This window comes from Facklamia sp. P13064 (genome assembly GCF_050409425.1).
Taxonomy (GTDB): domain Bacteria; phylum Bacillota; class Bacilli; order Lactobacillales; family Aerococcaceae; genus Facklamia.
In genome coordinates this window covers 57,672-99,620 of the sequence record NZ_JBNUPM010000006.1, presented here as the reverse complement: position 1 = coordinate 99,620, position 41,949 = coordinate 57,672, and the positions used below count along the sequence as shown (strand labels likewise).

Here is a 41,949-nt window from a genome sequence, read left to right as displayed (position 1 = left end):
CATAAGCATGCCCATTTAGAAGCACCTTGTGTAACATATGTTTGACAACTCTAGAGTTTATAATAAATTAATGTATATTATACATTGATTATTTTGAAAGGGGTTATGATATGGTGTTAGAAAATAAAAACAGATTTGCCTTAAGAAAAAAATCTTTTGGCTTATGTTCAGTAGCAATTGGTTCATTTATAGTAATGAGTTCATTTGGCATTACACAAGCTTCGGCTAACGAATTGACTGATGAGAATTTTTCTCATGCAGTAATTTTAGAGGAAGTAGTAACTAAAGATCAAGCAGTAACTGAAGAAGAAGTAGTAACTGAAGAGCAAGCAGTAACTGAAGAAGTAGCAGTAACTGAAGAAGAAGTAGTAACTGAAGAGCAAGCAGTAACTGAAGAAGTAGCAGTAACTGAACAAGAAGTAGTAACTGAAGAAGAAACAGTAACGGAAGAGGAAATTCATTTAAATCAAATAGAAGAAGCTTCATCACTTAATTCAAACAGTAATGAACTTGAATTACAAGAGAAACCTCAAATTGTTACAGACAATGGCGTTCAATTTCAGCCAATGCAAAATTATAATCAATTTCAAAATTTTCCCTCACAAAATGTTATTTCCTATACAGGAGGTGGAGTTGATGTAACTCCACTTGAAGCGAAAAAACTGGAGACGGGAGATATTCAGTATTCTTTCCAGGTCTCTTTTGCAGGAATTACAAGTTCGGATCATGTCCAAACCGCAACATCTTATAGTTTAGTGGTTCCTTCTCTATTAAAAGATATTAAAATCACACAAATTGGGACATATGATGGGGATAAATTAAAAGATGCAGCAGGTGATTGGCACTATACGGATATTAAAAAAACACATGATGCAGCAGTTGATATTTTATTACCATTAGAAATGATTAAAGAGTATGAAGGAGTCGAGTACCCAGCTTTATCAGATGCCTTTGATCTACGTGATCAACTACTAAGAGAATATACTGGGGATGAGTATAGTTATGCCGGAAAATTCGGTAATCTAGCAACATTGGATGAAGTGCGCGCCTTAAAAGCTAAAGGATTTGATTATTTACCTGGAGGCATTGTAGATCGAGGCTACACGGCAACACACTCATCATATCAACCTAAAGGAGAAATGTTTACTTCTACGAAAGGATACGCTTCTCCGGAAGAAGCAATCAAGCAATTCAAGTTAAGTCAAAATCAAGAATTGGATGATGAAGGCTTTAGCACAGTTCGAAGATTTGCCATTAATTCAGGAACTCTTTCCTCTCGTTTTCCTATTGCTATTCGGTTGGATTATGTTGTGACAAAAGAACAGGCTCAAAAGACGCCTATTTTACCACTATGGGCTGGATTAGAATGGCGAGCTTATTTTGAAAGTCGTGAGCCGGATAGTCATGAAGATGGATCTCAAAATTTAACTTCTTATGGTGATTTCACCTCTGCCTATCAATTCTTAGCGCATCCTGAAGTCATTCAAGAAACCCAACTATCAAAAGATGGATTGGCAGGGACACAAGTTGGCCTTAACCAATATACAGGTGACTGGAAAATGATCGGCAATGATGTGACAAGTTCTACTTTTAATTATGTAGAAACATTCAATTTGCATAGTAATCCATCAATAACCTATTATGCTTCAGAAAACGGATGATTATCGGGACATTGCAGCTGTGCAATATATTCCTGAAGATAATCTACCGTTGACACCACTCAATGAAGTGCCAACTCTCACTGTTAAAGACATGCGTATTGCTCAAGGTGATAATACTTTTACCTTAGGTTCATTAATTTCAGACGCACAAGATGCTGAAGACGGTGATTTAAAAGAGTCCGTTGTGATTACCAGTGATGGAGGCTTCAACCCAAATGTTCCTGGGGAATACACGATTACTTTTAAAGTAAGGGATAAAGATGGCGCAACTATTACTAAGTCATCTCTTGTTACAGTTTCACCAAAATGGACCTCAATTAATGAAGCACCAACCCTCACCGTTGAAGACATGCGTATTGCTCAAGGTGATAATACTTTTACCTTAGGTTCATTAATTTCAGACGCACAAGATGCTGAAGATGGTAATTTAAAAGAGTCCGTTGTGATCACCAATGATGGAGGGTTCAACCCAAATGTTCCTGGAGAATATACAATTACCTTTAAAGTAACGGATAAAGATGGGGCAACTATTTCTAAATCAGCAGTCGTAACTGTAGAGGAAGAAATGACACCATTGACGCCACTTAATGAAGCGCCAACACTTAGTGTTAAAAATAGCACCATTGCTCAAGGTGACGAAAGCTTTACTTTAGAATCGCTTATTGAAAAGGCTCATGACAAAGAAGATGGTGATCTGATTAACGAAGTTAAAATCTTTGACAATGGTGGTTTTGATGTCAATGCACCAGGTCAATATACGATTATATTCATGGTCACTGACGAAATGGGTGCAAGCATTACTAAATCAGCAGTAGTGACTGTTTCACCAAAATGGACCTCAATTAATGAAGCACCAACGCTCACCGTTGAAGATATGCGTATTGCACAAGGTGATAATACCTTTACTTTAGCTTCATTAATAACAGACGCACAAGATGCTGAAGATGGTGATTTAAAAGAGTCCGTTGTGATTACCAATGATGGAGGGTTCAACCCAAATGTTCCTGGGGAATACACGATTACTTTTAAAGTAACGGATAAGAATGGTGCAAGTGTTACAAAGTCATCTGTTGTTACTGTTTCACCAAAATGGACTCCATTTAATGAGGCACCAACACTCAAAGTAACAGATCAAACAATCACCCAAGGAGATGATGTCTTTACCTTAGAATCACTCATTCAAAAGGCTCATGATACTGAAGATGGCAACTTAATTGACGAAGTTGAAATCGTTGATAATGGTGGGTTTGATGTCAATACAGCGGGTCAATATATTGTTACTTTTAAAGTAACGGATAAAGATGGGGCAACTATTTCTAAATCAGCAGTCGTAACTGTAGAGGAAGAAATGACACCATTGACGCCACTTAATGAAGCGCCAACACTTAGTGTTAAAAATAGCACCATTGCTCAAGGTGACGAAAGCTTTACTTTAGAATCGCTTATTGAAAAGGCTCATGACAAAGAAGATGGTGATCTGATTAACGAAGTTAAAATCTTTGACAATGGTGGTTTTGATGTCAATGCACCAGGTCAATATACGATTATATTCATGGTCACTGACGAAATGGGTGCAAGCATTACTAAATCAGCAGTAGTGACTGTTTCACCAAAATGGACCTCAATTAATGAAGCACCAACGCTCACCGTTGAAGATATGCGTATTGCACAAGGTGATAATACCTTTACTTTAGCTTCATTAATAACAGACGCACAAGATGCTGAAGATGGTGATTTAAAAGAGTCCGTTGTGATTACCAATGATGGAGGGTTCAACCCAAATGTTCCTGGGGAATACACGATTACTTTTAAAGTAACGGATAAGAACGGTGCAAGTGTTACAAAGTCATCTTTAGTGATAGTAGAAGTTAAAGAAGTTGACCCAAACGTTCCATCTAACCCTAATGATCCTACAGACCCAGAGACACCTGAAAGTCCAGAGACACCTGAAAGTCCAGAAACACCTGAAAGTTCAGAAACACCTGAAAGTTCAGAGACACCTGAAAGTTCAGAGACACCTGAAAGTTCAGAAACACCTGAAAGTCCAGAGACACCTGAAAAGCCTAACCCTCAAGCACCTAATGGTGAGATGGATGAAGCTTCCGTTTTACCAGCAACAGGGGATGCAGGAGCATATGCCATCTTCTCTGGAGCTGCCCTTTCTATTTTAGCTGGATTGTTCCTTACAATGCCTAAAAAGAAAGAAAACGAAGAATAATACTAAATAATTTGAATAGAAACCTAAGTTTAAAGGCGAATTCAATTTCGGCTTACTGAAACTTAAGATTGATGCATTCAATTTATCTTGAAGGGGGCTGAGACAAAAGGTCTTCTCAGCCGCTTCAAAATATACAGCGAGCCTAGATTGGAAAGTTACTTTCCAATCTAGGCTCGCTGCTTTGCGTATTTACTTAGATTATTGGTCATAAATATCATCCCTATATCGGTCTTCACCTTATTTTTACCGCGAAGATGAAGCCGAGTGAAACCTAGTCAGTAAAGAGCGTCTCATCTATTTTTGGCGCTGATATCTATTAATCAAGGCCCCCGTACTATTGATAGGATTCCATTACCATTTACTTTTGGAGTTATGCTAAGTTTGCTTTTCATCTTTTTACTGGTTAGAGGCTATGTGAATTGTCACCGTTTTAAAAATAAGATAATGTATATTATGTAAACCTATATAAATAAATTGTATTTCAAACTAAAAAGCCTAATAGAATGATTCTATTAGGCTTCTAACGAGACGGACCAAGCTATGATTAAAGATCTGATTCAACGGCTGACTCTTCTATTGAGAGGTCACTTATAGTTTCGTCTTGAAGAACTGTTTGCTCAGCATCAAGTTGAGTTTCTTCAGTTTCAGCGTCATCTGCCGATTTCTCAACCGTTGTTTCTTCAATTTGTTCAACTGATGTTATTTCTTCTTCAATCGCTTCATCTGTAGAAAGCTCTTCAAAAGTATCGCCGACAATCACTTCTTCTACGGAAGCTTCTTCACTCTGATCTTCACTAACACTTTCTTCATCAGCTTCAATCGCTTCATCCACAGCAACTTCATCATTAAGAGCTTGGATGGTAGCTTCTTCTTCAGTGACTTCTGTTGCAATCACTTCTTCGGTTTCTGTTATCTTATCATCAAACAATAATTCTAATTCATGAATCATTGAATAGACATCTCTTAAAGTAGAATTTGGATTTAATTGAACCCCAACTGCTTTTGTAAGTGTCCGATTGATTTTAGAATATACTTCATAAGGTTGTTTACCGAGAACTTCTTTATCCCGTCTAAATCTTGTATTCCAAATCACTTCATCTAGGATTGATTGAACATAAATATTAGCACGAGAATCTAAATGAAGATCGGGTGTATGGGCTGCTTTTGTTTCTAAAGCTTGCAATTCAGCCATTCTTTTTTCAATTTTTTCTTTTGAAGCAAATGGGTCTGATAAAGTAACTAGTGTTCTTGTAATTGCAAAACCATAATCTTTATGTATAGATAAATCTTTATTTTTGAGTTCACTTGTTGCATAATCAATGGACTCAATAATGTTTTTTAAAGCATTCATCCGGCTACCAATTGAGTTTAGGTTAAATATAGTATCTGATTGTTTTATCCCATTTAACTCGCCACCGAGTTTATCGATTAACTTAAAGGCTTGTTCTAATGATTTTTCATATTTTTTAGAAAGAACTCTTTCAGAAATTTTTACCAGTTTATCTTCTTCAATTTTTAATTCTTCTAGATCTGAAGCAACCTCATGATCTTTTACAATGTCTGGAAGTGTCAAGTCTTTTGATACGATTGATCCCACTTCGTAACCTAAAATTGATTGAAGTTTTTCTTGTAATTGTTGAACGGATAAATTAATATCCTTGACAGTCGATTTTGGATCCAACTGCACACCTACGGCTTTAGTAATTGTTTTATTAAGATCATTATACTGTTCAAAAGGAAGTTTACCTAATATGTTTTTATCTCTGATAAAACGTGTATTCCAAATGGCGTTATCTAATTTAGCTTTTACATAGATTGTTGCAATGTCCTCTTCAGTTAAATCTGGATAATCATTGATGGCCTCTTTTAGATCTAAGATTTGTTGTACTTGATGATCGATTGAAGCTTGTGAAGAGAATGGGTCTGCTAAAGTGATTAAAGCTTTAGTGATTGTATATCCCATGTCTTTATGGGCATGGCTGACTTTATTAGTAGCTTCAGTCGTTGCGTATACAATTCCATCAATGATCGTTACTAATGCTTCAATCCGACTTCCAATTGTATCAACCTTTAATGGAACTTTGCCCGCTATGCTTGCTTCGAGAGTGGCTTCTTTCTTGATGTTTTCAACCAATTTTGAAGCTCTTTCAAGGATATTTTCATAATTTGTACCCGCTAAAACTTCTTTCAGATGCTTAATTTGCTCTTCTTTATCTTTAATTACGAGCAGATCTTCCTTGTGATCAGCTACACGATCACGTTTAGTGACTTCTACAACTTTACCTTGTAAGGCTTGATTAAGTTGACTTTCAATTTCAGCCACCGCTTGGTCGATTTCTCCAACGGTTGATTTTGGATCAAGTTGAATTCCTACTGCTTTTGTGATTGCGCGATTTAAAGAATGATAGACATTGGCACCCATCTTACCTAATATTTTTTCATCCCGAATAAAACGCGTATTCCAAATGGCTTTATCTAATTTAGCTTTTGAGTAAATAGTTGCTGTATCTTTTTCACTGAGATCTGGTAGAGCAGCTGCCTCACTCTTGGTTTCTCTCAATTCAGCAATTAATTTCTCAATGCTATTGTTCGAAGAAAGCGGATTCAACAGAGTGTATGTAAGATGTGTAATTTTTAATCCCATCATATGGTGGGCATCGATTATTTTATTATTCAAATGATTAACGGAATAATCAATTGCCTCAATTACTTCTGTAATAGCAGTTAGACGTGGCCCTATTGAATTTAAAGCATAAATTGTTTCAGGATTTATACCCTCGCCTTTTGCTATTGCAGTAGCGTCTGAGATGACTGTTTCTAAAATATCAAAACTTTTATTTAGGAGATCTTCATAGGGAGTCCCTAAGACCGTTTGTTCTAATGCTTCTAATTTGTCTTTTTGATTTACTATTTCTATTGCTAAATCTTGTACATTTGCACTATAAGCTTGCGAAGTATTTGACGCTTCTTCTTGTGCGTATATTGATTGTTGTATCAGAGGAGTTCCAACACTAGCTAGCAATAATGCACTTGAAAAAATGATTGACATTTTTCTCATAAATACCACCTCGATCTATTATGATAAAATAATTATAACACGATTAGAAAAAAAATCAATATTTTATCTCGAAACAGTTTGATACAAATTGTTTATATTAAAATGCGTAATATGTTCGTTCTCAAACCCTCCCATTTAAAATAAAAAAGAAACAATCTAAAATGTAGATTGTTTCAGGATTTGATACTTTATTCAATGGATCAATTATTGCTCATTAATCAGCTTCTCAACCGTCATAAAGTCTTTTGAGGTTCCCAGTATTACCAACATATCCCCTTTATGGATGACCGAATGAGGTTCAGGATTTCCAAGAAAATCACCCGAATCTCGAATAATTCCAACTATATTAAAGCCATGTTTAGCTCTCACGTCTAAATCGATTAGACTTTTATCCACCCATAATGAAGGGGTGGTTACTTCGAAGATGGAATAGTCATCAATAATATTAAAATAATCAACAAGATTCTTAGAGGATAAACTATAAGCTAATTTACGGCCACTTTCTTTTTCTGGAATAATCACTTTATCAATGCCAACCTTTTTAAGAACTTTGGCATAATAATCGGTAGAAGCTTTGCCGATGATTGTTTTTACACCGATTTCTTTTAAAGTGATGGTAGATAATATAGACGCTTCTAAATCCGATCCAATTGCAATAATGGCTGTTTGGATATTCGCTAGCCCTAACTCATGAAAAACCTCAATGTTTTTGATATCTGCGCAAATTGCATGGGTTACATAAGGAGCGATTCGGTTGATGCTTTCTTCATTATGATCAATAATAATCACTTCATGTCCTAATTTCATTAAATTCTCCGCTAAACTACGCCCAAATCTTCCGGCGCCAATCACTAGATATTCCTTCACATAATCACCCCACTAAGATACTTTCTTGTGCTTCGCGATAATTGTTCGAGGCTTTGGATTTGAAGAAGACAAACACCATCGCCATGGGTCCAATTTTACCAAAAATCATGGTAAAGATTATCACTATTTTACTCATCACACTTAAACTGGCTGTAATTCCTTGGCTTAATCCCACTGTACCATAAGCAGAGATAATCTCATAATAAAGATTAACCAGTGACTTATTAGGTTCAAAGAGGGTAAGCAAGATTAAAGCGATACCCACCCAAGAAAAAGAAAGAAAGAAAATGGCCAGTGATTTCAATATATTCTTCCTAGGAATCCGACGTCTAAAGACAACGGTATCTTGACTTTCGCGCAAATACGACAGAGTATAAAGAATTAATAAGGCAAAGGTTGTAACTTTTAAGCCACCGGCTGTTCCTCCGGGTGCCCCCCCAATAAACATCAGTAGATTCGTCACCAAGTAGCTCGGGGTGCGTAAGCCTCCTTGTTCGATCGTCGCAAAACCAGCCGTTCTTGTCGTTACCGATTGAAAAAAAGCCGCAGTAAATTTATCCACAAGATTTAAGGGTCCTAACGTACTAGGATTTTGCCATTCAACAACTAAAAAGAATAAGGCAGGTAAGATAATTAAAAGACTTGTTGTCACTATAACAAGTTTTGTATGCAAGCGAAGAGGCTTTCCATTTAAGTAATGGTGGATTAAATTTCTGCTAACTGAAAAACCGAGTCCCCCTACTATAATTAAGAACATTAGTACGATATTTATCCAATTATTATCGACATAGCCCATAAAACTTTGGTCACCGATAATATCAAAGCCGGCATTACAAAAAGCAGAAACAGAGTGAAAGATACTATTGATGACGCCTTTAATGACCCCATATTCAGGTATAAATTGAAAGCTTAATAAAACAGCACCAATGGCTTCAATAATTAAAGTAGAATAAGCGACATACCGCACAAGGTCTGCTACCTCACTAAAAGTAGTGGTGTTTTTTTCTTCTGCTAAGAACTTACGATTAGAAAAAGACAGCCGTCTCCCCATTAACATACCAATGGTTCCCACACCGGTCATGATTCCAATACCGCCTATTTGTATGAGAATTAAAATGACCGTTTTACCAAATGGCGACCAATGACTTGCGGTGGTTAAAGTCGCTAGACCCGTGACGCAAACTGCAGAAGCGGCTGTAAAGATACTATCAATCAATGAGGTCTGCACACCCTCATTAGTTGCAAAAGGTAATTTTAAACAGAGGCTCCCAATTAAGATGAGGCCCAAGTAGCTATAGAAGAATAATTCAGCAGGATTGATTGAAATGAGATCTTTTTTCCACTGGTTATAGACAAGCATGACTTTCCACCCTTCTGTGCACAAAAGTTAGTTATATCGTGGTTTAGCTTTTTTAATTTTGCTATTCCTATAGTAGTGAAAAAAAACAGGAATTTCAAACACAAATTACTCATTGTTTATTTTGACCAGCAACTTATCAATAGACTCATTTTACCCTAGAAAAGCTACGATTAGCTTTTTTTCTTTTGATGAATAAAACTATAATAGACAAGAAAATAAATAAGCTTAACGCAATCGTAAGCCATAACTTCCATGGAGATGGCTGTCTTCTTGTTATTGTCTCTTGAACGCTTTCTTTCGGATATGGAATACGTTTACCAATAACCAATAAGCGATGACTATTAATCATATAGGGTGTGCAGGTTAATAAAGTTACTCGATCTTCTGCTTCTTCAATTTTGAGGGATTCAAAATCATTAGGTTCAATCACTTTGATTTCAATCACTTGATAAGCTAAATCATCGCGCAAGTTATGGAGGAAAAATAAGTCGCCAACTTCCATTTTGTTTAAATCAGAAAATAATTTGGCGCTAGGTAAGCCTCTATGAGCTGTAATGACGCTATTTGTTCCTTTACCACCAACAGGTAAGCTGGTTCCTTGGAGGTGAGCGGCTGCTTTTTGTAAGACTTCTTCAGTCGCTCCTGCATGGATAGGTAATGAGAGATCAATCTTAGGAATATCGATAAAGCCTATCTGTTCATTGATTTCGAGCATGCGAGCATATTCTTTAATTCCTTCCTTTTGTTTTTTGGTAAAAGGATCCACCACGCCATTCATACTAGGAAGGATGGTCGAATTATAAGCATGGGCTAATTCAATCCGACGGTCTAATTCAGTTTGTGATATTTTGATAGATTGGTCCCTAAATTCTTCTACTTGCGTTCTTGCCGCTTGGTTATGAATATAACGCGCTACAAAAGGATAGGCGACCAAGGTCAAACCCAAAAGGAAAATAAAAATGTTTAAAACAGCTTTGATATTTCTTCTATTGATTGTAGCCACCTACTTTCCATTGTCAGTCTTTTTTCGATTATACAGCCAAAAAAGAATAGTAAGTAGTAGTAAAAGTAACAGGAGTAATAAAAGCCAGCGGTACTTGATAAAGAAGTTCATAGAGGTCTTGCGGTCTTTTTCAAATTCATCCTCTACATAAGGAATACGGTGTCCTCTAACCAGTAGGCGGTGACTATTGATCATATAGGGGGTACAAGTAATTAATGTCATATAATCATGCTCTGGAACAATATCAAGATATCCTATTTCATGAGGTAAGATGACATCGATTCGATCGACTTGATAGGCTAAAGTTTCATTTAAGTTGTTAAAATAAAAGACATCATCTATTTTTAACTTGTCTAAATGCGAAAATAAACGTGCATTCGGCAACCCTCGATGCCCTGTAATAACTGCATGGGTGTGAAGTCCACCTACCGGCAGACTTGTCCCTTCTAAATGTCCGATTCCTTTTTGCAGCACTTCTTCACTGGTTCCAGCAAAAACTGGTAAGTATTCATTTATTTTAGGAATATCAATGACACCAATTTGTTCATTAATCTCCAACATATGCGCATAGGCTGCACGTCCTTCTTGATGATCTTTTTCTGAAAAAGGATCCGAAAGCTTTGAAACGCCCTCTTTTTTCTGACTTAATTGGTCGTTGTAGGCTTGGGCAAGAAAAACACGTCGGTCCACTTCTTGTATAGACAGTTGTTGCACAGCCTCCTTATAGCTATTCACTTCCACGCGTGAGGCTTGGTCATAGAGGTAACGTGAAATAAAAGGATAGCATAAAGCTATCCCTCCCATTATAAAAAGTAGATTATAAAAAAAGAGTTTAATTTTTTTCTTCTTCATAAAGTTTACATGAAATCCTTTCTGTACCAGTTGTCGACTTATAAAAAAGAATGGATAAACCGATGGTTATAAAAAGAAAAGCAAGGTAGAAATAATTAGTTTTACATTCTCCTGTCGTTGGTAAAAAGCCAATATCACTTGGTTTAGAAGGTCGGTTAATAGGAATATCTTGCTCTTGCTTTGATGCTTCAACTGGATGGTTGACGATCTCCATTACAGTATAGTTCCAATAACTCTGACTGGTTATTTCAAAGGGAATGGCTTGTTCAAAGGGTTGGTATTTTAGACCTTGTACAATGGGGGCTTCGATTTCGATAAGATAGTATTTTCCTAAGGGCAGATTGTTGACTTCAAAATATCCTCGTGAATCAGATTCTACAATGTAGAAAGACCCTTCTTTCGAAGAGACTGGTTCGAAGAGGCGTTTTTTACTATTCCAAGTGACTACTTCAAAGCGTGCACCCATCAAGCCTTGCGCCGGCTTTTTATGGTTGACCTTTCGGAAATGTTGTCCGCCCTTTTCAAGCCCTTCTTCAAATGAGCTTTCATCTGTAGGCTCTGTGGTTGAGTCTTGAGAAGTCTCTTTAGCAATCAGATAATTTTTAACTAAAACTTCAGTAACTTCACCAGCCTTAATAGTGAAATGTATTTTTTTTGAAAGCTGATACCCATCGACCGTTTTTAGTTCAACTAATACATAGTCTCCTTCTGGTAATGAAGCGAGAGTGATTTCACCAAGAGAATTCGACTTCAATTCAGCCTTGCCCGAAGGATCCGTTGTAAAATGCCCTTCTTTAAACAACATTGGCTGGTCTGAATTCGCTGCATAAATATAAAAAGTAACATTCGCTAAATTCTTCCAATCATCCATTTGGTTAGTGGTCACTTCACCGATCACTTTGATTTTTAGGTAGCCCGTTTGAACGCGCTTAGGGAAAACATCAACTTCAAAAGCGTTTTGATAAGGCAAATCGATGATAAATGGTACCGTACGTTCTTCTTTTTTACCGGCTTGATTGATTTCTAATCCGTAATAGCTACCATCCGGAAGCCCGTCAATAATGGCTAGAGAATTTTCATTCGTTTTTGAAGAGTAAGATTGTTTAAATAGATGATCTAATTCACTAACTTTCTTTTCTTTTAAAGAAGCGATATCTGCTTGAGAATAGGTGGGATCGACCTTCCATACTCTATATTCTCTTATTGTTTCACTATCAACAGAATGAATGATCAAGCGATTGGATGTGGCTGAAATATGATTAAACGGTATGATCATTAAGGTAAAAAGCATCAATAGAAATGTAGTAAGTTGTTTAAATAACTTCATATCATACCTCCTAGTTTGAATATCCTTTGTTAAGGGAAATAGGCCTATTTCCCTTAACAAAGGATGGAGAAAATCTCCATACCTTAAATTCTTAATCGTTTAGGCTTCTTCTTTGGCCTTACGACGACCATAAATTGCAAGGAACATTAGTAATGCGCCTGCTACGATGAAGATGACAGTCCCCATACCACCAGTTGCTGGGATAGATGGACGTAAATTATTAGTAATCTCAAGTTTTTGATTATCTTTTTCTACTGAAAAATTAACAGCATCGGCTAACAACTGATAACCCTCCGGTGCTTTAGTTTCTTTAACTGAATACTGCGATGGTTTAGTTCCCTCATTTCCTTGCGCTGAGTATGCCAGTCCGTCAATTGAAAAATTACCCTCGGCATCAGATTTTAATTGGATAACCTTACCAACCATTGCATCTGGGAATTTTGGATTACTCTCGGCATTGTTAAGGGTGATAAGATGTTCGTTCCACTTCATCGGAGCATTATCTTCTAAGACAGTAAAAACAGCTTCTGAAAGAGCTTTCTTATTGGAGTCAACTTTTTGAAATTCTTGACTTCCGTATTTGATCGAAACATCATTTGAAGCGCTAGTAGTCTCTTCTACCACACTATTATTGTAAGTAATTGTTGCATTGTTTGTAATTGGTGTATCAGTAGATGAGTGAGTGCCGTTAAGGTAGGCAGTAAAACTAACTTCAATAAATGGTGCTTCATTTGTATTGGACGAAATACCATCGATTTCATTATCAGCGATTTTATTTCGATTTGCTAAAGGAACTTGAGAAGCGATTTGTTCGATACCCTTTGGTGTTAAAGCAATACTTATAGTTTGACCACTGACTGAATAATTGAAATGATCTTCTATAATTAACGTTTCATTTCCCACCTTAATCGTCGGTTTAAGGTCATCATGCTTAATCGTTAAGGCCGGATCTAACTGGTCTGTAAAGGTATATTTTGAATATTTTTCAATATTTGTTGGGATGGTTCCTTTTAAAATATATTGAAAAGCTTCGCCAACATTGAATGAGGCTTCATTAAAACCTAACTTAGCAATATCCTTACCGATAACCGGAAAAGCACCTGTGACGTTTTTAGGATAAATATGAATATCTTTAAGATATTCACTACCGTCAAATTTAGTCATTGGAAAAGCAATTACAAATGGAACCGCTAATGACTCCGTTACGGAATTTGGTTTTTTTGTTTCAAAAACAGCAAAGTATTTAGGGTTAGCAGGATCAACATTTACTGTCCATTCAACCGTTCCATTTGAATCGGTTTCACCGAGAAGCTGGCCTCCAGATGCTGGCTGGGTAGGCTTTGTACCAGCAATTGCTTTATCATAGCTATCTTTATCAATTTCATAAGCTGTAAAGCTTACTCCAGATAAGGGTTTTACATTGGTACCGAGAGTAGAAAGGTCTGTAATTATTGTCCCGTCCTGGTTTGCTTTTGGCAAATCAGAATTATATGAATCTGCTTGCAGTTTATGAATGGTTACCTTTGCATCGAAAGGTTCTGTTGCAAATACTGAAGGGGCCTGAGTTAAAATGTTCGAGAGTCCCAAAATAAAAACAAGGACTGCTGTTAATAAGTTGCTTTTTTTCATGTGTTTACTCCTTTTCATGTGTTTTTTTTGATTGAAGATAATAAAAACTTGTTAAAGCCATTAATATGAAGCCGGAAACTAGATAAATCAGCACCCCCGTTCCTCCAGTAAGTATAAGGTCATGCGATTGGTAATTCATTACAACAATTTCATTGTCATTACCGTCAGAGCTTGTATCTCGTTTGCTAATAAAATCGACTTGCTTTTCATCCAATATGAATTCCGCTTGGCCTGTTTTATTCCCTTGGGAATCGGTACTTTCAATAATTTCAATAGTTAATGGTTGTCCCAGGAGCTTATAGCCTGCAGGTGCCTTTTCTTCATATAATAGGTACTTTCCAAGAGGTAAATCTTTAAAGACGATGGAATTATAATTATTCTGGCTAACGACTTGATCAATAAGACGGTGATCTTTATTATCCTCAGCTTTAGATTTTAAGCGAAAGATGCTGCCAGTTATTCTTGTAGTAGGGTCCTCACCGTCAATTTTATTGAAACTAAAATCCGTCCTGATAAGTTCATTAATCACAACATAGCCCTTATTAGCATCTAAGACGATTGCATTTTCGTTCTTAATTAAATCATCCGGCATTATAGAGACGTTGTTACTTCTATCTACTTGAATGATAACTGGCTTAACAATTTTTCGATAGCCATCTGGTACAAAGCTTTCATCCAGATGGAAATAAACATAATTCTCCTCTGTTCTGATGGGACGATAATTAGATAATTCTTGGTTAAAACTAACTCTTCCATTGGTATCACTGGTAACTGTCCAGCTTTCATGACTCGAACTTAATCCACTTGCTGGGTCCCCTTCCATACGGGTCAATGTAAAGCCGGCACCAGCTATAGCATTGCCATAGTCTCCATTTTGATTATTAATATCATCCCGTTTCCAAAATTCAATTTCGATCGGATGGAAACGGTTGATCACTCTCGGAATGCCATCACTGCTTTCGAAATTCCAATGGGCATCAGATTGGGAAAGCCAAGTTAATTCTCCCTTGTCAGAAACTTCTACTTTTGCACTGATACCTCCTCCATTTATTGTCTCATAATTAACAGGTGATTGGGTTTCTACAACTTCATAAGTTTTGCCAACTGGCAAATTCTTGAATGCAAGCAAGCCATCTGCTCCGGTTACTTTAGTAGCCAAAGCTTGTCCGACTCGTTCTTGTTTTTGTCTATCGTACTCATAAATTTGAAAGCTTGCACCTTCTAAAGGGGGCATTGACTCGATAGACAGACCTTCATTATCATCTGCTACTTTCTTTAGTTGGATATTGGTGGGGTTTTGACGATTAATGGCAAAATCTAAGCGATAGTTGCCAGAGTCGTCTTTTGTTAAGAAGTCCTCCTCATCAGTACCTTCTATACGGGTGATGTGAGGGCGTATTCCTCCTGCATCCGAAACAATCTCTATTTGATAGACATTATTTGACCTTAAATGAGTGTTGGGACTACTCAATTCCCTTAATTCATATTTACCTGTTTCTACATCGGTAAAACCTGCTGTTCCCGTCGCATTGGTCGTGGCTGTTTGTAGATAATCTTTTCCTTCTATTCCCTTTAGTTCAAATTGCACACCAGCTAAAGGAATAACCGGTTGCGTAAAAGGATCCAACTCTTCCCCTTTTTCACTATAGCCGTATTTCACAATTTTAAAGTTCGAGTCCACTAGGTTTGAAACGGTATAGCCTTGATTGTCATCTCCAGTGAGCAATTGATTGTATTCTGGCAGTATATCCGCAATATATTTATTGTCTAGCGTATCCAATTTTATCTCAATAATATCATAGGCATCGCTTTGGGCAACATAACCTGGTGGAGCTTGTATTTCTTGTAAACGATAGAAACCTAGGGGGAGATCGTTAAAAATGACTGTGCCATCTGAAGCTGATTGAGCGATCAGAGCAGTCTGATTCGAGTCCTCAATATATTCACCTTGATCATTCTTGATAACAGGCGTTAAAGTAAACTTTGCCCCTTCTAACGGCAAGTCGTTAAGTCCCACCTTGGTGAATTGAATGGTATAGGTTAAGAGTTTGTTAGTCATTTTGATCTGATCCTCTGCCCCATCTACGACACTTGAACCAGTAAATTCGTCTGATCCAGTAGGGGGTTCCATAGTGACTTGTCCAAATTCATCTGTTGTAATTTTCCATGTTGCTTGACTCTTTTGATACCCTAAAGGTGCTCGAATCTCTTGAATAGTAAAGGTTGAATTAGGTTGAGTGGCTGTTCGATTGAGAGTCACTCGCCCTTTTGTATCACTTGTCTTTATTAAAACCTCTTCAGTTTTAGCGTCATTAACCACACGGAATTGAGCCCCTGATAAAGGCTTGCCTTTTTCATCTACCTTAAAGAAGGAATAGGATTCTCTAGTATTGCTATATTCATAAAGATTAGAAACTGGATTGCGTTTTAAAAGGGGTTCCACTTCTTTTTGTGTGTCTAAGTTAATTGTTTGAATATTTTTAATTATTAACCCGCTATTATCTGCTAATAATTCCAAATCAAAAAGGGTTTTTAAATGTTGTTTTACATAGCCAGGCGGTGTTTTTGTTTCTATTAATTCATAGGAGCCGACTCCTAAGTCCTCAAATTGAACCTCTCCACTGGAATCCGTTGTGACTGAAGCAATCTCAGCTTCAAAGGGCTGTGTTTGTTTCAAATCAAATTGAGCCCCAGCTAAACGGCTTTCATTTAAGCCAATTTTTGTGAACTTAAAATCAAGTGTATGTTCTTGATTGATAAGATTAAAGCTTTGGCTATCATCTGTAGAATTTATCTCACTAATATTGCTTGTATTGCCTTGTAAACGGATCTTGCCATCTGCATCCACCACCAGGGTCCACTTGTTATTGTGAGGCAAATAGTAGCCAATTGGGGCCTTGTCTTCAGTTAAGAGATAACTTCCCTCTGATAAGCGACTGTATTCAAAAATTGCTGACGAATTGCTAGTTTCTTTTGGAATTACTGTTCCATTAAGTGTTTTTAATGTAAATTGAGCATCTTCAAGTAAATCGCCTTGTTTATTAACTTTGCGGATTCTTAAACGATTGGGTTTGTTTTCTAAAATGGGAGGGGTATCCCCTAGCGAAGTAACGCTTCCTTTATAGGATTGGCGAAAATTTCTGGCGAAAACGGCTGATTTATCCTCGTTTTGATCAATATCAAATAAAATTGTTTTCTCACTTTCAAGGTACCCATCAGGCGCATTAATTTCTTTGAGTTCATAGCTACCATAGCTCAACTTAGTAAAATCTAACTTTCCTTCTTGATTAGAAATTACGGTCTGACTAAAGGAAGGATCCCCCTCTTTACTTAAGCGATAGACTGCATTCGCTAAGGGTTGTTGCGTTTCTTGGTCAACTTTTTTAAAAGTTAAATCCGTCAGCAATAACTCCAGTCGGATTAGTGCGGCGTTATTTAGTACCTCACGACCATTTTTGGCAAATGGACGATAAATATTATTATAATCAGGAGATAAAGTACCATTGGCTGAAAGATTGTATGCTCCATAATAACTGCCTTCTTTGGGGTCGAATTTATTTGCAACAAGACTTGGATTCTTTTCTAGTAGGCCAATTTTAGGCGGTGCATACCCATTAGGTGTACTTATAAGCTTGACATAAAAGTAAGGGTAACTTCCATCTCTTGGAACGTTGTAATAAGCAGTATAGCCATTAGTCCCTGTATATGAAGTTGGTTGGGAGTCGTCATTTACAAGGCTTAGATCAAAGGTAAACCAATCTTCTTCTGTTCGATTATAATGAAAAAGCTTTACTTCTACATTAGGCGCCGGATTATCAAACTGGTCTAAGGCTAAGATATTAAATTTATTTGAGACGGGTGTGGTAGAATCCGTTGCTGATCGTGCTTGGATATTAGAAAATCTTGCTATTACTTCATATTCTACAGGTAATTTAATGGTTTCACCGTCAGGAAAAGTGATGGATAAAATGGTTTGGAAGACCCCTGTTTGCGAAGTATCTATGGCTTCCTCCCATTCGTACAGCACTTCTTTCGATAAATCACTGTAATTTTCGACTACATTTTCCGCTAACAAAGGTTGATCGACTTGAACAAGAATTTCATCTTTTAAGATCGGCTCAGGATTTAGCTGAGTACTTTTATCTTTTGTTTGATCTTCTTGACTTGATTCTTTATTTTCTTGATTTATAGTAGTTGCATTATCATCAACTATCGTGACTGTTGTTGATTCTTCGTTTGTCGCTAATTCTTTATTATTGTCATCGTTTTTAGGAACAGTTTGCTGGGCAGTAATCTTCCTATTCGAAAAAAGCGTAACGGCTTTAACGGTAAAACTTTTACTCATCGAACCTGAACGATCTACCTCTGCTTGCAGTGTATGTTTAAAGTAAGCTTTTGGTATCCAAAATTGATAAACTTCTTCATTAGCATTCGCTTTGAATCCGACTTGCCAAAGTTTCTCTTTTTCTTCATTATAAGGATTTTCTGGTGCTAATGGTTCTTCCATTGTAAAAACTTCAGGTTCTACTAAATCAGCTTGACTTGGGGCTTGTGGTTCAACTAGGTCGGAAGGAATTTCAAGACCACTCTCAATTAGTTGGTTATATTGTGTCCAGTATGCTTCTAGTTCTTGCTCATAATTTGCATATTCTAGCTGATAAGTCTCTAGGGCTTCTTGGTAGGCTTGCCACTCAAGATCATTTTGCTTTTTGGCTTCCAGATAAGTTTGGTATTTTTCTTCGTAATGAACCTTATCCTGCTGATAGGCCTCCATCTCTTCGCGGTATTGCATAAAATTCTTAATAGCCCTATTAAAATCTGATTGCTGATTCACTAATCGCATGGAAATAGTTTCTTCTTGATTGGTAATAAGTTTAAATGAATGGACTTGTTCAAATTCAGCATCTGTTTCAAACATTATAAGCTGATCACTTGGTTCCATATTATTGTTGCTATTCAAAAATATTTGCCAAGTAGAAGGATTATTTTTTAATTGAAGAATATTCGGGTCTATTGCTTCTTGGGCATAGGCCGTAGTGAAAGTTTTAAAAGGAATGGTTGATAGAAGCAATAGGAGCACTAACATAGTATTCCAAAGGGTTTGTGAATATTTTTTCAATTTTATCACCTCTTAATCGTTGTGTATTCTATAACTTAATAGCATTTTAAGATCATAATCAATTGCATAGCTTTCTTCAAATATTATATCTAAAAAAACAGTTCCATTGCAAATAAATCTATAGCATTTATAAAAAAATTAAACATTAAGAGCAAAAATAACTATGAATCCGAACATTCGGCTTAAATTTCTTGTAAAAAATCATATAAATCTTTCTCCAAAGAAGACTCTATGATAGACTATTTTAGTAAATGGGTGATGGCGGTCTTCCGTCGTTTTTTTCATTTATACATTGTTGGTCGATTAATTTATCTCAATGAGAGAAAGGAATTTGATTATGAAAAGAACAGTAGGTACCGTAGTAAGAGGGTTAAGAGCACCAGTTGTCCATGAAGGAGACGACTTAGTCAAGATTGTTGTGGAGACTTTATTAGAATCTTCTAAGGAAGCTCAGTACAAGATAGAGGATCGAGATGTTCTTGCGATTACGGAATCCATTTTAGCGCGTGCCCAAGGTAATTACGTGACCCTTGATCAAATTGCAAAGGACATTCAGGATAAATTGCAAGCCAAAAAAATAGGAGTTGTCTTCCCTATTACAAGTCGTAACCGTTTTCAATCAACCCTTAAAGCGATTGCTCGTGCAGCCGATGAAGTGATCGTTCAATTGAGTTATCCGTCCGATGAAGTGGGAAATCCGCTTATGTTAATTGAAGATTTGGATGATGCTGGTATTAATCCATGGACAGATGTCTTCACAGAAGCAGAAATAAAAAAAATATTTGCCGATATGAAGCACCCCTTCACAGGTGTTGATTATTTAAGTCTTTACCGAGAAACCATCGAAGCTGAAGGAGCTGCTTGCACGATTATTTTAGCTAACCAACCAAAAGCTGTCCTAGATTACACAGACACCATAATTACAGCAGATCTTCATACACGCAATCGTACTCAAAAACGCCTATTACAAGCTGGTGCTTCAAAAGTACTCCGACTGGATGAGATTATGAATCAGCCAGTCGACGGTAGTGGTTCGAATCCAGAATTTGGATTGTTAGGTGCAAACCTATCTTCTGATGAAATCGTAAAACTCTTCCCTATTAATGGTGAAGCCTTTGTCAGTGAGGTCCAGTCTTTAATTAAAGATTTAACTGGTAAAACAATCGAAGTTATGATTTACGGTGACGGCGCTTTTAAAGATCCTCAAAGTCAAATTTGGGAATTAGCCGATCCGATAGTATCCCCTGCATACACCAGTGGGTTAGAAGGAACACCTAATGAAGTAAAGCTAAAGTATTTAGCAGATGGCAAATTTAAAGATCTTGAAGGTCAAGATTTACAAACAGCTATTTCAGATTATATTGCAGGCCATGCGGAGGCTAGCCAAGACCAAGCAGAAAGAATCGGAACTACCCCGCGTCAACTAACAGACCTATTAGGTTCTTTATCTGATTTAACTTCTGGCTCAGGTGATAAAGGAACACCTTTCATCTATATCAAAGGTTACTTCGATAAGTTTTCTGATCAATAATTTTACCCTTTAAATAAAAACTCTGTTAAGCACCTGAGTGTTTAACAGAGTTTTTTTAGATTAATTCACGAGGTAGGCTGTTGTTCTTGTTTTCAAAACATCTAAAATGGTATTAAGCTCACCTTCTACTAAGTTTTTTGCGGCTTGGTCGGTATAAAGAGCACTGTGTGGTGAGGAAATGATTTTAGGGTGATTTAATATTTGAAGGAAGGTTTCATCTGAAATTTTTTGATTTTTAAAGCCATTGCCTGCATAAGGGCCTTCACCCTCAGAGCTATCCAGACCAGCTCCGGCTCAATGGTTTTCATCTAAAACTTTGATCCAGTCATTGGAATTAATGATGCCACCACCTGCCATATTTAATAAATAGGCAATTTGTTTAAAGCCAATCTTAGCTAAACTTTCATAAAAAGTATTATCTATTTGGGCTACTTGCGAGATTGTTATACGGTCATACTTATCTAAAGAGTCAAAATATTTACTACTTAGAAAATGACTGCACAAGGTGAAGTCTACTTGATGCGATATGATTGTATAAATATACTCTCTCCTACATTACTAAATATAAATTCGCTTGTCTTTTTTAGCAAAAAAGTTGCATTAATTAATCTCTATAACTTTTAGATGCTTAAAATATTTTCAAAAAGTCCCTAAAGCTCTTTTTATTTTCTTCTTCCCAATTGTAAAGCTTGTCTTCCAGTTGACTGATAATTTCTTCTTTATCTTGAGGGAACTTCCCACTTAATGAAATTGTATTTGAGGAGTGATTTCCATTTATTTTGATATTTGTATTAATATGATTCAGTAGCATTAATTCTTCCTCTAAACTTTCACGAGGCGTCAAAATTACAAAGCCTTCTCTCTCTTCCTCTTTTAAACTAGATAAGTCTTCTGCATCGATTGTCAATAAAATAAGTTCTTCTGCATCGACATGGTTAATAAGTTTGGCAGTTTCAATGGCATGTCTATCAGATAAACCATTTCCACCAGCTCCTATAACAGTCACTATAGAATAGTTAATGCCTACTTTTTTCAATTTTTTTAAAGCGATTTTTTCTTGATGAATAGTTAGATGTTTATTGTAAAAGTTTAATGTTTGATCTGATCCTGTTTCAATTAAAAGATAAAGTTGGTCTAAACCGTGAAGTCTTAACTTCAATAAATCTTCTTCTGAAGAATCTAAAATACTTTGTGAGCTAGTAATACCTTTTAAAGTTTTTGCATTAGAAAGATCTTTTTTAATTGCAGGGATTATATTAATTAAACTCTCTATATCTACATCTAATATATTTTGATTAATAATCACTATCTCTTTTGTTTCTTCACCTTTTTTACTTTTTAATTCTTTCTTATTTATAATAGATTCTTGTACATTAAACGGTTTATTTGAATCGAATGCCTTTTGATCATTTTTAATAGCTGGGTGATGAATAGATATTTTTTGGCCTTTTAGCTGATTGGTTATGAAATTGACCATTTTTAAATAAAGTTGGTTCATAGTCTTAATCGCTCCTATTTGAATAGTTTATATATAAAAAGCTAACCCCAAATTATGGTTAGCTTAATTATATGATTGAACTTGTATCGGTTTCAACCACAGAAAGCATTAAGAAGCTTTTTGGTGAATTTTGCTACTAAGAATGATGTTAAAAATGTGGGAATAAGCCCTGTTAGAATTTGTGCAGATGCTTGTGTTACGTAAGGTTCTACACTAGGATAGCTTTGAGCGATTAAAGTGGGAAATGAAGCAGAACTTTCTAGCTTAGCATTGAAGGACATGCCCATTACACCATCATTTTTAAGTAAATACTTGTCTACTAAAAATAGTGGTGAGCTTACTAAATAGAAGAATACAACTCATCCCACCGATTAATCCAAAATGCAAACTATCGACAATGTTCATAGCCTGACCGATTCCTCATCCTAATAAAGGCAGGAATAATCCGATAGCTGGCGAAAAAAGTTTTACTGCCTTTTTATCGATATTTCCAATAATAATTCCTACTACTAGGGGAATAAGAGTTGATAGCAAAGGCATCTAATTAAAGCCAGAGCTATCAGCTTTTCCAAGCGAATAGACGATTAATGGAAAAGTTGGTATTCTAAAAAAGACTATAAAGTTAAAGCCAATCTTATTTTCTTCTTGGGCATAATCAGTAACTAAGGGTAAGAAGATGGTTAGATTGGCTGAACATACTGCAAGAATAAGCGCTAAAAGACTAATACCTAAGAAACCTTCATCTCCAAATACCTTTAATATCAACCCCCCCAATAATGATTGATAATTAGCTTTAACAAGAGAAAGGCCCCCTTCTCGTTGAATAACTTTCATCAAACTTTTTGTATTAATCATCGTTCCCAAACAAAAAGTGATGGCAGCCAAAATAAAAGCAATTGAGTTTTTACTTAGTATAGCCTCAGTCATTCTAACAATATAGGACAAATCAGGCCAGAAAGTGTGAAAATACAGAAGAAATTAGTAAGGGAAGGAGGAAAGTTCTAGCAGGTATTTTTTATCCACTGTAATCCTTTTTAACCTACAAACTCATCAACGACTGCAGCCATTGATATTGCCGAAATTTTTAATGATTTTTCATCGATTTCAAACTTTGGATGATGATGAGGGTAACTATTTTCTGGATCTTCATTGGCACCAATATAGAAGAAACAACCAGGAACTTCTTTAAGATAATAAGAGAAATCTTCCGAAGGAGAAATAGGTCCACTATCTTCAACAGCCTTAATATCAGAGATATTTAGACTTTCAAGTGCTGATGTAACCCTCTTAGTAACTGCAGGATCATTATATAATACAGGATAGTCTGGCTTATACTCTAATTCTGTTTCTACTTGGAAACTCTCTTCTAAACCTTTGGCTAATTGTGTTACCATATCTTGAATAGTCTTAGCTGTTTCTTCCGACATTGAGCGAACATCACCTTCTAGAACTACCTTATCTCGAATAATATTAAATTGACCTTTACCATCGAATGAACCAATTGATAAAACGCCCATATCAAATGGATTTACTCGACGACTAACTACCGTTTGAGCATTCATGACGAAAGACGAAGCAGCTACAATTGCATCGTTTGCATCATGTGGAGCCGAACCATGTCCACTTTTACCCTTAATGGTTAATTTAAAATAAGCTCGGGCAGTTTGGGTATTTCCTTCATGCGTATAAACGGTTCCGAGTTTAAACTGACTCATCACATGAGCACCAAAAATGTAGTCTACATTTTCTAAGGCTCCAGCTTTAATCATTGCTTTAGCTCCTCCTGGTGGAACTTCTTCAGCTGGTTGATGAAGGATTTTAATTGTACCTTTAATTTGGTCTTTTAATTCAATTAGAGACTCGGCTAAAATCAGCATATAAGCGGTATGGCCGTCATGACCACAAGCGTGCATTACCCCATTATTTTTAGATTTAAATGGCAAATCTACCTCTTCCGTAATAGGTAATGCATCAAAATCTGCCCTTAAAGCGATTGTAGGTCCCTCTTGCCCCCCTTTAATTGTAATAACATGGCCATATTGTCCTCCTAAGTCCGTTTCGATATGATCTATATCAAGGTCTTTATAGAAGTTTTTAATATATTTAGAAGTTTCTTTTTCTTGAAAGGATAACTCTGGATGTTGATGTAAATAACGGCGGATTTCAATTATGCGTTCTTCTTTATTTTCGATTTTAGAAATTAATTGCTCTAATAGTGTCATAGCAAACGCCTCCTCTACTCCATCATATCTACTTTAATTAAAAAGTAAAGACATACACATAGGGTGATATATAATTAAGACAAAAAAATTCTCATCAAATTCTTACAGCTTTTTTCTTAGAATTAGGTATAATGAAAGGACAGTTTAAAGTGAGGTGTCCTATGAATAATCAAGATTTTTATCGTAAAATGTTAGCCATTGCGATTCCGATTTCTTTGCAAAGTTTAATCGTTTCGTTTCTAAATACTTTAGATACCATGATGATCTCATCACTGGGACCGGAATCAATCGCAGGAGTCGGCTTGGCCAATCAAGTCTTCTTTTTTTTCACTATGATTTGTTTTGGTACAGCCACGGGAGCTTCAGTAATGATTGCTCAATACCATGGTCGAGGTGATCTTGCTAAATTACAAAAGGTTAATGCTTTTTCGTGCTTAATTACCTTTGTAGTAGCTTGTCTTTTCACTTTGTTGGCATGGCTAATACCAGAAAGAATATTAGGCTTAATGATTGATGATCCTGCTGTCATTGCAGAAGGGTCTAAATATTTAAGGGTTGTTGCTTGGTCGTATGCCTTAACTGGCGTCAGCTTCGTGAACAGTGTGGCTCTTCGCTCAACTGGAAACCCTCGTTCGCCATTAACAGCCGCTATAGTTGGTTTTGTTTTCAATGCTTTTTTCAATTATGCCTTTATTTTTGGTAAGTTTGGCTTCCCAGAATTAGGGGTAGTGGGAGCAGCAGTGGGAACAATCATTGCTCGATTAATGGAATTATTGGTTATCTTTTACACAGTCAGTCGCTATGATTGTCCGCTTAATGGTTCGATTAAAGAGATGTTTAATTTTAAGGGAGATTTTATTCAAAACTTTTTGCGCATCACCTTTCCTGTCATTGTTAATGAAACCTTTTGGGGACTCGGTCAAGTATTATATAGTGTGGCTTACGCCATGGTTGGTACTAAAGAAACAGCTGCCATTCAAGTTGTTTTTGCCATCCAGAACTTAGCCTTTGTTTTAATACGTGGTCTATCCAATGCTTGTACGATTATGTTAGGAAATACGATTGGGCGCGGCGTTATGGATGTTGTTTATCCTCATGCCATCCGTTTTCTTAAAATGGGCGGAGTCATTGCCTTATTTGTAGGTCTTTTCTTATCCGTCACCCCTTCAATTAGTTTACAGTTGTTTCCCAATTTAACACCAGAAGTCTATGAACTTTGTAAGACTTTACTAAATTATATGGGCTTTATCTTCATTTTAAAAGCTATTAACTCCATTCTGATTGTAGGTGTTCTAAGAGGTGGAGGCGATACGAAGTATTCCCTTTTCTTAGAAATGGGATCTGTATGGTTAGTAGGCGTTCCCTTAGCTTTTCTAGGAGCGGCTGTGCTTAACTTTTCTATTCAATGGGTTGTAATGTTAGCGGCCACGGAAGAAATTACCAAATTAGTGATTGGCCTATTTAGAGTAAAATCCAAAAAATGGATTCATCAAATCTCATAAAATAAAGACTGCCGCTCATAAACGGCAGTCTTTTATAATTAATGAAGTTCTTCTAATATTTCTTGCATTCCAGCTCTAGGAGGTGGTGTTGAATGAAGTGAAGCAAAAACCTCGTATCGACCAGTCGATCAAGCCAGATCGGTCAAAATATCTTTTGTAATATACGAATCCTTGACTTATTTTTAAGGCGAAGTCCGGTTCGATGAACGTAGCACGTCCAATAGCCACTAAATCCGTATAATTCAAGGCTCTTTGAGCAGCGTTAGCATCCAATACGCCTCCTAATAAAACAATTTGTTGGATAGTTAAGGGCACAGTTTCATGATCTAGGAAATCTAAATCCACAGCTGACGGACCATATACTGTTAAACCTTCGCTGGCTCTTTGATGAGCTTGGTAACCGGAATGGTGGATTTGTATAATCACTTTGTTGCCTTTAGACTTTACTTTTTAGCTAGTTCTTTTAAACCAGCTAAATAGGCATCAGCAAAGCGGCTAATTGCACCCTTCTTTGGTAATCCTCCAAGGTTTCTTGGCTGGAACCCCCTTTTTAACCCCCCAAAAAGACATCATAGGGGGTTGAACAATCCGGTTAGCTAATTGTGCACCGTGTCTTAAGCGAATAGAATCTGTGAATTTCTTCATCTTTTTCCTTCTAAATTATTATCGTAAATATAAAGTATTAAAACTAGTTTAAACTATTAATTAAAAACTTCTACCTACTGAGACTTCAATAAGTAGAAGTTTGGATTGAGTGTCATCTGGGCTTAATTACCTTTTAATGAACCCGAAACAAAAACGGCATCACAAGTAATATCAATCCCCAAGTTTTGTAATTGGTTTTTAGTATCTTGTGATAGGATGATGCTAGAATGCGCTTGAGCACCACTTAATTTAGATAAGGCTTGATAGGCTGCTTGAGCCGTTGGGTTTGTCACTGCTGAAATTGCTAGAGCAATTAGTAATTCATTTAAAGTTAAAATGGGATGCTTACTTTGCAACTTGTTAGCTTTAAGATTTTGAATGGTTTGTAAAATCATGGGAGCTAAGAGGTCGATTTGGTCTGAAATACCTGCCAAGGTCTTTAGAGCATTCATAATCGCTGCCCCCGGTGCATCCATTAATTCGGTTCGTCTGCCAGTAATCATTTGTCCATCGCTTAATTGAATAGCAATGACTGCCGGAATCTCTTCCTGCGAAAAACGTTCCTTAACCGATTGAGCATAAGCTTGAGCCTTAACCACTGGAAGACGATCTTCAGCTGTTAACCCACTTTCTTCCATTAACAAGTGCATTTTCGAACGAACCTCTTCATCCACAATGCCGACTTTATAATCTTGTTCTACTTGGAAATAGCGGCGAATAATTTCTTGCTGGGCCGCTTCTTTAACAACTTCTTCATCGGTAATTCCCGATTTAATCCGATTAACTCCCATATCCGTTGGGGATTGGTAGATTAAATTGGGTGAACTCGTATTAGCTAAAATCCGACGAATAACTGGGAACATCTGCATGTCGCGATTATAATTGACCGCCATTTCGTTATAGGCATCTAAATGATAAGAATCAAGAACATTAATATCATTTAAATCAACTGTTGCGGCCTCATAAGCCACATTAATTGGATGTTTTAGTGGTAAGTTCCAAACTGGGAAAGTTTCAAACTTAGCATATGAAGCCTTAATTCCCTTTTGATGTTCATGATAAAGTTGGTTCAAGCAAGTTGCTAGCTTGCCCGATCCAGCCCCTGGACCAGTTACAATAATCAAAGGTTGACTAGTTTCAATGTATGGATTTTTAGCAAAACCATTTTCCGAAAAGACAACTTCCAGATCAGTTGGATAGCCATTAATACTCTCATGTAGGTAAACTTTAACTCCTCTGTTTTCAATGTTTTTCTTGAAGACAGTGGCATTTTTTTGTCCTTTATATCTAGTTAATAGAACACTGTTTACTTGAATGTCTAACGCTTGGTATTCATCAATTAGCCGCAACACTTCTTGGTCATAAGTAATACCATAATCGCCCCGCATTTTATGATGTTCAATATCTTCGGCATAGATACAGATAATAATCTCAGCACGATCTTTAAGCTTGGTTAAGAGCGTTAATTTGACGTCCTCGTCATAACCTGGTAGTACCCGCTTAGCATGCTTATCACCGATTAATTTACCGCCAAATTCTAAATAGAGTTTATCAATATTCTCAAGTCGCTCAAAGATATATTTCGATTGTTCTTTGAGATATTTATCGTTATCGAAACCTAATTTTTGCATCCTCCCAACCCCTTTCATCACATACGAATTATTTTATCAAAACTTTTGGTGGGACTAAAGATTTTCTTTATTAAATGAGTTAATAAAGACTTTTTTTCTTTTTAACGTTCAGTTTTACATGAAAAAGTCTGCTAATTACTGAATCCATTGTATTCTTTTACTTTAATTCAAAGTGGTTAAAGTCTTCTGCTGTTAAGTTCTTAACGAATGCTAGGCTCAGGTCCACAGTATTTTCGAAGTCTTTATAAGAGCAGAAGCAATAATTAGTATGCGCATAACGCGTCGGAGTACCTAAAGTAGCTACAGGAACTCCTTTGTTAGAAAGGTGAATAGACCCAGCATTGGTTGAACCACCTTCTCTTACCGCATGTTGTAAGGGAATATTTTTTTCAGTAGCTAGTTGCTGAATGCGATTGAGTAACCATTCGTTGGCAATATAAGAGTTATCCCGGTAACGTAATTGAGGTCCCATTCCTAAGCGAGCTTGTTCCAAGTATTCATCGGCAGTAAAGTCATCCGAAGGGGTCCCTTCAAAAACTAAGGCCATTTGGGGATTCACACGTTTACTAGTAATGACTGCTCCACGCATTCCCACTTCTTCTTGGGCAGCAAAGGCAGCGACAAGATTAAAAGGTAGATCTTTAAGATGATCTTTCATCTCATTCATTATAGCCACCGAAACGGCCACACCGATTCGATTATCAAATCCCTTGCCAAACATTACTTGATTGCGCTCATTAAAAGCAAATTTTGTAGCAGGCACAATCGGTTGCCCGATTGTAATTTTAAAATCTTCAATCACTTCTTGACGACTACTTGCCCCAACATCAATTTTTAAATCAAATAAGGTTATCTTTTTGGCTCTTTCTTCTGCAGTCATAAAATGAATTGGTTTAGAAGTTGAAATACCTGGGTGGTAATGGCCTTGACTATCACGGACTAAATAATGTTGGGCCGAAACGTGTTCTGCTAGCCAACCACCTAGAGGCTGTAAGTGGATTAAACCGCTCTTATCAATTGCTTTAACCATAAAGGCTACTTCATCAGTGTGGGAGTCTAACATCAAGGTGGGTTTTAAAGGGTCTAGTTGATCAAGGTTATAATAAGCATTCTTAAGGTTGTCGATTTGTAGACTATAAGCTCCCTTATACTTATTAAGGACCTCTAAGACTTCATCTTCAAAGCCAGGCGCCCCTTTAGCGTTTACTAAATCACGAATTAGGTGTTGATAGTTCACTTTATTCTCTCCTATTCTAATATTTTGAGTACTTCTTCAATAATCCCATCACCATATTTTTTCTTAGCTGTAATCATGGCTGTTCGTTTAACTTCGTCTAAAGCATTGAAAGCAGCAATACTACGCCCTGCTTCTTTTAATAAGTCAATATCATTGTGGTTATCACCAGCAGCTATAACCTGATCGCTAGTAATTCCTAGATAATCAGCGATCCAATGCAAGGCTCTCCCTTTACTAACATTCGCTGCTACAATATCCATCGCCCAATCTGAATAAGTAAGATAGCGATACTCTGGTTTAAGATTATTAACTAAAGCATGGAGTCGAGACAAAGCTGTTTGTGGATGGTCATCGACGATTAAGAATTTATCCACTTCCATGCTAGCCCAATCTTCTGGCTTAATTGGGCGAATGATTTGTTCAGTAAAGTTGTTTTTCAATTCATGTCGAATAAACTCAGTATCCTCTAAAGCAAACTCTTCCCCATTCACAACATAAACAACCGTTAGTCCCATGCTTAAAGCCACTTCGATTAAAGGACGTAAAGGTCCAATAGGAAAGCTAAAGGACTGAATTACTTGTCCTTCTAGCATAATATTAGCGCCATTAGAGGTCGCATAAGGAAGCTTTAAATCTAATTCATCAATAATGGGTTGCACAGCCTTAGCTGAGCGACCAGTTGCTAATGTGAAAGCGACATCTTTTTCAGCCAAAGTGGCTCTAAATTGTTCAAAATTGGGACTCCACTTCTTATTATGATCCAAAAGTGTATCATCTAAATCGGATAGAAATAATTTAAACATAGTTTCTCCTTACTTACATAATTTGTTATCATTACCTGATTTAGTATACCCCAAATATTATATAAAATAAATTATAAGCAAAAAGCCAAGTTCACTTAATTTGAAGTGAACTTGGCGAATTCATAGTATTAATTGGCTTTAATTGCTTGCTGAAGCATATGTTCAGGCAAACGTTTGACCACACTGTTAACCATTAAAGGAAGTAATAAAGCGTCATCCATAAAGCCTAAAGGACCTAAAAAATCGGGCAGCAAATCGGTTGGTAGTAAGACATATAAAAAAGTTGCAAAAATTAGAACTCTAGCTAAGATGGGTGTTTCTCTCTTGAATAAGGATGTTATAAAGAGTGGAAACTTTTCGACTAAAGTTAATTTAATCGGTTTCTTTTTCATTTAATCACTTCTTTCGGTTGACTACGACTCTACAATTACATTCTAAATGATTGTTGTTATACTTTAATCCAACTAGAGTCTGACTTTATTTAAAAAGTTCAGCCAGTAGTTTATAAGAATGTAGACGTGCTCTTTGATCAGGTATGGGCATATAAGCCATTAATTCATCGATGCCTAAGCGATCAATTTCTTCATGTAGAATCTCTCCAACTTGTTCTGGTGTACCTTTTAGGATAAATCTTCTTTGATATTTTTCGTCTAGCATAGCTTGTTCTTCTAAACTTAAATCGATGGCTTGAGCACGTTCAGAAGACATTAACGCTAAATTATTTTTACGAATATGAGTAATTTCGGAAGGTCTTGCCCAATAATCTGCTTCTTCTTTTGAATCAGCTAAAATAATTTTATAAGAAACCATCACTTTGGGTTCTTGGAAAAATTCACTGGGTTGAAAATGATCGCGATAAGCTTTAAATACAGAAGTTTCCGTTTCTACTCCAAAGAATTTTGCAAAAGAATATCCCAATCCCATTTGACCGGCTTTGATAGCGGATTGTCCAGATGACCCTAACATCCAAGGTTGAGCAATAGTCCGGGTTTTAACTGGAATGGCTTGAGTCAGGCCGTAAAATCCTTTGGGAATAGTATCTGTCATATAATCTAATATGACTTGAGCTTTGTCATATAAATGGTCAAAATCAATCGAATTTCCTTGAGAAAGAGCCATCATACCATTGTAATCCGTTCCTGGCGCCCTTCCAATACCAAAATCAATCCGATCGGGTGCTAATAAAGTTAGAGTCTTAAAAGTTTCAGCAACTTTTAAGGGGGAATAGTTTACAATCATTGTTCCACCTGTCCCAAGGCGAATTTGTTTGGTAACTGCTGCTAAATAGGCCAATAAAATTTCTGGAGCAGAACTAGCCAGGTTAGACCTACCATGATGCTCTGAAGCCCAGTAGCGATCATACCCCATAGCTTCCAATTCTTTAACCATTTCAATGGTCTTTTCATATCTGGTTTGAGTGGACTCTCCTTCATTTAAAGGTAATAAATCATGAATTCCTAATTTCATTTTAATCTCCTTCTTAAGTATTGAGTTAATGGTTTTTATCTGACGGACTGGGTAAGAGATAATTAATGGCAAGGGCCACAAGGACTCCCATGACCGTTGAAAACAAACGAATCAGCGTATAGCTTAATTGATTATTTACAGGTATATTAAAAAAAATTACTAGCATAGTGGCACAGCCGGTTATAATTCCTTTTTGTAAGTGAATACGATTAGCGACAGAAATGTATAAGATAATGGCTATTGGAGCGAGTATAATCAATATTTCATCTTGGCTAGATGTAATCGGAAAGAGGAAAATAAATAATAAAGCCACCACACCTGATAAAAGAACACCCATAATTCTTGCCTTGCCAAAGGTATAACTACTTTCCAAGTCCTGTCTGAGTGAAAAAATAGCCGCCAGACAAGAAAGGGTTGGACTGATTTTAAGGACGTAAAAGGAAAAAAGAATGCAAAGAAAGACAGCGACTGCTGTTTTAAAAGTACGCATACCGACCGGCGATTTTGAAAAATCCAATTTAACACCCTCTTTAAATAGATAGAATTATTATAGCACGGCTTCTCTAGATAATCATTATATCGCATATTTTCCCTAAAAAGGGATGAAGCTAAAAAAGTCCGCTAAGAATAGCGAACTTTTTAATCGTTATTTAAATAGATCCAAAATCCCACCCAGGATACCTTCCTCGCCATTAGTTTGTTCTTTATAATCAGGATGCAGCTTGATCACCTATAGGGTATTACCTGCGCTAGTTGGAGGCTCTCCACGCTCTTTTAAAGAAGAATTAACTCTTTCATAAGTCTGACTGACTTCTTTTTGAGGGCCCTCTTTATCTAGTTTTTTAGCCATTTTACGATCGACCATCTATTTTAATAGCAAGGGTGCTACTACAATCAAAGTTCGCTTAACAGCATTCACAGACAATTCTAAAGTGTTGGCGATACAATCAAATATAGTTGGCTTATCTTCAAAGACATGAGCTAGAATTTTATCTCTATCTTGAGGATCAACATTTTCGCTTAATTGGTCGACGGATGGATAGTCATTAATGTCTTCATGCTTACTTAAAGCATTATTAATGGATTCTAAGCCTTCAAGTGTTTGAGTCTTTTTATTAATTGCTGTCAAGATAATTGGTAAACCAATAGTAGCAATTTTACCCAAGACTCCTAAATTTAAGCCTGCTTTATTAGCAAGATTTTTCTTATTTGTGCCTTTGAACCTTGTAATAATCTATCTAATAGATTCAATACATCAAGTAAGCCCATCATCAACTCTTTAAAGTTTTATTATTTAAGGATAATGTAAAAATTAAGAAAGAACTACTAAAACGCTGACTGAGGCTTTAGCAACTTAACTATTTTTCTTTTAAGGACTGTAAACGGTACATATCGTAATAGATTCCTTGATGAGCAATTAGTTCATCATGTTTGCCAACTTCAATAATATTTCCTTTATTCAAAACATAGATTTGATCAGCTTTTTTAATGGTTGATAAACGGTGGGCAATCACTATTAAAGTAGCTTGTTGTCTAATTTTATCTAAACTTGTCTGAATATATTGCTCACTTTCAGTATCCATGGAGGCCGTTGCCTCGTCAAGAATTAAGATTTTAGGTTGGCGAATCACCGAGCGCGAAATATTGATTAATTGTTTTTGACCAGCTGATAGGGAAGCTCCTCCCTCGGTTACTAAATGGTCGTAACCATCAGGGAAAGCTTCAATAAAGTGATCAGCTCCGGTGAATTTTGCAGCTGCAATTACTTCTTCATCCGAATAGTCTCCATGCAAACGAATATTATCCTTGATACTACCATAGAACATAAAAGCGTCTTGTTGTACTAAGGAGACTTGGTCTTTTAGGGTCTCTATGTCATAGTCTTTGATAGAGACTCCGTCAAAATTAATTTCTCCTTGATCAAAGTTATAAAACCGCATTAAGAGATTGATGATGGTCGATTTACCAGATCCAGTGTGGCCGACCAAAGCAATCATCTGACCTTGATGGGCTTGAATATTTATATCTTTAAGCACCAGTTGCTCTTGGTCATATGAAAAGCTTAAATCTTTAGTTGAAACTTCGCCATCCAATTGTCTTTGAATTTTCTTATTAGTTTGGCTGGGGTTAATATCTGAGTTTGATAACAGCTTACGCCCTCTGGAAGCAGATACCAGGCCATCTTGATAAACAGAAAGACTATCCAACATATTACCAATTGGATTAAAGAATGACTTGGAGTAAGAGGTGAAAGCATAAATTATACCGATATCTAAGTTGTTTCCTTTTAATAGTTGATTACCAAAAATCCAAATTACTAATACTAGAACAATTTGTTCAATCAAATTAACCGCTGGCATTAAAAAGATCGCATTCATTTTGAACATATTCGTTCTTGCTTTAACATATTCTTGGTTAACTTGGTCAAACTCATCTTTCATACGCTCGGTCTGATTAAACTGCTGAATTAACCACATTCCCATAGTCGATTCGGCCAATTTAGCATTCACTCGTGCCAGAGCAGACCGCATCTTGCGGTATACGACTGTCGATATTTTTTGATAAATATAAATTAGAATAAACACTAAAGGTAGAAAGGCAATAAACATCCAAGAAATACCAGCGTGTAAACTAAACATAGCTGTTCCAACGGTTACAGCATTAATGAAGCCATCAAAAAAAGTTAAGAAAACATTCCAGAACTCTTTAATTGTTTCAGTGTCATTTGTAATGCGCGAAACAACTTCGCCGTTAGGAGTTTGGTTGAAATAGTTCATACTTAACCGGCCTAGTTTTGAATACAGACGGTTACGCATACTTGCCACAGTGTATTCGCTCGCCATAAAGAAGTAAAAATCTTTGGCATAAATCAAGATCATTCTTATAATCAAGAGGCCCAAATAAGTTAAAGCCACTTTGATGGTGATATTAAAACTTGTCACTTGACCAGCTGAAATACTGTCTAAATAACGTTTAATAATAATCGGCAAATAGGCAGCAATAGATGAGGAAGCAATCATTGCAATGACAGAAATAAGAAACCGCCACCACTGATTGGAAGCGAAAGAGAAGAGATAACGTAAGATATCGATTTGTTCAAGAATTGAAAATTTAGTTTGTCTAGTTTTCTTATTCTTCTTCACCGACTTCACCTCCTAATTTCTCTTCTAATTGTTGTTGGGTAAACATATTGGCATACCAACCATTCAAGGCAACTAGCTCTTGATGGTTTCCTCTTTCAGTTATTTTCCCTTGGTCTAGCACAATAATCTCATCGGCATGCATAACAGAAGATAGGCGATGAGTCGCAATAATCGAAATGCCATTATCTCTTTCATCTTTTAACTTACTTAAAATAGCTTGTTCAGTTCTAGCATCCACTGCTGATAGGGCATCATCCATTAATAAAATTTGAGGCTGCATAGCCAGCGTTCTTGCAATTGAAATCCTTTGTTTTTGACCACCAGAAAGTGATACCCCTCTCTCACCTACTTCCGTCTCATAGCCATCAGTAAAATCAAGAATATCTTGGTGAATATCAGCTATTTGAGTGTAATGTTCCACTTGATCTTGTGACATATCTGGCCGGCCAAAACGAACATTTTCTCTAACAGAAGTTGAAAACAACAGGTTTGTTTGCGGAATATAGCCTACATGGTCTCTTAAGTAAGTTAAATCAATCTTAGTTAAATCTTGATTGTCAAATAAAATCTGACCTTGATCTAAATCATAGAGACGAACTAAACAGTTTAAAAGGGTCGTTTTGCCTGAACCAGTTTTGCCGACAATTCCTAATGTTTGTCCTTCGCTTAGTTCAAAAGTAACATCTTGTAAATTAATTTCTTCACTAGTAGGATAGGTAAATTGTTTGATATCAACCTTTAGGTTTTTAAATGGAAGTTTCTTAATGCCATCTTTTGGATTAGTAACACTCGCCTTTTGAGCTAGGAGTTCTGTTACCCGGTCATAGGATGCATTCCCTCTTTCCATGGTATTGACTAAACGACCCACTGCTAAAAGTGGCCATGTCATATTACCTAAATAAGAAAAATAAGCAATCAATTGACCAATCGAGATTCTACCCTCACTGACAAAGTATGAGCCAAAGATAATTGTTAAAACATAAGTTAATCCTGTAATTAAGTTAATGATAGGAGAATAGGCTGAATTGACTAAGTGGACCTTACGATTTTGAGCAATTACATTATCAGTTGCTTTTACAAAGTCTAAGTGGTCTTCTTTTTCTTCGCCAAAGGCTTTAATGACTGTCATTCCAGCTACACTTTCTTGCACATGATCATTCATTTTAGAAAAAGCTCTTAGGGACTCTCTAAAGTATTTATTAATCCACTTACCTAAGTATCTTGAAACAAAAATAAGCAAAGGGAAAGGAACAATTGTATAGAGTGTTAACTTCCAATCAATAATAATTACCATGGAAAAAAGTGTGACGATTGTGATAGATAAGGCATCAGTTAAGGTTAAAATACCTCCCCCAGCTACAAAGCGTAACGCTCGTAGGTCATTAGTAGCGTGAGCCATCAAGTCACCGGTACGGTATTTTCCGTAAAAGGTTTGATCCATTTTTGTAAAGTGGTCATATAATTTATTACGCATAATCGACTCTAAAATAGTGGAATTAGTAAATAGATTCGATCGCCACATATAACGTAAGCCATACATCATTAGACCGACCAATAAAAGCAATAACATATACTGTAAAAGAGAGGATGAAGTTAGACTACCTTTTGCCATTTGGTCAACTACTTGACCAATTAATAAAGGAATTATTGCAGATAAAACAGCACAAGAAATCAACCCCCCTATTGCCAAGGTATAGGTCTTCCATCTTAATTTAAAAAACCATGCTAATTTGCGAAAAATTGCAAACATTATTTTTCTTCCTCTCTATATTTTTTTCAAGTAACTCTTATTGTAGTATATTTTAATCTCGATTTCATATTAAATGCATAAAACTCTCCCAAAATACCAAAAATGGGAGAGAACCGAGATTAAAAGTAAAAATTATTCATTTAAAGACTCGTTTTGTCTTAAAAGACGAAGACCGTTTAAAATAACTAAAATAGTAGAGCCTTCATGAAAAACTACACCTAAAGGTAAGTCTAAAGTACCTAGAAAGTTAAGGACAATTAATATAAAGATGACACTAATAGCAAAGATAATGTTTTGCTTAATGATTCGATTTAATTTATGACTCAACTGGTAAGAATAAAATAATTTCAATAAATTATTTTTAACAACGATAATTTCAGATGACTCCATCGCGATAGACGAGCCAGATCCCATGGCAATACCAATATTAGCATGGGCTAAAGCAGGAGCATCATTAATTCCATCGCCAATCATGCCCACTACCTTATCCTTTGCTTGACTTTCTTTAACATATTTTATTTTATCCTTGGGTAAGCATTCAGCCACTACGTCTTCAATCCCTACCTGCTGACCTACTTTTTTAGCAACTTGATGGTTATCCCCAGTAATCAGGACAACTTCTACTCCGGCTTGCTGGAATTTCTTAACCGCTTCAATTGATTCGGAACGAATCTTATCAGCTAATGAGAGATAACCTAATACTTTTTCTTGATTAGCGATAAAGATAGTTGTATGCCCTTCTTCTATTCGATCAATATATTGTGCATAATTTGCTAAGTGTTCAAAAGTAGAAGGCTTTCCAACTTGAATTTCTCCTTTTTTCATCCCTTGTCCTGATAATTCTTCCACCTTTTCATGGGTATCTACTTCCGACAAGTCTAGATCCTTAAAATGCTTAACAACTGCTAGTGCAATGGGATGGTTGGAACCTTGTTCCATATAAACTACTTCTTTTAAGTAGTCTTCTTCTAGCTCATAATCAACCACATCAAAGACACCTTGAGTTAGAGTACCAGTTTTATCTGAAAATAGAATATCCATGGTATTTAATGATTCCATGGCTGCTCCACCCTTGACCAAAATACCATTTTTAGCTCCATTAGAAATGGCTGATAAAGTGGCTGGAGTAGCCGTAGCAACTAACGCACAGGGACTAGCCACCGTTAGCAAGACCATGCCGCGGTAGAAAGCCTCTTGGAAGGAATAATCCACTAAAAAATATAAGGCAACAATGAATAAAGGCACAGCGATTAAAACACCCATAGCATAATGCGATTCAAAGCGATCGATAAAACTCGCTATTTTAGATGGATTGGACTGGGCCTCTTGAACCATCCGAATAATGGAAGAAAAGACTGTATCTTTACTTAGCTTACTTACCTCTAGTCTAAAAGAATTTCCTTCATTGATTGTACCAGCAAAAACTTCTTCGCCTTGATTTTTTTCTACTGGTAAAGATTCTCCGGTTAAAGCAGCTTCATTTATGATTACCGATCGATCTGAGAAACCATCGATTGGTAAGGCATCACCCTTAGCTACCAATACTTGATCACCTATTTCTAAACTATCTGTAGGCACTTCTTTCGTTTCACCATTTGGTAAAATTTTTAAGGCTACATTAGGCACATGCCCCATTAGTTCTTCGATGGCCTTAGTAGATTTATTGGTTGCATATTCTTCTAAAACTTCGGCCCCTGCAAAGATGAATAAAAGCATAGCTCCCTCAGACTCATAATTAATAATAACAGCTCCTAAAGCTGCTAAAACCATGAGGAGGTCTACATTCAATTTTTTTTCAATAAAAGTCTCACTGACAGCTTCTTTAGTGGCAAAAAAGCCTAAAAAGAAAATAGCTAAATAAAAAGCAAACCGACTCAAAAGAGGATTAAATGAAAATAAGAAACCTGCGATCATTAAGATAGTTCCTATGGCAAAAAACTGCCCTTCACGATTCCTAAAGATACTAACCACCACAAAATCTCCTTCTTTCTTTCGTAATTCTCTAACAAAAAAAGCGCACCAAAGACAGTTAATGAAAACTGTCTCACAGGTACGCTAAGGTATCTCTGCTGTCCTCGCAATGAGGACCGGGCTGCATGATTATATCACCGCTTGATCAGAAATATTTAATTGTTAAAGTTTATAATCATATTATACCGTCTATTTATTTTTTGTCAAGGTGTTTTTAAATCTTTTCGAAATGATCGACTAACATGGCTGGAACAAGCTGTTTATTAGAAACTTTTAAGCCTTGCATCTTACCATAAACTTTGACATGATCGTCTGTATTTAGCGTTTGGTCCGTCTCGTTAATGAATTTTAAAGCTACAAGATTAACGGGTTCTTCTTGGCTAGTAGATAAAGAACCTAAGGCGATAGCGCCTTCTACTCCTAAATCTTCAGTAAAGAACGATGCGATTTTTCCTTCAAGTTGCACCCATTCATCTTTTAAGCCATTATTATCAATTAGTTCTTGATAGTGAACAAAACGATAAGAAGAATGGTCGAATGATTCACTTGAGGTAAATGCGTTTTGACTATTATTTAGGGGGGGAGTTTTTCCGTCCTCTGCTTCACTTGCTTCATCAGGATTTACTCCTATTTCATCATTATAATGCTGAGCTTTTTGAGCTGCTTGACCTTCACGTAAAGGAACGTTATCTTTGAACGGATCTTCCCCTAAAGCATTGGTTGAAGAATCAATATCAGAATTAATATGAACCGGACCTAAAGGATCGTTCATAGTCTTGTCAGTAACCTGAGGTTTATTATTTGAATCTTTACTTTTACGTGATAAGAAGTAAATGGCTCCTAAAATAATAACCAATCCGAGTATCAATAATAAAGTACTTGTATCTATCATATACATTCTCCTCTGTCATTTTGTTATAACCATTATAACTCATTTACTTGTCTTTAGAAAAATGTTTTGCTTAAATTAATAATCAGTTTATTTTGCAAGAACCATCGCTCTATTTAGCCCGTTTAGCGTTATAATAATATTAACTTATTAATAGAAAGGTGACTTATGCCGACTTATATTTACTTTGTCATAGGACTGCTTGGTCTTTGGAATATTGTTGTTTTTTCACTCTATGCTGTTGATAAATATAAAGCCAAACATCAGCTTTGGCGTATTTCAGAAAAAAGCTTATTAATAGCCACCTTTTGTTTAGGGGGCTTAGGTGGTCTAATAGCTATCTATCTCTGCCGTCATAAGAGCCGTAAAGGGATATTTTTAGCAACTGCCCGATTATCCTGCTTAATGATTGTGGCCTTTGTGGGTTATCTGACTGGTCTAAATTTTTAAAAATAATTAATTAAAAAGGATCTAAAAGCTAGATCCTTTTTCTTTTTATTTAGATTGTTTATGCTGAAAAGCTTCCCAGTCTTTTAAGAAGCCAGCAATTCCTTTGTCAGTTAATGGATGAGACCATAATTTAGGGAATAGACTGCCGGGTACCGTTGCAATATCTGCTCCTGCAACAGCTGTGGCTTCAAAATGTCCAATATGACGAATGGAAGCAGCAATAATTTCAGCGTCTAATGCATAGTTATCTAAAACTAAGCGTAAGTCAGCAATCAATTCCATACCATCTTCTCCCATATCATCGATTCGTCCAATAAATGGAGATATATATGTGGCACCTGCCTTAGCCGCTAAAAGGCCTTGAGCCACTGAGAAAATAAGTGTGACGTTAGTCTTAATTCCTTCTTTAGACAATGTATTAACAGCTTTTAAGCCTGCTTCAGTCATCGGAATTTTAACCACGATATTATCTGCCCATTGGGCAACTTGTCTAGCTTCTTTAACCATGCCTTCATAATCTAAGGCAATGACTTCAGCCGAAACAGGTCCATCAACAATTGAACAAATCTCTTTGATAACTGTTTCAAAATCTTTTCCCTCTCTAGAAATTAATGTAGGATTGGTAGTAATGCCATCCACCAAACCTAGGTCGTTGATGCGCTTAATTTCTTCAACATTTGCAGTATCTAAAAAGAATTTCATATAGGGCCTCCTAATTGTATTCGTTTACTTCTTTAAGTATAACAAGCTTAAAGAATTATTTCAATCTTGAAAACTTTATAGTCAACTGCCCAGGCCATTTAACTCAATTGATTGGTATTTGAGAGGGTTTCTTGATCAAAAGCTTGTAGAAAGTCAATCATTAACTGATGACGATTTTTAGCCATTTCCTGCCCAGCTTTAGTATTCATTAAATTTTTGAGCTTTAATAACTTATCATCAAAATGTTGGCGTACGTTTCTTACTTGACGATAAGTTTCTTTGGAGCATACAGCTTGTGCCGAAGTATGAACAGCTTTCGGATCATAAAGACTATGCCCCTTGCTACCTCCGTAGTAGAAAGTTCTAGCAATACCAATCGCACCGATTGCATCTAGGCGATCGGCATCTTGAACAATTTGGCCTTCCAATGTTAAGTGTTGTTTTTCTATTAAATTGGCAGCAAAAGAGAGGTTTTTTATAATACGTAAGACTTGCTCTATTTCTTCCAGAGACATTTGGGCTTCTTTAAGTATATGTCTTACATCTTTTTCCGTAAGGAGGTAATCAACTTTTATTTTTTCATCTAATAAATCATGGGTATAAGCAGCTGCCAAAACAACATCAACATTAATAGGCTCTTGTATATGTTTGATTATTTGCTCACAATTGGCAACCACCCGTTGGATATGTAACCAATCATGCCCACTTTTTTCTTGTCTTAAATAAGTTTTGCTAAAGTCTTTAATCTTGTCCATATCCATCGGCAGGAACCCCTAGCTCTTCTAGTTTAACAATAACCATTTGTATCACTTTTTTTGCATCAGCAGGATTATTTAAGACATCCAATTCATCAATCGATATCTTTAAAACTTGGGAAGCATGATAATGGTTATCTACCCAATCATCATAACCTTGCCATAGACGATAATAATACTCGATTAATTCAGGGTCTTGTTCAAAATCGCGACCTCTTTGATTGATTCTTTTTAAAATGCTTTCAAAAGATCCATGTAAATAAACCATCAGATCGGGTGCTTTTTTGGGTAAATCTTCTAATTCTTCCATCATATTGTCTAATAATTTCTCATAAATAATAAATTCTTCGTCCGAAATTTTACCCGCTTGATGGTTGACCTTGGCAAAATACCAATCTTCATAAATGGAACGATCTATTATATTATGTGGGTGATAAAAAGCTTTCTTGATATCACGATAACGACTGGACAAAAAGTCTAATTGTAATAAAAATGGATACCTTTTTCTTTCTTGTTCTTCTTCACTTGCGGTGTAGTATAAGGGTAAGATATGATTATCATCTACATTTTCGTAATACACCTGGCTCTTTAAGGCCTTACCTAAAAAAGTCGCTAAGCTTGTTTTGCCAGCTCCAATCATTCCTCCAATAACTATCATA

At 36.3% G+C, this 41,949-nt stretch carries 32 protein-coding genes and 2 pseudogenes (1 of these 34 cut by a window edge); 5 read left to right on the top strand and 29 right to left on the bottom strand.

Annotated elements, in window-relative coordinates; all coding sequences use genetic code 11:
• The first annotated feature begins 110 nt into the window (after positions 1-110).
• Both ACQV2S_RS04040 and ACQV2S_RS04035 read left to right on the top strand, forming a co-directional pair.
• The gene (locus ACQV2S_RS04040) at positions 111-1,661 is read left to right on the top strand and encodes a YSIRK-type signal peptide-containing protein (RefSeq protein ID WP_428885057.1); all 1,551 of its coding nucleotides are present in this window, start codon (positions 111-113) and stop codon (positions 1,659-1,661) included.
• The gene (locus ACQV2S_RS04035; RefSeq protein WP_428885056.1) at positions 1,642-3,879 is read left to right on the top strand and encodes an immunoglobulin-like domain-containing protein; all 2,238 of its coding nucleotides are present in this window, start codon (positions 1,642-1,644) and stop codon (positions 3,877-3,879) included. The genes ACQV2S_RS04040 and ACQV2S_RS04035 overlap by 20 nt, the downstream gene beginning before the upstream one ends.
• A 544-nt stretch (positions 3,880-4,423) precedes the next feature.
• Here the strand turns inward: ACQV2S_RS04035 and ACQV2S_RS04030 are convergent.
• From ACQV2S_RS04030 to ACQV2S_RS03995, 8 genes are all read right to left on the bottom strand, one after another.
• Complete coding sequence (locus ACQV2S_RS04030; protein WP_428885055.1) at positions 4,424-6,937, bottom strand: CAMP factor family pore-forming toxin; 2,514 nt, start codon at positions 6,935-6,937, stop codon at positions 4,424-4,426.
• Between the two features lie 204 nt (positions 6,938-7,141).
• A complete protein-coding gene (locus ACQV2S_RS04025) occupies positions 7,142-7,804 on the bottom strand; it encodes a potassium channel family protein (RefSeq protein ID WP_428873353.1) in 663 nt (220 codons plus the stop codon).
• A 4-nt stretch (positions 7,805-7,808) separates the two neighbouring features.
• Positions 7,809-9,164, bottom strand: a complete 1,356-nt coding sequence (locus tag ACQV2S_RS04020) for a TrkH family potassium uptake protein (protein WP_428885054.1) — start codon at positions 9,162-9,164, stop codon at positions 7,809-7,811.
• Between the two features lie 145 nt (positions 9,165-9,309).
• Positions 9,310-10,167 (bottom strand): class C sortase, encoded by an 858-nt coding sequence (locus ACQV2S_RS04015; protein ID WP_428875258.1) that lies wholly within the window; start codon positions 10,165-10,167, stop codon positions 9,310-9,312.
• Entirely contained in the window at positions 10,168-11,019 is an 852-nt protein-coding gene (locus ACQV2S_RS04010) for a class C sortase (RefSeq protein WP_428875257.1), read from the bottom strand. It lies immediately after the preceding gene.
• Positions 11,000-12,346, bottom strand: coding sequence for an MSCRAMM family protein (locus ACQV2S_RS04005; RefSeq protein ID WP_428885053.1), 1,347 nt, complete (start codon positions 12,344-12,346; stop codon positions 11,000-11,002). Before ACQV2S_RS04005 ends, ACQV2S_RS04010 begins: the two co-directional genes overlap by 20 nt.
• A gap of 99 nt (positions 12,347-12,445) precedes the next feature.
• Positions 12,446-13,975 carry a SpaH/EbpB family LPXTG-anchored major pilin gene (locus tag ACQV2S_RS04000; protein WP_428873358.1) on the bottom strand — a complete coding sequence of 510 codons (1,530 nt, stop codon included), beginning with the start codon at positions 13,973-13,975 and terminating at the stop codon, positions 12,446-12,448.
• Between the two features lie 4 nt (positions 13,976-13,979).
• Entirely contained in the window at positions 13,980-19,094 is a 5,115-nt protein-coding gene (locus tag ACQV2S_RS03995; RefSeq protein ID WP_428885052.1) for a SpaA isopeptide-forming pilin-related protein, read from the bottom strand.
• Between the two features lie 337 nt (positions 19,095-19,431).
• Between ACQV2S_RS03995 and ACQV2S_RS03990 the strand changes: the two genes are divergently transcribed.
• On the top strand, positions 19,432-20,625 hold the full coding sequence (locus ACQV2S_RS03990; RefSeq protein WP_428876432.1) for a coenzyme F420-0:L-glutamate ligase: 1,194 nt from the start codon (positions 19,432-19,434) through the stop codon (positions 20,623-20,625).
• Positions 20,626-20,919: 294 nt separating this feature from the next.
• On the opposite strand, the gene ACQV2S_RS03985 is transcribed toward ACQV2S_RS03990, so the two are convergent.
• The 5 genes and pseudogenes from ACQV2S_RS03985 to ACQV2S_RS03965 all read right to left on the bottom strand — a co-directional run bounded on the left by ACQV2S_RS03985 (position 20,920) and on the right by ACQV2S_RS03965 (position 24,345).
• Positions 20,920-21,129 carry a hypothetical protein gene (locus ACQV2S_RS03985; RefSeq protein ID WP_428873361.1) on the bottom strand — a complete coding sequence of 70 codons (210 nt, stop codon included), beginning with the start codon at positions 21,127-21,129 and terminating at the stop codon, positions 20,920-20,922.
• Between the two features lie 124 nt (positions 21,130-21,253).
• Entirely contained in the window at positions 21,254-22,123 is an 870-nt protein-coding gene (locus ACQV2S_RS03980) for a radical SAM protein (protein ID WP_428875251.1), read from the bottom strand.
• Between the two features lie 92 nt (positions 22,124-22,215).
• A pseudogene (locus ACQV2S_RS03975) lies at positions 22,216-22,464 on the bottom strand (2-keto-3-deoxygluconate permease); the annotation flags it as partial.
• A 79-nt stretch (positions 22,465-22,543) separates the two neighbouring features.
• Positions 22,544-23,095 (bottom strand): annotated as a pseudogene (locus ACQV2S_RS03970) (2-keto-3-deoxygluconate permease).
• Between the two features lie 62 nt (positions 23,096-23,157).
• Entirely contained in the window at positions 23,158-24,345 is a 1,188-nt protein-coding gene (locus tag ACQV2S_RS03965) for a M20 family metallopeptidase (protein WP_428873363.1), read from the bottom strand.
• Positions 24,346-24,506: 161 nt separating this feature from the next.
• Between ACQV2S_RS03965 and ACQV2S_RS03960 the strand changes: the two genes are divergently transcribed.
• On the top strand, positions 24,507-25,847 hold the full coding sequence (locus ACQV2S_RS03960; protein ID WP_428873364.1) for an MATE family efflux transporter: 1,341 nt from the start codon (positions 24,507-24,509) through the stop codon (positions 25,845-25,847).
• Between the two features lie 75 nt (positions 25,848-25,922).
• Here ACQV2S_RS03960 and ACQV2S_RS03955 read toward each other — a convergent pair whose 3' ends face one another.
• From ACQV2S_RS03955 to ACQV2S_RS03895, 13 genes are all read right to left on the bottom strand, one after another.
• On the bottom strand, positions 25,923-26,273 hold the full coding sequence (locus ACQV2S_RS03955; protein ID WP_428873365.1) for a hypothetical protein: 351 nt from the start codon (positions 26,271-26,273) through the stop codon (positions 25,923-25,925).
• A 69-nt stretch (positions 26,274-26,342) separates the two neighbouring features.
• The gene (locus ACQV2S_RS03950) at positions 26,343-26,492 is read right to left on the bottom strand and encodes a hypothetical protein (RefSeq protein ID WP_428885051.1); all 150 of its coding nucleotides are present in this window, start codon (positions 26,490-26,492) and stop codon (positions 26,343-26,345) included.
• A 122-nt stretch (positions 26,493-26,614) separates the two neighbouring features.
• Positions 26,615-28,123: a DUF1846 domain-containing protein gene (locus ACQV2S_RS03945; RefSeq protein ID WP_428873366.1), complete on the bottom strand. Its 1,509-nt coding sequence runs from the start codon at positions 28,121-28,123 to the stop codon at positions 26,615-26,617.
• 157 nt (positions 28,124-28,280) lie between these two features.
• A complete protein-coding gene (locus tag ACQV2S_RS03940; RefSeq protein ID WP_428873368.1) occupies positions 28,281-29,360 on the bottom strand; it encodes a M42 family metallopeptidase in 1,080 nt (359 codons plus the stop codon).
• Between the two features lie 11 nt (positions 29,361-29,371).
• Positions 29,372-30,163, bottom strand: a complete 792-nt coding sequence (locus ACQV2S_RS03935) for a Cof-type HAD-IIB family hydrolase (RefSeq protein ID WP_428885050.1) — start codon at positions 30,161-30,163, stop codon at positions 29,372-29,374.
• A 128-nt stretch (positions 30,164-30,291) separates the two neighbouring features.
• Positions 30,292-30,555 (bottom strand): YkvA family protein, encoded by a 264-nt coding sequence (locus ACQV2S_RS03930; protein WP_428873370.1) that lies wholly within the window; start codon positions 30,553-30,555, stop codon positions 30,292-30,294.
• Between the two features lie 85 nt (positions 30,556-30,640).
• Positions 30,641-31,630, bottom strand: a complete 990-nt coding sequence (locus tag ACQV2S_RS03925; RefSeq protein ID WP_428873371.1) for an MsnO8 family LLM class oxidoreductase — start codon at positions 31,628-31,630, stop codon at positions 30,641-30,643.
• Positions 31,631-31,655: 25 nt separating this feature from the next.
• Positions 31,656-32,147 (bottom strand): FUSC family protein, encoded by a 492-nt coding sequence (locus tag ACQV2S_RS03920; RefSeq protein ID WP_428873373.1) that lies wholly within the window; start codon positions 32,145-32,147, stop codon positions 31,656-31,658.
• Positions 32,148-32,495: 348 nt separating this feature from the next.
• Positions 32,496-32,861: a DUF937 domain-containing protein gene (locus ACQV2S_RS03915; protein WP_428875263.1), complete on the bottom strand. Its 366-nt coding sequence runs from the start codon at positions 32,859-32,861 to the stop codon at positions 32,496-32,498.
• Between the two features lie 127 nt (positions 32,862-32,988).
• Complete coding sequence (locus tag ACQV2S_RS03910; protein WP_428873375.1) at positions 32,989-34,773, bottom strand: ABC transporter ATP-binding protein; 1,785 nt, start codon at positions 34,771-34,773, stop codon at positions 32,989-32,991.
• A complete protein-coding gene (locus ACQV2S_RS03905) occupies positions 34,760-36,523 on the bottom strand; it encodes an ABC transporter ATP-binding protein (RefSeq protein ID WP_428873376.1) in 1,764 nt (587 codons plus the stop codon). The genes ACQV2S_RS03910 and ACQV2S_RS03905 overlap by 14 nt, the downstream gene beginning before the upstream one ends.
• Before the next feature lie 132 nt (positions 36,524-36,655).
• On the bottom strand, positions 36,656-38,497 hold the full coding sequence (locus tag ACQV2S_RS03900) for a heavy metal translocating P-type ATPase (protein WP_428885049.1): 1,842 nt from the start codon (positions 38,495-38,497) through the stop codon (positions 36,656-36,658).
• 211 nt (positions 38,498-38,708) lie between these two features.
• The gene (locus ACQV2S_RS03895) at positions 38,709-39,386 is read right to left on the bottom strand and encodes an LPXTG cell wall anchor domain-containing protein (protein WP_428873379.1); all 678 of its coding nucleotides are present in this window, start codon (positions 39,384-39,386) and stop codon (positions 38,709-38,711) included.
• A gap of 165 nt (positions 39,387-39,551) precedes the next feature.
• Between ACQV2S_RS03895 and ACQV2S_RS03890 the strand changes: the two genes are divergently transcribed.
• Positions 39,552-39,833 carry a DUF1294 domain-containing protein gene (locus ACQV2S_RS03890; protein WP_428873381.1) on the top strand — a complete coding sequence of 94 codons (282 nt, stop codon included), beginning with the start codon at positions 39,552-39,554 and terminating at the stop codon, positions 39,831-39,833.
• A 45-nt stretch (positions 39,834-39,878) separates the two neighbouring features.
• On the opposite strand, the gene fsa is transcribed toward ACQV2S_RS03890, so the two are convergent.
• From fsa to ACQV2S_RS03875, 3 genes are all read right to left on the bottom strand, one after another.
• Entirely contained in the window at positions 39,879-40,535 is a 657-nt protein-coding gene (fsa, locus tag ACQV2S_RS03885) for a fructose-6-phosphate aldolase (protein ID WP_428875247.1), read from the bottom strand.
• A 98-nt stretch (positions 40,536-40,633) separates the two neighbouring features.
• Complete coding sequence (locus ACQV2S_RS03880) at positions 40,634-41,296, bottom strand: HD domain-containing protein (protein ID WP_428873383.1); 663 nt, start codon at positions 41,294-41,296, stop codon at positions 40,634-40,636.
• Positions 41,277-41,949, bottom strand: the 3' portion of a protein-coding gene (locus ACQV2S_RS03875; RefSeq protein WP_428873385.1) for a deoxynucleoside kinase. 5 nt of this gene lie beyond the right edge of the window; the window shows 673 of its 678 coding nt (coding positions 6-678); the start codon falls outside the window, past its right edge — the gene reads right to left on this strand; its stop codon occupies positions 41,277-41,279. The genes ACQV2S_RS03880 and ACQV2S_RS03875 overlap by 20 nt, the downstream gene beginning before the upstream one ends.

What these genes read in the sequence shown, in the direction of transcription:
- ACQV2S_RS03890 (WP_428873381.1), top strand. Translation starts at nt 39,552, where the DNA reads ATGCCGACTTATATTTACTTTGTCATAGGACTGCTTGGTCTTTGGAAT.
- ACQV2S_RS04040 (WP_428885057.1), top strand. Translation starts at nt 111, where the DNA reads ATGGTGTTAGAAAATAAAAACAGATTTGCCTTAAGAAAAAAATCTTTT.
- fsa (WP_428875247.1), bottom strand. Translation starts at nt 40,535, where the DNA reads ATGAAATTCTTTTTAGATACTGCAAATGTTGAAGAAATTAAGCGCATC.
- ACQV2S_RS04005 (WP_428885053.1), bottom strand. Translation starts at nt 12,346, where the DNA reads ATGAAGTTATTTAAACAACTTACTACATTTCTATTGATGCTTTTTACC.
- ACQV2S_RS03935 (WP_428885050.1), bottom strand. Translation starts at nt 30,163, where the DNA reads ATGTTTAAATTATTTCTATCCGATTTAGATGATACACTTTTGGATCAT.
- ACQV2S_RS03950 (WP_428885051.1), bottom strand. Translation starts at nt 26,492, where the DNA reads ATGAAGAAATTCACAGATTCTATTCGCTTAAGACACGGTGCACAATTA.
- ACQV2S_RS03930 (WP_428873370.1), bottom strand. Translation starts at nt 30,555, where the DNA reads ATGAAAAAGAAACCGATTAAATTAACTTTAGTCGAAAAGTTTCCACTC.
- ACQV2S_RS04010 (WP_428875257.1), bottom strand. Translation starts at nt 11,019, where the DNA reads ATGAAGAAGAAAAAAATTAAACTCTTTTTTTATAATCTACTTTTTATA.
- ACQV2S_RS04035 (WP_428885056.1), top strand. Translation starts at nt 1,642, where the DNA reads ATGCTTCAGAAAACGGATGATTATCGGGACATTGCAGCTGTGCAATAT.
- ACQV2S_RS03945 (WP_428873366.1), bottom strand. Translation starts at nt 28,123, where the DNA reads ATGCAAAAATTAGGTTTCGATAACGATAAATATCTCAAAGAACAATCG.
- ACQV2S_RS03960 (WP_428873364.1), top strand. Translation starts at nt 24,507, where the DNA reads ATGAATAATCAAGATTTTTATCGTAAAATGTTAGCCATTGCGATTCCG.
- ACQV2S_RS03990 (WP_428876432.1), top strand. Translation starts at nt 19,432, where the DNA reads ATGAAAAGAACAGTAGGTACCGTAGTAAGAGGGTTAAGAGCACCAGTT.
- ACQV2S_RS03965 (WP_428873363.1), bottom strand. Translation starts at nt 24,345, where the DNA reads ATGACACTATTAGAGCAATTAATTTCTAAAATCGAAAATAAAGAAGAA.
- ACQV2S_RS03895 (WP_428873379.1), bottom strand. Translation starts at nt 39,386, where the DNA reads ATGATAGATACAAGTACTTTATTATTGATACTCGGATTGGTTATTATT.
- ACQV2S_RS03905 (WP_428873376.1), bottom strand. Translation starts at nt 36,523, where the DNA reads ATGTTTGCAATTTTTCGCAAATTAGCATGGTTTTTTAAATTAAGATGG.
- ACQV2S_RS04020 (WP_428885054.1), bottom strand. Translation starts at nt 9,164, where the DNA reads ATGCTTGTCTATAACCAGTGGAAAAAAGATCTCATTTCAATCAATCCT.
- ACQV2S_RS03980 (WP_428875251.1), bottom strand. Translation starts at nt 22,123, where the DNA reads ATGAACCAACTTTATTTAAAAATGGTCAATTTCATAACCAATCAGCTA.
- ACQV2S_RS03925 (WP_428873371.1), bottom strand. Translation starts at nt 31,630, where the DNA reads ATGAAATTAGGAATTCATGATTTATTACCTTTAAATGAAGGAGAGTCC.
- ACQV2S_RS04030 (WP_428885055.1), bottom strand. Translation starts at nt 6,937, where the DNA reads ATGAGAAAAATGTCAATCATTTTTTCAAGTGCATTATTGCTAGCTAGT.
- ACQV2S_RS03880 (WP_428873383.1), bottom strand. Translation starts at nt 41,296, where the DNA reads ATGGATATGGACAAGATTAAAGACTTTAGCAAAACTTATTTAAGACAA.
- ACQV2S_RS04000 (WP_428873358.1), bottom strand. Translation starts at nt 13,975, where the DNA reads ATGAAAAAAAGCAACTTATTAACAGCAGTCCTTGTTTTTATTTTGGGA.